Genomic DNA, 53497 nt, shown 5'->3' with positions numbered 1-53497 from the left:
GCCCAGCAGGGCCAGCTGACCCTTGCGGACCGAGTCGGTCGCCGTCTGCATGTAGCGGATGGACTCCTCGGGGGCGTGGAAGCCGGTCGAGTTCTCCGAGATCACGTAGTCGATGTAGAACGACGCCTTGCGGTGCCAGGTCTGCGCGGCCACGATCCGGTCCTCGGGAGCACCGGCCTTCTTGGCGTCCTCGATGTCCTTGATCAGGGCGGTCAGGCCGTCGAAGGCCTGGCTGCGGCTGGTGGCCACGCGGGTCTGGATCGTCTCGACGCGGGACTTCAGCTCGTCCTCGGAGGCGTGGTGGCACACCTGGCAGGACTTGTTGACGTTGAGCATCGGGCTGCGGACCCAGTGGTCGGAGACCTTCTGCGCACCGACCGCGGTGTACGGCATGTGACAGTCAGCGCAGGTCACGCCGGCCTTGGCGTGCACGCCCTGGTTCCACATCTCGAACTCGGGGTGCTGGGCCTTGAGCATCGGGGTGCCCGTCGTCTTGTGCTCCCAGTCGGTGAAGCCCACCTCCTGGTAGTACGCGAACTCGTTGTCCAGGTTGACGCCCTTGGCCCACGGGAAGGTCAGCGTCTTGTCCTTGCCCTTGAAGTAGTACTCCACGTGGCACTGGGCGCAGACGAAGGACCGCATCTCCTGGGTGGTGGCCTGGGTGTTGACGTCGAAGTTCGGGACGCCCTGGCTGGCCTTGAGCGCCTTGATGCCCTCCTGGAAGGCAGGACGCGTGATCCGCAGCTGCATCGTCTTGGGGTCGTGGCAGTCGATGCAGGCCACCGGGTGATCCACCAGCTTGGTGGCCTCCTGGTAGGTCATGTGGTTGATCTTGTCGAAGCCGGCCTTGGCGTCACCGTTGCCGAGGTCCTTGTAGACCTTGGCCATGGAGGCGTGGCAGTTGAGGCAGGTGCCCGGCTGCTTGAACTCGTTGACCCGCTTGGTGTCACGCTGGTCGACGAGCATGTAGGCGTGGCCGCGCTTCTCGCGGTAGTCGGTCGCGAAGGCGTAGCCGGCCCACATCTGCACGAGCCGCGGGTCCTTCTCGAGCTTCTGCCCCGCCACGGTGCTGCGGGCGTCCGCGCCCTCGGGGACGTGGGGCACCGCCTCGGAGCCACCGAACTTCGTGCGCTGCTGGTCGGTGGTCCGCTTGTACATGTCGTACTGCAGCGGGAAGTTCTTGCCCCACACGGCCGGGTCGACGACGGTCTCGTCGAGCTGCACCACTGCGAAGTTGGTGTCCTGGGCCTCCTGCTTGTGCTGGAAGATGTTGACGAGGAGGGCGACGACGCCCACCGTCACCAACGCGGTGGCCAGGACGATCGCGGCCAGGAGTCCCTTGCGGCCTCCGCCACGACGCTTCCTCGCGCCCTTGGGATTGTCAGATGCTGTCGCGTTCATGTCCTCACCTCATGTGCCCGACGTCGGCGTGACACTGCACGCACGAGACCTTCTGGTTGGGGGGCCGGCTGTGCTGGATGCCCTCCACCAGCTGTTGGTGGCAGCGCAAGCAGTTCTCCTCGACGGTCGCCAGGCTCCGCTCCTTGATCTGGATGTTCTGCGGGAAGTTGCCGGTCGTGAAGGCGAGGGAGTGGTTCCACCCGTGCTCGGCCTTCGTCAGGTACTTCCCCACCAGGTCGTGGGGGGTGTGGCAGTCGTTGCAGGTCGCTACCTTGCCGTGGCTGGACTTGACCCAGGCGTTGTACTCCGTGTTCATCACGTGGCAGTTGACGCAGGCCTTCGGGTCGCTCGAGAGGTACGAAGCGCCATTGGCGTAGACCATCGTGAAGAGCACGACGCCGACCAGGGTGCCGATGCCCAGGGACAGGAAGACGGAGAAGAGTCCTCTGGGTGACATGAGCCACCCGAGGCGCGACCCCTGGGGAGCGGCCACCTCGTCACCATCCTTTGCGTGCGCGTGCGGACCTGCCGCTGTCGGCACGTCCATCGCACTCATCCTGCGGCCGGTGGTGGGGCCCGGACCATCCGTCGATGGATAGAAAAGAGGTATATGCAGGATCCCCCAGGCTGTACCCATGGGTCAGGGGCGGCAGGGGATCAGTCGGTGCGCGGCGGCTCGGCATAGCCCGAGCGCACCATGTAGGCCGCGGCCTGGATGCGGGTGTCGAGCCCGAGCTTGTGCAGCGCGTTGTGCACGTGGTTCTTGACGGTGCCCTCGGTGATCGACAGCGCGCGACCGATCTCGCGGTTGGACATGCCCCGCGCGACGAGCTTGAGGGTGTCCATCTCGCGCTGGGACAGCTGAGGCTCCGCGGCCTGCGCCGTGGCAGGAGAGGTATGCCGAGCGCCGCCCCCGCGCAGCTCGGCCAGGAGGCGGCCCACCAGCTGGGGAGACACCGGGGTCTCGTCGCGGGCCGCCGACCGGAGCATGGCGAACAGCTCCTCGGGGTGCAGGTCCTTGAGCAGGTAGCCGTGCACGCCCATGCGGATGGCCCCGAGCAGCCGCTCGTCGTCGTCGCAGACCGTCAGCATGATCACCTTGATGCCGGGGAGCTGCTCGAGGATCACCTTGGCGGCCTCGATGCCCGTCATGACCGGCATCTCCATGTCCATGACCACCAGGTCGGGCTGCAGCCGTCGCGCCTGCTCGACGCCCTCGAGGCCGTTGTCGGCCTGGCCGACGACCTCCAGGTCCGGCTGGGCGTCGACCAGCGTCGCGATCGCGCGGCGGAACAACGCGGTGTCGTCGACGAGCAGCACCCGGGTGGGGCGCGCGGTCGTGGAGTCGGCGGCGTTCGTCATACGGACATCCCGGAGGGGTGACGGGTGCCGCGCTGACCGCGGGGCACCGTGATGGTGATCTTGGTGCCGAGCCCGGGGCCGGACTCGACGAGCAGGCGGCCACCGACGAGCTCGGTGCGCTCCCGCATGGAGTGCAGGCCGAAGCCCTCGCGCTCGCCCGGCGCCACGTCGACCACGAAGCCCTGGCCGTCGTCCTCGACGACGAAGCTCGTCCAGTCCAGTGTCTCGTCGACGGTGATCCGGGCTCGCCGGGCCCCGGAGTGCTTGCGCGCGTTGGTCAGGGCCTCCTGGATGATCCGGATGACCTGGACCTCGCGGTGCGGGGTGAGGGAGGGCTCGCCGGGGATCTCGGCGACGACCGTGGTGTCGATGCCGGACTGCCGCGAGAACTTCTCGGCATAGCTGGCCAGGCCCTCGAGGAAGGTGTGGTCGGTGCGGTTGTGCTCGCGCAGCCCCAGGATCGCCTCCCGCACGTCGCGTTAGGCGTCCTGGCAGTCGTGGGCGACGTCGGCCAGCTCGGTCTTGAGGTCGTCGTGGTCCTGGACCGCCGGGTGGTATGCCGCAGCCTGGAGCCGCAGCTGCGTGGCGCCCAGCACCTGGGCCAGGGAGTCGTGCAGCTCGCGCGCGATCCGGTCGCGCTCGGTGACGGTCGACCGATAGCGGTCGTCCTCCACGAGCTGGTCGATGAGCCGGAACATCATGAGGCCGAACGCGATCGCGGCCAGCGCCGTGAGGACGCTGACGATGGTGTCGCCGTCCCGCGGCCAGTAGCGGTCGAAGAAGATCGGCCGCAGCAGCTGGACGATGACGATGAACAGCGCCGGCAGGCCCACACCCACGAGGCGCAGCTGCCGCAGCCAGAGGTCGTTGTCGCCGTGTCGGCCCAGCTCTGGCACAACACCTCCCTGGGCCGTTCGGTCTAGCCTCCCCGTATCTTCCACGGGAATGACAGGGGAAATCCTAGATCCTGGGTGTATCGGTCGGCATGGTGGGGTCGCTCTCCGGGGTCTCTGGGCCGTCTGGGCCGTCAGGGCCGGCGCTGCCCTCGCGCTCGTCCCGCTCCGCCCACGCCAGCAGCGGTGCGATGTCATGGGCGACGTCGTCGATGTGGGCGTGCAGGTCCCCGAGCCGGGCGAACCGCTCGGGCACGGTGGCGATGGTCAGGTCGGACGGCTCCACGTCCGCGACCTCGTCCCAGGTGATCGGGCACGAGACGGTGGCCGTGGGGGTGCCGCGCACGGAGTAGGCCGCGGCGATCGTGTGGTCCCGGGCGTTCTGGTTGTAGTCCACGAAGACCGCTGCGGGGTCGCGGTCCTTGCGCCACCAGGTGGTGGTGACCAGCTCTGGCGCGCGGCGCTCCACCTCGCGGGCGAAGGCCAGCGCCGCCCTCCGGACGTCGGCGTGCTCGTGGTCCGGGGCGATCCGGACGTAGACGTGCAGACCGTGGCCGCCCGAGGTCTTGGGGTAGCCGACGATGCCCAGCTCGTCGAGCAGCTCGTGCACCACCGCGGCCACCTGACGGACCTGGTCCAGCCCGGCCTCGGGCATCGGGTCGAGGTCGATGCGCCACTCGTCGGGCCGCTCCACGTCGGCGCGGCGGCTGTTCCACGGGTGCAGCTCGACGGTGCTCATCTGGACGGCCCACACGACGTGGGCGAGGTCGGTGACGCACAGCTCGCGCACCGTCCGCTTGAACCGCGGGAAGTAGACCGGGGCCGTCTCCACCCAGTCGGGCGCCCCCTTGGGGAGCTGCTTCTGGTGGACCTTGTCGCCCGCCAGGCCGTCGGGGTAGCGGTGCATCATGCAGGGGCGGTCGCGCAGGGCCCGCACGATCCCCTCGCCCACCGCGAGGTAGTAGTCGACGAGATCCCGCTTGGTCGCGCCGATCTCGGGGAAGTAGACGCGGTCGGGGTTGCTGACGCGGACGACCCGGCCGGCGACCTCGACCTCCTCGGCCGGACCCCGCGAGGGCGTCACGGTCGGTCCTCGCGCGGGGCGTCGCCGACGTGTCGCGAGCCTCGCCGGTCCCGGCGCTCGGGCAGTCCCGCGGCCCAGAGCGCGGCGGCGACCAGGGCGGGCTGCCCGAACAAGCGGGCCAGGCGCTTGCCGTCGGTGTCGAGGCCGAACGCGTCGACGCCCTCGACATACTGGCCGATGTTGCCGGGGAACACGGCGACGTAGAACGCCGCCAGGGCGATGCCCGTGAGCCGGCGCTGCCGCGGGAGGGCGAGCAGGGCTGCCCCGAGCCCGATCTCGACGACCCCCGACGCCAGGACGACCAGGTCCTCGTCCAACGGGAACCACCCCGGGACCTGGGCCTGGAAGTCCTGCCGCGCAAAGGTGAGGTGGGAGACGCCGGCGAACGCCATGAAGGCGCCCAGCGTCAGCCGGGTCACCTCCTGCGAGCGGGTGGGCGGGGTGCTGGTACGAAGGACGGACATGGGTGGCTCCTCGCGGTGGGGATCACGGGCAGGTCGCGCGGTGCGTGGCGCGTCGTGGCTCATGCTGGCACGCCGGCCCCGTCCGCAGCGGTTCGAGGGGTTTCGGGGTGAGGGGCACCCTCAGGTGATGGGTCCTGATGTCGGCGGACCACTCCTGGCCTGGGCCCTGCTGGTGGGCCTGCACCTGGCCTCTGGCTGTCGCCATACCGGCACGATCCTGCCGGTATGGCGACAGGGCCACCGTTACCCGGCCCCACCCACCCGCGACCGGCACGATCGTGCCGACGAGCCCCGACGGGGCGCCTGGCGCGATAACCTGAATCCGGACCGGCGCGATCGTGCCGGTGCGGGGCACAATCGCTGCACGGACGGCAGGAAGAGGCGAGCATGTCCTTGGGTCACGAGATTCGCGAGCGGCGTCGCTCGCTCGGCCTGCTGCAGATCGACGTGGCCGAGATGGCCAGCGTCTCCGAGAGGTTCGTCCGGGAGGCGGAGCACGACAAGCCCACGCTCCGGCTCGACAAGCTGGCCGCGGTTCTCGACGTCCTGGGCCTCGAGCTCCACGCCCGGCCCAGCGGCGACGCTTGAGTCTGCTCAAAGGACGGGCCGACCTGGGGGGCTGAGCACCGTTCAGGATGGGCGCTGGCCGGTCGCACGCAGATCGACCGGCCTTGGTCACATCAGCCTGGGGTGCGAAGGCCGGTCGATGTGACTACCTGGGGTAGGTCGTAGTCGACGACGACCGGGGCGTGGTCGCTGAGGCGCTCGGCCGCCGAGGCCTCGCGGTCCGTCCCGCCCGCGATCGCCGCCTTGGCGAGGCGCGGGGAGGCGAGGTGGTAGTCGATGCGCCAGCCGGTGTCCCGGTCGAAGGCCCCTCCCATCCAGCTCCACCACGAGTAGGGGCCGTCCACGTCCGGGTGCAGCCGGCGCACCACGTCGACCAGCGAGCGCGGCGCCAGGATCGACCCGAACCACTCGCGCTCCTCCGGCAGGAATCCCTCAGAGCGCTGGCTGGTGCGCCAGTTCTTGACGTCCAGCCGGGTGTGGGCGACATTGAAGTCCCCCATCACGAGGAACTCCCGGCCTTGCGCCGCGGCTGCCCGGCGGGTCGCCGTCAGGTGTCGCGCGAAGCCCCGCAGGAAGCGCATCTTGCGCTCGTACTTCGCTCCCCCGTCGGGCTTCTCGCGCATCCGGCCCGGTTGCTGCAGATGCGCGGGCAGCCCGCCCTTGGGGAGGTAGAGGGACGCCACCGTGAGCGGCTGGTCCGCGAGATCGACCTCCACGTAACGCCCCTCGGCGGCGAACGCCTTGAGCTCCCGGGCCAGAGACCCGGTCTCGGCGTGCTCGCGCAGCTCGACGTGGCTGTCGCCGGGTGCGCGGACGAGCACGCCCGCACCCCAGCTCCGCACGGCGGCCGGCGCCTCGCGCGTCAGCACGGCCACGCCGTTGCGCCCGGCCGTCTGGCCGGCGTCATACGTCAGGTGGTAGTCCCGGAAGACGCCGTCCGGCAGGAGCGGGACGGGGCACCGGACCTCCTGCAGCGCCACGACGTCGCAGCCGCGCGCGGCGAGCCAGTCGTCGAAGCCACGACGCTGCGTGGCCCGGATCCCGTTGACGTTGAAGGAGGCGATGCGCAGCACCCGCCGATCCTAGTCAGCCGCCGGCGGTGGGTCCGCCGATGGACGGCACGGGCAGGGGCCGCTTCTTGTCGATCGTGGACCTGGTGTCGAAGAACTGGGTGATCGCGGAGCGCTTGCCGTCGAGGGCACGCTGCATCGACAGCCCGTCGACGTTGATTCGCGCCTGCCGCAGGGTCGTCGGGCCGAGCTGAACCCAGCTCGGCGAGGTCCCGTCGACGCCGAAGAAGTAGTCGAACTTCTCGGTGCCGCGCAGGAAGGCGACCTTGGGGTTGGCGTCGCTGTAGGGCTTGGCGTCGGAGACGTCGGCGCCGAAGGGATAGATCATCAGGTCGGTGTCGCCGAGGATCGGGCGGACCTCACGGTCCCAGCGGCCCGCGTCGTCCTTGATCTGCCCGAGCCCGCTGCGGGTCATGTTGATGTGGCCCCAGGAGTGCGAGGCGAACTTCCAGCCGTTGGCCTTGATGGCGTCGGCGACGACCTTGGCCTTGGCCTGGGCGTCCTTGGTGGTGGGGCTCGCGCCGTACTTGCGCTCGGAGGTGCGGTAGCCGAGGACGCCGTTGTAGCCGGTCATCGCGATGGACCCCTTGTCGCCGTGGTAGGCGAAGTCCGGGTGCTCGCGCACGAAGTCGTCCAGGATCGGCACGCAGTCGTAGCTGCCCTCGACGGTCTTGCCGGACCGGTCGGTGTAGGTGTTGACGACGCGGCCGTCGTCCTTCTTGATCAGGACGTTCGCGAAGCCCTTGCCCATCATGTACTCGTAGTAGCTGAGGTCGTCGAGGGAGAGCACGACGGGCTTCTTGCCGGGCGGCAGCATGATCGGCTGGAAGTGCATGACCCCGTCGGGGCCCTTCTTGGCGATGCGCTGCGGGTGCACCAGCACGAATCCCCGCTCGTGCATCTGCTTGATCTGGGCCTTGAACTCGTCGACCGTCGCCATGTACTGGCTGAACCCGACGCCCTCCGAGCCGCCGGTGAAGGTCTTGGCGGGGTCCACGGACAGCGAGTGGTAGAAGAGGTGCGGGATCTTGGTGTTGTCGGCCCACCTCACGGCCTTGGCCTTGGCGGCCTGCACCTGGGCGACCTGCGCCTTGGCCTCGTGGGACCCGTCGGCGGACAGCGTCTTGAGGGCGCCGTCGTAGTCGTACTGCGCAGCCTGGACCTTGGCCTTGGCGAGCGCGTCCTGGGTGGGGGTCGGCGTCGGGGTCGGCGTCGGGGTCGAGCCCGCGCCCGAGGAACCTGCAGACCCGCCCGACGTCGCGCCGTTCGCCCCGCCGGAGCGCGCGGCCTGGCCGCCGCCGTCGTTGCTCCCGGTCGTGCAGGCCGCGAGCAGGACGGCGCTGGCGCCGAGCACGACGACCCGGAGCACGGATCCCCCGACCTGACGGCCGCGCCCTCGCTGCACCGTCGTTCCCTGGTCCCCCCGAGACATCCACTTCTCCCTTGCGAATCATTGGCAATTGCACTATTCGCGACGGTACCGCTTCGTAGCGTCACCATCACGTATCTAGGACGCCCCTGACCCCTCCAAGGTTGTGAGGGGTCAGGGGCGTTCTCTGGCGGAGGCGATGTCACCCCGCCCGCGGAGCCTCGACCGAGCTCAGTGGGCGGTCCAGCCCCCGTCCATGGCGTATGACGACCCGCTCATCGAGGCAGCGGACGGACCCGTCAAGAAGGTGACGAGGTCCGCGACCTCCGCCGGCTCGACCAGGCGCTTGACGGCGACCGGCGTCAGCATGATCTGCTCGACGACCTGGTCCTCCGGGATGCCGTGGGTGCGGGCCTGGTCGGCGATCTGCTTCTCCACCAACGGGGTCCGCACGTAGGCCGGGTTGACGGTCACGCTCGTCACGCCGTGCGCGGCGCCCTCCAGGGCCACCGTCTTGCTGAGGCCCTCCATGCCGTGCTTGGCCGTGACGTACGCCGACTTGAAGGCGCTCGCCCGCAGCCCGTGGACGCTCGACACGTTGACGACCCGGCCCCAGCCGCGGGAGTACATGTGGGGCAGCGACTGACGGACGAGATAGAACGGCGCGTGCAGCATGAGCCGCATGATCAGCTCGAACCGCTCGAGCGGGAACTCCTCGATCGACGAGACGTGCTGGATGCCGGCGTTGTTGACCAGGATGTCGACGTCGTGGGGCAGGGCGGCGAGGCCGTCGAGGTCGGACAGGTCGCAGGGCACGGCCTCGACCCCCTGGACCCGCGCGGCGAGCGCCGCCAGCCCGTCGGCGTCGCGATCCACGGCGAGGACGTGCGCCCCGCTCGCAGCGAGGCTCTCGCAGCAGGCGGCGCCGATGCCGCTGGCGGCCCCGGTGACGAGGGCGCGGCGGCCGGTGTGGTCGATGGTCGGGCTCATGAGGTTCTCCCTGGGCGGATCGGGCGGTGCGAGGTCAGGTCGGGCGGTGCGAGGTCAGGTCGGGTGGTGGGTGTGAGTCGGGCGGGAGGAGCGGCATACGGCCGGGTGCGGCGCGGTCAGACCAGGCCGGTGGCGTAGAAGACGCCGATGACGACGAAGACGGCGACGGTCTTGATGATGGTCATGACGAAGATGTCCTTGTAGGACTCGCGGTGGGTCAGGCCGGTGACGGCGAGTAGCGTGATGACGGCGCCGTTGTGCGGCAGCGTGTCCATGCCGCCGCTCGCCATCGAGGCCACGCGGTGCAGCACCTCCATGGGGATCCCGGAGGCCTGCGCGTTGGCGATGAACTGGTCGGCCATGGCGCCGAGCGCGATGCTCATGCCGCCCGAGGCGGACCCGGTGATGCCGGCGAGCGCGGTCACCGAGATCGCCTCGTTGACCAGGGGGTTCGGGATCGCCTTCAGGCCCTCGGCCACCGTGAGGAAGCCGGCGAGGGAGGCGATGACGGCACCGAAGCCGTACTCGGAGGCGGTGTTCATCGTCGCGAGCAGGGACCCGCTGATGGCGGGCTTGGCGCTCTCGGCGAAGGACGTGACCACGGGCCGCCACGCGAGGGCGAAGACGCTGAGGATCCCGACGAGCAGGGCCCCCTCGACGGCCCAGATGGCGGTGCTGGCGGCGACGGGGACGCTGACGGGCTTGGCCGCCCCGACCACCGCCGGGTTGAACGAGACGGACTCGCCGTAGAACCCGGGGATGACCGTGGTGAGGACCTTGTTGACGACGCCGACCAGGACCAGCGGGACGATGGCCAGCAGGGCGTGCGGCAGCGTGCCGCCCTCGTATGCCGTGGGCTCGTTGCTGTGCTCCTTGCCGTAGCCCTCGCCGCGTGCTGCGGCGCGCCGGCGCTGCCACTCGAGGTACGCCATGCCGATCGCCAGCACGAACGCGCCCCCGACGAGGCCGAGCACCGGGGCGGCATACGCGTCGGTCTTGAAGAAGGTGGTGGGGATGATGTTCTGGATCTGGGGCGTGCCCGGCAGGGCGTCCATGGTGAAGGTGAACGCGCCGAGCGCGATGGTGGCGGGGATGAGCCGCTTGGGGATGTCGCTCTGGCGGAACATCTCGGCGGCGAAGGGATAGACGGCGAAGACGACGACGAACAGCGAGACGCCGCCATAGGTCAGGATCGCCCCGACCAGGACGATCGAGAGCATGGCCCGCTTGGGCCCGACGATCCGCATGACCGACGTGACGATGGCCTGGGCGAATCCCGAGGTCTCCATGAGCTTGCCGAAAGATCGCTCCGAGCAGGAAGACGGGGAAGTAGTTCTTGATGAAGCCGACCATCTTGTCCATGAACAGCCCGGTGAAGACGGGTGCCACGAGCTGCGGGTCGGTCACCAGGACCGCCGCCATGGCCGCGATGGGGGCGAAGAGGATCACGCTGTGGCCGCGATAGGCCATGTACATGAGGAAGGCCAGGGCGGCCAGGACGATGATGAGGCTCACGCGTGCTCCGTTGCATCGGGGCGGCGTCACTGCCGCCGAAGGGCTTGTGCCGCACCCTAGTTGGTCGACGGTGACACACTGTGACCGGGTCCACGCCCGTAGCGGGAACAACGGGGCGTGACTTTTCGTTGATGCTTCAACGAGTACGGTTCGACCCGTGACCCATCTGACCCCGCAGACACCAGGAGACAACGCATGAGCATCGCCGCAGCCCCCGCCCGCATCGCCACCGGCCTCTTCCTGATCAACTCCGGCCTCGGCAAGCGCAACCTGCCCGAGGAGGCCGCCCAGGGCCTGCGCGACATGGGCGCCGTGGGCGTCCCGCAGCTCAAGGACGTGCCGGCCAAGCAGTTCGGCCAGGCGCTGGCCTACGGTGAGATCGCGCTCGGCGCGGCCCTGCTGCTCCCCGTCGTCCCGGGCTGGCTCGCCGGTGCGGGCCTCGGTGCGTTCAGCGCCGGCCTGCTCAACATGTACCGCCAGACCCCCGGCATGACGATCGACGGCATCCGCCCCACCCAGGAGGGCACCGGCGTGGCCAAGGACGTCTTCATGCTCGGCATCGCCGGCTCCCTGGTCGTCGACTCGATCGCCAACTGACCCGGTCCCTCGCGCCTCGCGCCCGTCGACCTGACGGCCCCCTCCACCCGGTGTGGAGGGGGCCGTCGTTCGTCCGCTGCGACAGAGTGGTCGCAGATCCGACGTCTGGGGCGCCCTGGTGTCGGGTCTGTGACCACTCTGTCGTCCGGCAGCATCGCTCCAGGGCCGTATGACGCCGCCGCCCCGCGTCTGACGGTGGCTAGGCTGGCGCGCGAGGAGGGTCCATGACCGCTGCGAGCACGCCCACCCCGACGACCGCCAAGACACTGCCGGTGCCCCCGCTGCGCCAGACGCTCGACCGCTATCTCGAGACGGTGGCCGTGCTGCTGTCGCCGGAGGAGCTCGAGGTCACGCGGGGTGCGGTCGAGGCCTTCGCGGCCGGTGACGGGCCGGCCTGCCAGTCCGCCCTCGAGGCCTTCGCGGCCGAGGAGGACGCGCTCGGGCGGAGCTGGCTGTGGGAGGCCTGGCTCGAGGCCTACCACGTGACGCGGGTGGCGCTGCCGCTGTCGAGCAACGTGGGCTTCGAGCTGGCCATGCCGACGACCGGGAGCGGCCTGGACCGCGCGGCCGAGCTGATCCACCGGATGGCGGCGGCCTACCTCGCGCACCTGCGCGGTGACGCGGGCGCCGACGTCAGCCCGCGCGGCGAGCCGTTGTGCCAGCAGCAGTGGGACCACGTCGAGGGCGGCCTCCGCGACCCGAGGCAGGGCCTCGACGTCTTCCTGCCCGGCCGCCAGGACGCCGCCGACCGCGAGGTCGTGGCCCTGTGGCGCGGGCGAGCGGTGGCGGTGCGCGTGAGCGACACCTCCGGAGGCCCGTTGTCGGTCACGGCGATCCGCGCCGGGCTCGACGAGGTCGTGGCGCTGCCGGAGGCCGAGGGGCCCGGGTTCACCGCTGCGGGCTACCTCGCGGGTGACGACGCCGCCGCGATGCTCGCCGAGCTGCAGCAGGACGGCGACAACGCCCACACCTACGCGCGGCTGCGGGAGGCGTTGTTCCTCATCGCCCTCACCGACTCCTCCGCCGAGGCCTCCGAGGTCACCGGGTCCACCGAGGTCACCGCGGTCACCGAGGCCTCAAAGGCCTCCAAGGTCACTGAAGCCACCGAAGCCGCAGCGCCGGAGGACGGAGCGGACACGGCGGACCACCTGCGGCAGGTGGCGTTCGCACCCGGTCTGGCCTGGCCGTTCAAGCCGGTCACGCTGCAGGTCGACCTGGCCGACGACTTCACGGGCCTGCACCTCGAGCACAGCACCCTCGACGGGTCCACCCTCGTGGCGATCCTCGGCCGGGCCCAGGACGTGACCCTCGACCAGGGCGGCCCGCACGACGAGCCCGCGTCGACGGAGCCCTTCGCCTGGGCCCTCTCGGCCGACCAGCGCGCGGCCCTGGAGCAGGGCGTCGGCGAGTACGCCCGCGAGGCGGACCGGCAGCGTGTGCGCATCCTGCGCGTGCCGGCCGGCCCGCTGCCCACCCTGCCGGTCAAGGTCTCGATGGACGCCTGCCTGCAGGCCGTCATGCTCTACGCCCAGCTGCGGACCTACGGCCGGGTCCGCTCGACCTACGAGTCCGTGGACATGCGGGAGTACCAGGGCGGCCGCACCGAGTGCCTGCGCCCCAACACCAGGGCGGCCGTCGACCTGGCGAGCGCCCTCGTCGACGGCACCGCCACCCCGGATCTCCTGCTGGCCCACCTGGACTCGCACCGCACGCAGGTCAAGCGGTGCAAGAGCGGCCAGGGGATCGACCGGCACCTCTTCGGCCTGCGGCTGATGGCGGATCGCCACGGGTATGCCGTGCCGCTGCACGACGACCCGGCATACGGCCGGCTCACCACCGACTTCCTGTCGACGACGTCGCTGGGCGACCCCTCGCGCATCGTGCGGGCGGCCTTCGCGGCGACGAGCGAGGGCGGCATCGGCATCTACTACGTCCCGCTGCCCGACCAAGGAGTCGTGGAGTTCACGCTGAGCTGGACCGACGGCGTCGCGGAGCGCGTCGGCGAGCTGGAGCAGGCCCTGGCCGATGGGGTCGCAGCCCTGTGGAGCCTTCTCGAGGACACCGCCGGCTGACGGCCGGGGCGGTCGGCTCAGTCGAAGGCGTTGGCCAGCTGCGGGGTGTGGGCCAGCAGCTCGCGCGTGTAGTCCTCCTGCGGGTGGTCGAGCACCTGCGCCGTGAGGCCCTGCTCGACGACGCGGCCGTCGCTGAGCACGACGATGCGGTCGGCGATCGAGCGCACGAGGGCGAGGTCGTGCGTCACGAACAGCATGGAGATGCCGCGCTCGGCCTTGATCCGGTCGAGCAGCGCCGTGATCGAGCCCTGGATCGACACGTCCAGCGCCGAGGTGATCTCGTCGCACACCAGCACGTCCGGCTCGGCGGCGAGGGCTCGCGCGATCGCCACCCGCTGTCGCTCGCCGCCGGACAGCCGCCCCGCGCGAAGCCGCAGCAGGGAGGGGTCGAGCTGGACCTGGTCGAGCAGCTCCGCCGCGCGCTCGCGGGCCGCCCGGCCACGCGCGATCCCGAAGAGCGCGAGCGGCCGGGTGAGGATCTGCTCGACCGTGCGGCGGGGGTTCAGCGACTGGTAGGGGTTCTGGAAGATGTACTGCACCCGCTTGCGCTGCTCCGGGGAGCGCCGCCGCGCCGACGCCACGAGCTGCTCGCCCTCGAGCTCGATCCGGCCGGTCCAGTCCTGGTGCAGGCCGGCGACGCACCGCGACGTGGTGGTCTTGCCGGAGCCGGACTCCCCGACCAGCGCGACGATCTCGCGGCGGGCCAGGTCGAAGCTGACGTCGTGGACGACCTGGGTGCGGCCATAGCTCACGTCCAGCCCCGCGACCTCGAGCACGATCTCGCGCTCCCGGTCGGGGACGGTGTCGCTGACCGCGCGGTCCTCGGGGTCCCACGGTGGCAGCTCGTCGACGCGGATGCAGCGCGCGACGTGGCTCTCTCCGCCCGTCCGCGAGACCTCGACGAGGGCGGGCTGGGTGGCCCGGCACGCCTCGACCGCGTGCTCGCACCGGTCGTTGAAGCGGCACCCGTCGGGCCGTCGCCCCGGTGCGGGAGCGAGGCCGGGGATGCCGCTGAGGGCATAGGGCTTGTGCAGGTGCGGTATGGCGCGCAGCAACGCCCGCGTGTAGGGGTGGGCCGGCTCGGCGAACACCGCACGCGTGGCGCCGACCTCGACGACCTGTCCGGCATACATCACCGCGACGCGGTCGGCAATGGTGGCGACGACGGACAGGTCGTGGGTGACGTAGAGCGCGGCGACGTCGAAGCGGCGGCACAGCTCCCCGAGGGTGTCGAGGACCTTGCCCTGGGTCGTGACGTCGAGGCCCGTGGTGGGCTCGTCGAGGACCAGCACCGCCGGGCGCGGGAGGAAGACCATGGCCAGGGCCACCCGCTGCACCTGCCCGCCGGACAGCTGGTGGGGATAGCGGCGCAAGAAGGTGTCGTCGGCGGGCAGCCCCACCTCGGGCAGGATCTCGCGGACCCGCTCGTCCCGCTCCTGCGGCGTCCCGATCGAGTGCAGGTCCAGCAGCTCGCGCAGCTGCTGCCCGATCCGGATGGCGGGGTTGAGCGCCGAGCTGGGGTCCTGCGGGACGTAGCCGACGTCGAGCCCGCGCACGGCCCGCACCTGCTGCCAGCTCATCGAGCGCAGGTCGTGCCCGGCGACGTCGATGCGGCCGCCGGTGATCTCGGCGCCGGTGCGGGCATAGCCCAGCAGCGCCGTGCCCGTCGTGGTCTTGCCCGAGCCGGACTCGCCGACCAGGCCGAGCACCTCGCCGGCGGACACGACCAGGTCGACGTCCTCGACCACGTCGAGCCCGCGTCCGGTGAGCCCGACGCGCAGGCCCTCGACCACGCAGACGGGGCCCTCGGGGGTGCCGGGGGTGGTGCTCGCCGCGTCTCTCGCGGGTCCGGTGCTGTCCATCACTCCCCCTTGGCGGCCCGGGCGCCCAGCGCGTCCGCGATGAGGTTGGTGCCGATGGTGAAGACCGCGATGATCAGCACCGGCGCGAGCACGCCCCAGGGCTGCACGAGCAGGCCGAGGCGGTTCTCGTTGGTCATCTGCCCCCAGTCGGCGGCGCCGGGGTCGGAGGCGAACCCGAGGAACCCGATGCCGGCGATGAGGCCGATGGAGTAGGTCAGGCGCAGCCCCGCCTCGGCGAGCAGCGGCACGGTGAGGTTGGGGCCGAGCTCGGTCGCCACGATCCGCCAGCGCTTCTCGCCGATGGCCTCCGCGGCCCCGACGAAGTCCTGGTGGACATAGGTCAGGGCGACGCCGCGGGCCACGCGCGCCACCCGGGGGAAGTGCGCGAGGCCGACGAACAGCACGATCACCCACCAGGCCGGCTGCTTGACGGCGGACAGCACGAGCAGCGCCACGAGGATCTGCGGGAACGCCAGGAGGACGTCGTTGGCCCGCATCAGCAGCTCGTCGGCCCAGCCACCCCCGTAGGCGGCGAGGACGCCATACACGACTCCCACCAGCACGCCGAGGACGGTCGCGAGGACCGAGGTGACCAGGATGGCGCGCCCGCCGTGGAGCACCCGGGACAGGACGTCCTGCCCGAGGTAGTCGGTGCCGAGGAAGGAGCCCTGGCGCGTGAACGGCCGCCCCACGATGTCGAACTCGCCGTGCGGGGCGATCCACGGGCCGCACACGCCGAGCAGCACGACGACCAGGGTCAGGATCGTCCCGATGACGACGCGGGGGTCGCGCGCCAGCCCGGCGAGACGCGACCGGGAGCGCGTGCCGGTGCCGGTCTGGCCGCCGGTGCTGGTGCTGGTGCTGGTGCTGCTGCTGCTGCTGCTCATGCGACCATCCCCGTCCGGGCGCGCGGCGTCAGCAGGATCGACAGGGCGTCCGCCACGAGGTTGAGCAGGACGTAGGCCGCGGCGATGAGCATCGCGAGCGCCTGCACCATCGGGTAGTCGGAGTTGCGGACCGAGTCGACGAGGGTCGCGCCGATGCCGGGGAAGTTGAAGAGGTACTCGACCAGGACGACGCCGCCGACCAGCCAGGCCAGCTGCAGCGCGGTGACCTGGACGGTGGGGACCAGGGTGTTGGGCAGGGCGTGGCGGCGCAGCACGCGGTCCTCGGGGATGCCCTTGAGCCGGGCGAGCTCGACGTAGTCCGAGTCGAGGGTCTCGACGAGGTTGGAGCGCAGGATGCGGATCAGGTAGGGGACGACGGCGACGACGAGGGTGGCCACGGGCAGGACCAGCGACGCGGGCCGCTCCCAGACCATCGCCCCGGCGGGCAGGACCGTGACGGCGGGCAGGACGTGGAAGACGCTGGTGGACAGCAGCGCCACGAGCAGGATGCCCGTCACGAACTCCGGCACGCCCGCGAGCGCGAGGGTGATGACCTGCAGGACGTTGTCGACGGCGCGGCCGCGGTGCCGCGCGGCCAGGACCGCAAGACCGAGCGACAGCGGCACCATCACGAGGGCGACCACGAGGACGAGGAAGGCGCTGTTGGCGACCTTGTCGGCGAGGAGCTGGCCGACCGGTTGCTGGCTGGCGATGCTGGTGCCGAGGTCGCCGCGGAGCAGCCCGCCGAGCCAGGTGAGGTAGCGCTCGGGCAGCGACTGGTCGAGATGCAGCGTCTCGCGGATCTGGGCGACGCGCTCGGGGCTGACGGCATAGTCCTTGCCGAGGATCGCGCGGACCGGGTCGCCGAGGGCGGTGGTCGCGAGGAAGACGATGACCGAGACGACCCAGAGGCTGGCGAGGGCGAGCAGGACCCGGCGGACGAGCCAGCGGGTCCAGGCCCGGACCGGCGAGCGGCGGCTCGAGGCGGCAGCGCTCTCGCTCGACGCGGACGGGGCGGTGTGCGCGGGGCGCGGGGTGTGCGGGGTGTGCGGGGTGGCTCCCATCAGCTCCCCTTCAGCGTGATCGTGTTGAACCGGAATGCCGAGACGGGTTGCTCGCGAGCCGGCTGCAGGCCGGTGACCTGGTGGCTGTAGCCGTCGACCTGGTTGGCGAACGCCCAGATGATCAGGCCGCCCTCCTCGTGCTCGATCCGCTGCGCGTCCTGCACGAGCGTGCGGCGCCGCGCGGGGTCGGTGGTGCGGCGGGCCGAGGTGATCAGCTCGGTGAACTGCGGGTGGTTGAAGTGGGTCTCGTTGTAGGCCGACGTCTTGAGCGCGCACGCGATCGCCTGCGGGAGGTAGAGGCGGGTCGACCAGAAGTCCTGGGCGAACACCCAGGACAGGTAGCGCTCGCCGTAGAACGCGCCGGCGTCGGCCTTGGTGACGCGCACCTGGACGCCCGCCTTGGCGGCCTGCTGGACGAAGAGGTTGGCGGACTCGACGCCGCCGGTGCCGACGGCGGTGGAGGTGACCAGCTCGACCTGCAGGTCCTCCTGGCCGGCGGCCTTGAGCAGGTGCCTGGCCTGGGCGATGTCCTGGTGCCGCTGCGGCAGCGCGCCGCCGAGGTAGTCCGGGTCGAACGGGCCGTAGAGGTCGTTGCCGGGCCGCCCGAAGCCGCTCAGCGCCTGGTCGATCATCTGCTGGCGGTCCACGATGAGGCGCATCGCCTGACGGACCCGGTTGTCGGAGAACGGCTTGGCGTCGACCCGCATCGTGAACGGCACCCAGCCGCCCGTCTCGGAGACGAGGGTGTGGGCGCCCTGCCGCTCGATCGCCCCCGCGAGGTAGGCCGGGAGGTTGTCGATGGTGTGGACCTGGCCGGCGAGCAGCGCCGATACCTTGGCGGCGTCGTCGGTGAAGTCGATGATCACGAGCGAGTCGACGCTGGCCTTGCGGTCCCAGTAGCCATCGTGGCGAAGGAATCTCGAGCGCTGGCCCGGCACGAAGGACTCGTAGCGGAAGGGGCCCGTGCCGATCGGGCGGGCCAGGTCGAAGTCCTGGGGGACGATGCCCATCGTGTAGGCCGCGAGCAGCTGGTCCATGATCCCGTAGGACTGCTTGAGGACGAGCTGGTAGGTGCGCGGGTCGACCGCCCGGCTCGCCGCGAAGTCGATGAGCGGGGCGACGTCGCTGAGCAGGGCGGTGGGGTTCTTGGGGTCGCCCATGCGCTCGAGCGAGGCCTTGACGTCCGTGGCGGTGAGGGGCCGCCCGTCGTGGAAGGTCACCCCCTCGCGCAGGTGGAAGGTCCAGCGCGTGGCGTCGGTGTTGTGCTCCACGCTCTCGGCCAGGCACGGCTCGATGCGGTAGTCCGGCGTGAACCGCAGCAGCGGCTCGAACAGGCTGCGCACCCGCGCGATGTCCGGCATCGTCACCGGGAAGTGCGGGTCGACGGTGTCCTTGAGCCCGCCGCCGGTGGCGCCGTGGATCAGCTCGGAGGTGACCGAGTCGGGGGCGGGCGAGCACGCGGCGAGGGCGGCTCCCGCGGTCAGTCCCGCGCCGAGCCGAAGCACCTCCCTGCGACTGATCGCCTTGCCTGCCATAGCCGTTCCCTCTCCTCTGAGGTCCTGCCACAGTACCGAGGGGGACGCGCGGGCGTTCGGCGGGCGCAACGCTTGGCGGATCGGGCGCGGGGCCGCGGGAGATGCCCGACGTGCTCTCCCTCAGCGGGTGGCGCCGGCCCCGGTTCGCTTCGCGCGCTCGATGCGGGTCTCGAGCACGGGGGCACCGTCCTGGGGCGTGCCCTCGGTGCCGGGGTCGATGCCGCCGGCGGCGATCCGGTCGAGGACCTGCATGCCCTCCTCGGTGACGTGGCCGAAGACGGTGTAGTCCGGTCGCAGCCGCGAGTCCTCGTAGACGAGGAAGAACTGGCTGCCGTTGGTGTCCGGGCCGCCGTTGGCCATGGCGAGGGTGCCGCGCGGATAGAGCTTGCGGCTGCCGTCGGGGAAGCCCGGCCAGTTGGTCAGCGCCTGCGCCGTCGTCAGCTCGTCCTTGAACGAGTAGCCGGGGTCGCCCCAGCCCGTCCCGAGCGGGTCACCGCACTGCAGGACCGACAGCGCCGCCGGGGGCGTGTGGTAGGCCGTGAGCCGGTGGCAGGTCGTGCCGTCGTAGAACTTCTGACGGGTGAGGAACAGGAAGCTCTGCACCGTGCAGGGGGCTCCGGCCTTGTCGAGGACCAGGGGTATGTCGCCCCGGTTGGTCTGCAGGACGACGGCGGCCTTGCCGTGGGTCTGGGCCTTCTTGGGGTCGGGCGGCAGCCCCACCCACGTGGAGTAGGTGCGGTCCTCGAGCGGGGTGAAGCCGCACGCGCCGGTCGTGGGGCCTCCGGGCGGGGCGGGCCTGGCGGCTGCCGAGGCGGTCGCCGACGAGCCGGGGGCCGGCACGGCCGTGGCGCTCGGTGCCGCGGCGAGGGCGGTGGTCGCGGCCAGCGCCACGACGGCCGCTGCGGCACGCGTCGCTCGCGCGGGTCCGGTGGATCGCGTGGACCGGGCAGACCGAGTGGCGCTGTCAGGATGGATGAACCAGGCAGAACGGATGGACGTCATCGTCGGATCCCTTCGGGGGGTGGGGGTCACGGCTGGTCGAGCCGTGGCTCGTCAATCTAGACGCCGACCGCCCGCTCGGCAGGAGATGGGTGGGCCCTGGCAGATCGGTGGGCCCTGGCAGATCGGTGCAGGTCCGGTGTCAGATCTGACGTACGACATGCACCGGTCCTGGCGGGCCCACGCGGGCGCCTCGCGCAGCAGGTCCGCCGTGCTCGGTGGGACATCTGTCCTGCCAGGCGTGCCCCCGCCGTCCCTGCCCCCGACCGGCCACGGCTCCTAGCGTCGATGACATGGCCTCCGACGGCCACCACCCACGACCTCAGGAGCACCCCATGACACGCACCGCTTCGCTCGCCACCCATCCCCTCCCGTCCCGCCGCACGAGCCGCGCGCCGTGGACGGCCGACCTCGCGGGGACGGGGGCCGCGGTCGTCTGCGCGCTCGTGACCTGGGCCTGCGCCGTCCCCCTGGTCGGTGTGGACCTGACCGTCCTGACCGGCGGGTAGACCCGGCAGGTCGGCCCGCTCGACGTCGTGGTGGCCGCCGCCGTCAGCGCGGCTGCCGGGTTCCTCACGCTGCGGCTGCTCGAGCGCCTCACCCGCACCCGCCGGGCCCTGCGGATCTGGCTGGTGACCGCCACCGTCGTGGCGCTGGTCTCGCTGCTGGGGACGACGGCCGGGGTCAGCTGGGGGGCGACCATGACGCTGGTCTCGCTGCACTCGGTGGTGGCGGCGGTCGTCATCGCGGCCGGCTGGCGCTCCCGGACGTGCTGAGCCTCGGCGTACGGTGAGTCTCATGCGGGTGCGCAGCACCGTCACCCAGCGGCACGCCGCCGTCCTGGTGTGGGTCCCCGTGCTCCTGGCGCAGCTCGTCGTGTCGCGACCGGCGGGGTCGGCGGCCTACCTCAGCCTCGCGCTGGGCCTCGTCGCGGCGGTCACCTGCGTCACGGCGGTGCTGCTCAGCTGGCCGACCCCCACGTGGCGCTCGACGCTCGCCCTCCTCACGCTGGCCGTCGTCGTCCTCGCCGCGACCCTGGCCTGGCCGGGGTGGGAGCCCGCGTGGCTGCTGGTGGCCATGACCGCCGGAGTAGCGCTGCGGGGTCGTCACGGGCTTGTCGCCATACCGGCCTGCGCGGTCGCCGCCGGGGTGACCATGTCCGGGGTCTCGGGGGTCGACGACGCGACGGTGCCGCAGGCGTTCGTCGTCGTGCTGGCTGGCACCACCGCCGCCGCGCTGAGCCGGCTCGTGGCCACGACCGAGGCGCTGCGGCGCACGCGTGAGCAGCTGGCCGTCAGCGCGGTCGGCGCCGAGCGGGAGCGCGTCGCGAGACCTGCACGACGTCCTCGGCCACACCCTGTCGCTCATGGTCGTCAAGGCCGCGGCGGTCCGTCGGCTCGTCCCGACCGACCCGGCAGCGGCCGCGAGCCACGCCGAGGACATCGAGCGCATCGGGCGGACGGCGATGAGCCAGGTCCGCGACACCATCCACGACGCCCAGGCGCCCACCCTGGAGGAGCAGCTCGGCGCTGCCCGCGACGCCCTGTCCGCGGCCGACGTGGTGACCAGCATCCGCATCGAGTCCCCACCGGTCGGCGTGGCCGACGAGCTGCTGGCCTGGACGCTGCGCGAGGGGGTCACCAATGTCCTGCGCCACGCCTCGGCCGACCACTGCTGGATCACCCTGGTGCGCGCCGGGGGCGCCCACCGGCTGACCGTCTGCGACGACGGCGTCGGGTCGCGTGGCCGTCCCCATGGGCAGGGCGGCCTGGAGGGCCTGCGCGTGCGCCTGGAGTCCGCCGGCGGAGGTATGACGACCCGCGGCACCCCCGAGGGGTTCACCCTCACCGCCTGGGTCCCCGACGAGCAGGGGGACGCATGATCCGTCTCCTGCTGGCCGAGGACCAGGCGATGATGCGCAGCGCGCTGGCCCTGCTCCTGAACCTCGAGGACGACATGGAGGTGGTCGCCGAGGTGGGTGACGCCGAGTCGCTCCTCGCGGTGGCGTCCCGGTCACGCCCGGACGTCGCGCTGATCGACATCGAGCTCCCCGGGCGCAGCGGGCTCGACGTCGCAGCCGAGCTGGTGACGGTGCTGCCGGGGTGCGCGATCGTGATCGTCACGACCTTCGCCCGCCCCGGCTACGTGCAGCGCGCGATGGCGGTGGGGGCGCGGGGCTTCGTCGCCAAGGACGGGCCGGTCGAGGCGCTGGTCGACGCCATCCGCCAGGTCGTCGCCGGAGCCACGGTCATCGACCCGGAGCTCGCCCGGCACGCGCTGCGCAGCGGCGCCAGCCCCCTCACCGAGCGCGAACGGGCCGTGCTGGTGGAGGCGGAGCACGGTGGCTCGACCTCCGACATCGCCGGCCGGATGCACCTGTCGCGGAGCACGGTGCGCAACTACCTGTCCAGCGCGATCGGCAAGACGGCGACGCGCACCAGGACAGAGGCCGCGCGCGTGGCCCGCCGCAACGGCTGGCTCTGACCGGCTCGCGCGGACACCTGGCAGATGGGTGGGCCCTGGCAGATCGGTGGGCCCTGGCAGATCGGTGCAGGTCCGGTGTCAGATCTGACGTACGACCTGCACCGATCCGCGCGGGCCCACGCGCACCGGCGGTCAGAGGGCGGGCCTCAGAGCGGGCCACGCCCAGTCGCCGGGCGGGTCCTCGCCGACGCGGCCGTCGATCGCCTCGCGCAGCAGGTCGGCGTGGCCGGTGTGGCGGCCGTACTCCTCGACCAGGTCGCACACGAATCGCCGGATGCTGGGCCGCAGCCCGTCGGGCTGCAGGTGCGCGGACTCGTCGAGACGCCCCTGCGCCACGATCTCGGCGAGCCGCGTGCGCGAGCGGGCGACGGCCTCGTCGTACTGTGCGTAGATCTCCTCGGCCGTCTCCCCCTCCCCCACCGTGAACTGCCAGGTGTCGAGGTCCTCGCCCTCGGGCACGCGCATCATCGTGACGGGCTGTTCGCCGGCGATGCGCCAGCACAGGACATCGTCCTCCACGAGGGCGAGGTGCTTGAGCAGCCCGCCCATCGTGAGGGTCGAGGACGGTATGCCGGACCGGAGCTGGGCCAGGTCGACGCCGTCCGCCTTCCAGCGGAACGTCGCGCGCAGGCGGTCCAGCATGCCGACGAGGTGCTCGGCCTCGTCCCCGGCGATCGGGGGCTCCCAGGGCGGGAGGTCGGTGGTGGTCATGGCGTCTCCTTCGGTGGGTGGACTCGCGCGGCCTGCGCGGATGGTGCGGGTATGCCGTGGACGGGGGTGGCAGCGGTCGCGTCGGCAGGGCCGACGGTGCGGCTGAGGATCCAGGCGTGCTTGCCGACCTGGCGCACGCGCTGGAAGTCGTGGTCCTCGTAGAGCTCGGCCGTGGCGCTGAACAGGAACCGTCCCTGGGCCTGCCGCCCCACGGTGGTCTCGCTGATCGCCTCCACGAGGCCACCTCCTGCGGCGGCGATGAGCTCGAGCGCGCCGCTGAGGGCGAGCCGGGCGATCCCCTGCCCGCGGTGGCGGCGGTCGACGTAGATGCAGGTGATGCGCCAGTCCGGCTCGGGCGGCGGGTCCTGGTCGTAGGCCCGCTTGTGCTTGATGCCGGCGAGCTCGTCGGGGTCGCCGTACTGCGCCCAGCCCTGCGCGAGCCCGTCCTCGTCGATCACGAGCGCGGCGTGCGCGCCGTCCGTCATGACGCGCTCGCGCTTGGCGGCGCGGTGGTCGATGCGCTGCCCGCACTCGGGGTGGAAGCCGATGCACCAGCAGCCGCCATACACCCCGTTGTTGCGCTCGACGAGCTCGGCGAACGGCTCCCAGGTGTCCGGTCCGAGAGGGACCACGCGATAGCTCATGGCCCCGACGCTAGGGCCCGTTGCGGACGATCCGCGTCCTGACGCTCATCCTCACGATGATCGGGGCGGGGGGCCGCAAGGGCCGCCAGGCGCGGCCGGCGAACTAGGCTCGAGGAACGTCATTGGGGACGAGCATCCGGCTCGGCGCCCAGTCCACCGGGAGGCCCCCATGTCCGAGAGCTTTCAGCCAGGTCACGAGCACGTCGAGAGCCGCGACGCGATCGTCACGCTCAGCACCCCCATGCTCGAGCAGCTCGACGACCGGCAGCGCCGCATCCTGGTCAACGACCTGGTCGAGCTGTCCCAGTCCGGGCGGGACCACCACGCGGTGTCGGAGATGCTCGGCGAGCGCCTGACCAAGCTCGGCATCGAGCAGCCCAAGCACGTCGTCGACCGCCTCTCGGAGAACATCGCCCAGGCCAGCAACCTCACCATCTCCCTCGACGACGGCACCGTGCTGCACGGCGACCCGAGCTGGACCCCGGCGACGCACGACACCGACGTCCAGGGCACCGAGGACCCGGCGGACGGGGACCGCCCCACCTACAGCTGACGTCAGAGGTCGGGGAGCCGACGACCGACGTCCAGCGCCCCAGAGCCCCAGAGCGCCTGCCCCAGAGCGCCTGCCCCAGAGCACAAAGATCGTGAGGGTTTGGTCCAAGGAAGTTGGACCAAACCCTCACGATCTTGGGTGAACGCAGGGCGCGATCAGGGGGTCGGCATACCGCCGTTGACGTTGAGCGTCTCGCCGATCACGTAGCTCGACTCGGGCGAGGCGAGGAAGACGTAGGCGGGGGCGAGCTCGGTCGGCTGGCCGGCGCGGCCGAGGGCGGTCGACTTGCCGAACTCCGGCAGGTCGTCGGGGAGCTGGCCGCCGGACGGCTGCAGCGGGGTCCAGATCGGGCCCGGGGCCACCGCGTTGACACGAATCCCCTTGGGCGCCAGCTGCTCCGCCAGGCCCTTTGTGAAGTTGTTGATCGCGGCCTTGGTCGACGCGTAGTCGATCAGCGTCGCCGACGGCGAGTAGGCCTGGATCGACGTGGTGTTGATGATCGTCGCGCCCGGCTCGAGGTGCGGCAGGGCGGCGCGCACGAGGCGGAACATCGCGAGGATGTTGATGTCGTAGGTCGCCTCGAGCTGCTCGTCGTCGATGTCGTCGAAGGACTCCGTGGCGACCTGCTTGCCGCCGTTGTTGACCAGGATGTCCAGACCACCCAGGGTCTTGACGGCCTCGTCGACCAGGGTCTTGGCAAAGGCCTTGTCGCGCAGGTCACCCGGGACGGTGCCGACGGTGCGGCCCTCGGCCTCGATGATCTCGGCGACCTTCGAGGCGTCCTGCTCCTCCTCCGGCAGGTAGGTGATGACGACGTCGGCGCCCTCGCGGGCGAAGGCGATCGCAGTCGCCGCGCCGATGCCGGAGTCGCCACCGGTGATGAGCGCCTTGCGTCCCTCGAGGCGTCCGGTGCCGCGGTAGGACTTCTCGCCCAGGTCCGCCTTGGGCGTCATCTCGGCGTCCAGACCGGTGCCGGGCAGCGCCTCGGCGGGCGGCGTGATCGAGGGGTACCGCTTCACGGGGTCCTGCAGCGTCAGCTGGTCCACGGTGGTGGTGTTGGTGTCGTCGGACATGTGACTCTCCTTCGATGGTGGGCTTGTTCGTGCACCTACCCGGCAGGGAGGGGGTCTCACACGAGCGCCTCGCCGTCATTTCCCTCCCCTCAGCTGTCGATCTCGTGGGGGCCCGCGCGTCACAGTGGTGAGGTCGCACCCGCGGCCCGCAACCCGGATGGGAGATGACCATGGCTGACTACACCGTGCTGATCGTGGGAGACGCCGACCGTTGGTGGACCTCGATGAGCCTGGCGGAGCGCAAGGACGGCTACGCGCAGTACGAGAGGTTCGGCGAGGCCCTCGCCGCGGGCGGCCACCGCATCGTGGGCGGTGCGGAGCTGACCCGTTCGTCGCAGTCGAGGTCGATCCCTGCGGGCGGCGGGCCCGTGACCGAGGGGCCCTACGCCGAGACCGCCGAGCAGGTCGGCGGCTACTACCAGATCGAGACGGACGACCTGGACGGCCTGCTCGAGTGCTGCCAGATCATCGCCGAGACGGGCGACGGGGTCGAGGTCCGCCCCAACGTCGATCCCGCGGATCGCCCGTCGTGACGCGCTATCTCGTGCTTCTCGCCTACGACCCGCGCACCTGGGAGTCGGCGACGGCGGAGGAGCAGCAGGAGTATGTCGACGCGCACGCCGCCTTCGAGGCCGCCGTCGACGCGCGCGGCCGCCGCCTCGGCTCGGCGCCCCTCGCGGGGGCCGACACCGCGACGACGGTGCGCCACGAGGGCGGCGAGGTCGTGGTGACGGACGGTCCGTTCGCGGAGACGGCCGAGATGATCGCCGGCTACTACGACGTCGAGCTGCCCGACCTGGACGCGGCCGTGGCGGTGGCGCGGCTGCTGCCGGCGACCTACACCGTCGAGATCCGTCCGACGATCGAGCTCGGCTGAGGCGCCGTGACCGGCGAACCTGACGCGTCGCTCGCGCTGCTCGGGTCCGTCGTGCGCGAGGAGTGGGGACGCCTGACGTCCCTGCTCCTCGCGCGCTTCCGCCGGCTCGACCTGGTCGAGGACGCCCTGGCCGACGCCGTCGAGGTCGCCGCGCGACGGTGGCCCGTGGACGGAGTCCCGGACAGCCCGGCGGCCTGGCTCTACACCGCGGCCGCGCGGAGGGTGCTCGACCGGCTGCGCGCCGAGGCCATGCAGCACCGCCGTATGCCGTTGCTGGTCACCGACATCCAGCGCACCGCAGGGAGCGGAGGCGCCATGGCCGACCCCGGAGGTCTGGTGGAGGACGACCTCCTGAGGCTCGTCCTCATGTGCACCCACCCCGCGCTGGCGCCGGAGGCCGCGAGCGCCCTCGCCCTGCGTCTGGTGGTGGGGGTCAGCACGCCCGACATCGCCCGGCTGTTCCTGGTGCCCGAGGCCACGATGGCGGCCCGGCTGACGCGGGCCAAGAAGAAGGTCGTGGCGGCCGGCATCCCCTTCGCCGTGCCGGGTGCCGCCGAGCTGCCGGGCCGGCTGTCGACGGTCGCGCAGTCGGTCTACCTCGCGTTCACCGCCGGGTATGCCCCGGGCAGCGGGCCTGACCCGGTGCGCGCCGAGCTGGCCGGCGAGGCGGTCCGCCTGGTCCGTGCGGTGCGGGCGCTGACGCCCGGGGACCCCACCCTCACGGCCTTGCTCGCCCTGGTGCTGCTGCAGCACTCGCGCCGGGACGCCCGCACGGACGACGCCGGGCGGCTAGTGCTGCTCGCGGACCAGGACCGGAGCCGCTGGCACCGCGACGAGATCGCCGAGGCGGTGGCCCTGCTCGAGTCCGCACCCCTGCGTGGCGGGCTGCCGGTCCAGGCCGCCGCCTACCTCCTGCAGGCGCGCATCGCGGCGGAGCACGCGCTGGCGCCGCGGCCCGACGACACCCGCTGGGACCGGATCGTCGCGCACTACGACCTGCTCGTGGCGGTGGCGCCCGGCCCGAGCGTCGAGCTCGCCCGCGCCGTGGCGGTGGCGCAGGCCCGCGGGCCAGGGGCCGGCCTGGCCGCTATCGCGGCGATCAGCGGGGTCGGCGGGGTCGGCGCGAGCCACCGGTTCGACGCCGTGCGCGCCGAGCTCCTGACCCGGGCCGGGCGAGTGGCGGCGGCCAGGACGGCATACGACGCAGCGATCTCCTTGTGCCGCAACGAGGCCGAGCTCAGCCACCTGCACGACCGGCGCGCTGCCCTCGACCAGCCCCCGGGCTAACCCCCACCGCGACGACCGCCCCCTCTAGGGTCGACGGACCGCCGGCGCGACACGAGAAGCAGCATGTCCGGGACGATCTCCCCACGACGCGAGTCCGACCGTCTGGCAGACCTGCTCGGGCCGACGCGGCTCACGGAGGTCGTCGACATCGGGGCCAACCCGCTCGAGGACGAGCCGCCCTATCTCGCCATGCTGCGCGAGGGCGCCTGCCGGGTCACGGGATTCGAGCCGCAGCCCGAGGCGATCGAGCGACTGCGGTCGGCCGCAGGCGATCTCGAGCGCTACCTCCCCTATGCCATCGGCGACGGCGCCACCCACACCCTGCACCTGTGCGCCTCGTCCGGGTTCTCCAGCCTCTACGAGCCCGACCCCGCGCAGCTCGAGCTGCTCGTCGACTTCCCCCGGCTGGCAACGGTGGTCGACCGTATGCCGCTCCCCACGACCCGCCTCGACGACGTCCGCGAGATCGAACTGCTCGACCACCTCAAGATCGACGTGCAGGGCGCCGAGCTCATGATCTTTCGCGGCGGCCGCGAGACGCTGGCGCGGGCCACGACCATCCAGGTCGAGGTGGGCTTCCACCGGCTCTACCGGGACCAACCGACCTTCGCCGAGATCGACCTCGAGCTGCGCGAGCAGGGTTTCGTGCCGCAGGGATTCGTCTCGACCAAGACCTGGCCGATCGCACCCGTCCAGTGGGCCGACGCCGACGAGCGCCAGGCTCGGCAGCTCGTCGAGGCCGACGCCCTCTACGTCCGCGACCTCACGCGGCTCGACCTGCTCGACGACGAGCAGCTGCGTCACCTCGCGCTGGTCGCGCACCAGGTCTACGACCAGCGTGGGGTGGCGCTGCGCGGCATCCGAGAGCTGGTGCGCCGAGGCGCGCTCGACCCGTCCGCGGAGGAGCGCTACCGCGCAGCGTGACCAGGGGATGTGCAGCACCTGTTCACCTCCCGTCCAGCGTCCATGGCTAGAGTCACGGCCATGACTACCGCCGACGCAGCCCGCACCTCGCTGGCCGACGCCCAGCGCCTCCTCGAGCAGATCGAGGCCGACCACCAGCGATTCGACGAGTTCCTGACCTTCGTCCGCGACTCCGGCAACCGCGCCGCCGAGCTCGCGGAGTACTACGCGGGCCAGGGCATCCAGGACACCGAGGCCGTCCTGGCCGACGATCCCGAGGCGATGACGCCCGCGGTCGCCAACGAGGACTCGGCCTGGGAGGCGCTCGCCGGCCGCGACGACCGCATGCTCCAGCTGCTGCGCCTCGTGACCGCCGAGCTGACCTCCGGTCTGGACCAGTCCGACTCCGACGATGCCGCCGACGCCGACGCTGACGACTCCGACGCTGACGCCGACGACGAGGGCGACTCCGGTCACGCCTGACCGACCCTGATGACCGAGCCGACGACCGACCGCCTGGTGCGCCCTGCGGCCCCGGCGGACGTCGAGGCTCTCGTGACGCTGCGCGGGATCATGTTCGAGGCCATGGGGGTGGCCGAGGACGACCCGCGGTGGCGGGCGGCCGCGAGACGCTGGTTCGTCGAGCGGCTGGCCGATCCGGCATACCGGATCGTGGTGGTGGAGGTGCGGGGCGGGGTCGTGGCGTGCGCGATGGGGGCGCGACGCGACGCCGCCCCGTCACCGGGGGTCCCCGAGGGCGGCGACGTGCTGGTCAGCAACGTCTGCACGCTCCCGAGCGCCCGCGGTCAGGGGCACGGGAGCGCGGCGTTCGAGGCGGTGCTGACCTGGGCGCGCGAGACCGGGGTGCCCCGCGCCGAGCTGATGGCGACCGCCGAGGGACGCCACCTTTACGAACGAGCAGGCTTTTCCACCACCGCCTTTCCCGCCATGCGGGCCGACCTGCGCGCGATGATGGAGCCATGACCGACACCGACACGGACACGGGCACCACGCGGACCAGGCGACGGATCCTCATCACCGGCGCGACCGGAGGCATCGGGCTGCTGCTGGCCGGCCGCCTGCGCGACGACTACGAGATCGTGCAGCACGGCCGCACCCCCAAGAACGACGAGCAGGAGCGAGTGCTCCAGCGGGCCGATCTCGAGGACTACGCCGAGGTGCTGCCGCTCATGGAGGGCGTCGACACCGTCCTGCATCTCGCGAGCTCCGCCTCCCCCGAGTCCGACTGGGACGACGTGCTCGCCGCCAACATCGTGGGCTACCGCAACGTGCTCGAGGCGGCTCGCGAGGCCGGGGTGCGCCGCGTGGTCTACGCGTCGTCCAACCACGCGATGGGGATGTACGACCGGCTCGAGCAGTGGCCCGTCAATCCCCACCAGCTGCCGCGCCCCGACTCGCTGTACGGCGTGTCCAAGGTGTTCGGCGAGACGCTGGGCCGCTATTACCACGACGAGCACGGACTGGACGTCATCGCGCTGCGGATCGGCTGGATGTCCGACGACCCGTTCGACGCCGACGAGGACCTGCTGCACGCCATGTGGCTCAGCGAGGACGACACCGAGCGGGTCTTTCGCTGCGCGATCGAGGCCGAGGTGACCTTCGGGCTCTACTACGCGATCTCCGACAACCCCAACCGCCGCTGGGACCTCACCAACACGATGCTCGAGCTCGGCTATCGGCCGCAGGACTCGTGGACCGAGCGCACCGACGAGCCGGAGGACGTGGTCGAGGGCGGCGCCCCGGTGCGCGACGACTGGCCGCGCAACTCCTGACGCGCCCCGCCGTGCCCCCGGGGCGCGCCATACCTCCCGGGCACCCCCGAAGATCGTGAGAGTTTGGTCCAAGGATGGTGGATGTTGGGTCTGGGGACCTTCGAGACTGGCATGTCCCGATCATGTGAAACACGTGATCCGGGGCGTGCGGGGCGCTGAGTGCGCTATCCCTTGCGGAGGTGCAGGAAGCGGGCGGCGGTCATGCTGAGGTTGGCCACGCATCGCCTGATCGCGGTCGCCGTCACCGAGCTCTTCGATGTCCTTGGCGCGCAACCGGTGCGACAGGCACCAGCAGTGCGTGGCGCGGCGGTCGGGGTTGGTGACGTCGGCGAAGTCCTCGAAGCGCTCCGGCGTCAACGGGTGTGTCGACCAGGTCGGGTCGTCCTCCGTGATGCCCTCGCCTCCCGTGACCAGGGTGGCAGAGGACCCCGCGCCCGGGAACCCCTCCTGGCGGCGGCCTGGCGGCGATCTCGGACCCCGCGGCGGGCCGGCGCCCCGGCATACTGGCTCCATGACCCAGCTCAACGTCCTCGGTGGTCCGCTCGACGAGTGCGGGCAGGACCCCGTGACCGGGTTCTATCGGGACGCGACCTGCACGATCGGTCCGGAGGACCTGGGGCACCACTCGATCTGCGCGGTCGTCACGGTGGAGTTCCTGGCGCACCAGCGGTCGATCGGCAACGACCTGTCGACGCCACGCCCGCAGTACGGCTTCTCGGGGCTGCAGCCCGGTGACACCTGGTGCGTGACGGCGCGCAACTGGCTGATGGCGCACGAGGCGGGGGCCGCCGCGCCGGTGCGGCTGGCCGCGACCAACCAGGCCGTGCTGGGGATCGTGCCGCTGGAGGTGCTGCGGGCGTATGCCGTCGACGTGCCCGACGACACCAGCTCCCTCGATGGGTGACGGGGGCGCGCGGGCGACCGCCACGCTCGTCGGGTGCGGCGACCTCGGGTCCCGGATCGGGCTGCGCCTCGCGTCGGCCGGCGTCGACGTGCGCGCGGTGCGTCGCCACGCCGACCTGGTGCCGCCTCCGTTGACCGGCCTCTCCGCCGACATCACCGACCCCCGGGCTCCCCTGCCGGACCTGTCCGCCGACCTGCTCGTCGTCTGCCTGACCGCGGACGAGCGCGACGAGGCCGGCTACCGGCGCACCTACGTCGAGGGGATGTCACGTGCCCTCGAGGCAGCCTGCCGGGCGGGCCGGTCACCTCGCCGGGCCGTGCTCGTGTCCTCGACCGGGGTGTATGGCGACGCCACCGGTCTCGTGGACGAGGCCACCACGCCGGAGCCGTCACGCGCGACCTCGCGGGTGCTGCTCGAGGCCGAGTCGGCGTTCCGGGAGGCGGTGCCGCACGGCACGGTGGCCCGGCTCAGCGGCCTGTATGGCGACCGCGAGCCCCGCATCGTCGCGCAGGTGCGCCGCGGCGAGGACCCGCACCCGCACCGGTGGACCAATCGGCTGCACCGGCACGACGCGGCGGCCGCCGTCGTCCATCTCCTGACCCGCCCCGAGGCGCCGGACCCGCTCTACGTCGTCACCGACGACGAGCCCTGCACCAGCGGCGAGCTGAGCGCGTATGTCGCTGCGCTGCTGGGGATCTCGTGGTCGGTCAGCACCCCTGGTCGATCCGTGGCCGAGGGTCGCTGCCTGTCCAACGCGCGCCTGCGGGCGACCGGCTTCACGCTGCAGCACCCGACCTATCGCGAGGGCTACCGCGCCCTGCTGACCGGGCTCGGCCTCACCGTCTGACGCGGATCGGGTGAGTCTGCTGCTCGTCGACGAGCAGCGGACTCACCCGATGACGCGCGCCAGGCGCAAGGACGCCTCAGCCTCAGAGGGCCACGATCTCGTGGCGGACGAGCTCGCCTGCGGCGATCTCGAGGATCCCGGCCGTGTGCCGCGGCTGCCGCCTCTTGTCGGTCGGCGACCCGGGGTTGAACAGATGCGTCCCGTCCTCCACGAGGTCCATGGGGATGTGGGAGTGGCCGTAGACGACCACGTCGGCCTCCGGGAACCGCCGCCGCATCCGCCGCCCTCGCCCCTGCCGGGGACCGGCGTCGTGGATCATCGCGAGGCGGACGCCGTCGACCTCGAGCGACATCGTCTCCGGGACGCCGCCTCCCCACGCGGCGACCTCCGGGCCGTCGTTGTTGCCGAGGACGACCCGGACGGGCGCGAAGGCCGACAGCTCGTCGAGCACCGCCGGCACGCACACGTCACCCGCGTGCAGCACGAGGTCCGCCCCCTCCAGCAGGGGAACGAGCCTGGGCGGCACGGACTTCCAGCGCCGGGGAGCGTGCGTGTCCGCGACCACCAGCAGCCGCGTCATACGGCTGACCACGGCGAGGGCGACGGCACGGGAGACTCAGCCGAGCCGCGAACGGACCTCGGCCAGCGAGGGATTGGTGGCCGAGCTGCCGTCCGGAAAGACCACGGTCGGCACCGTCTGGTTGCCGTGGTTGATGGTCTCGACCAGCTCGGCGCTGGCGGACGAGTCCTCGATGTTGACCTCGGTGTAGCCGATACCGGCGCGGTCGAGGTCGCCCTTGAGGCGGCGGCAGTAGCCGCACCAGGTGGTGGAGAACATCGTGATGGTGCCGGCCTGCGGCAGGGCGACGCCGGGGGGGAGGATCTCGCTCACGTTCATGCCCTCCCCAACACCGGGGCGAGCCGCGCGATTCCGCAGCCCCGCCCCGGCTCGAGCCGATCAGCGCGCCGGACGCCAAGGCTCTGCCTTGCCTGCGTCACCCACGCACGTGTCGACGATCGAGGTGGGCATGCCCGGCGCCCTGGACCGCAGGGTCGCGCAGGTCGGCGTGTCCTGGCCGCTCCACACCTCGGACCAGCCGTTGGCGCCCTGGGCACCCAGGGCGGCCGCGCCCTCGCACTCCGGCGCGCCGTAGCTGCCCCATCCGGGCGACCCGTCTCAGCACCACTTGGTCGCGATCGCCTCGACCACGGTGCGGTTGCGGTTGGTGGCCATCCCTGCGACGCGCTCGACGGCCGTGTTGGTGAGTCGCGACCGGTGGTAGTCGGGGCCGAGCAGCAGGTGCACGGCCCGCCCACGGGACACGACCCGCTCGCCGGGAGCCTCGAGGGTGTGCAGCGCAGTGACCACCTCCGCGGACGGCTCCTGCGGCAGGAAGGACACGTAGTGCCTGCCCTCGTGCCCCTCGCCGACCTCGTCCAACTCGTCGGCCACCGCGCGGACCTCCGCCGGCGTCAGCAGCGCCACCGGCACCTCGAATCCCCTGTCGTCCAGGAATGCCCGCTCCATCGCGGCGACGACCTTGTCGCGCGAGCGCATCGTCGTGGTGAGGCGCACGTTGCCGGTGTTGATGTGGGTGGCGACGTCGGTGAACCCCGCCGCCTCCAGGCACGCGACGATCTGCTGGGGCGAGAACGTCCGCTTGCCGGCGAGGTTGATCGCCCGCAGGAAGCCGATCCAGGTGCTCATGACGCCATCCTCCCCGACCACCCCGCCGAGACGCCCCCGCCCACCCCGTCGAGAGGCGCCCACCCACCCGTTGAGAGGCGACAAATGGGGGTTGTGGCCGGCTCATCACCCCCATTTGTCGCCTCTCGACGAAGGAGGGCGGGAGGGAGGCGGGAGGGCGGGCTCGACGGGCGGGCACCTAGACTCGCGGGCAGTCGAGAGGAGCGAGCGTGCGTGCTGTCGTGATGGACGAGCTGGCCGGGCCGCTGCAGGTGCGGGAGGTGGCCGACCCCGCGCCGCCCGCGGGCGGGGTGGTCGTCGACGTGCACGCCACGGGACTGTGCCGCAGCGACTGGCACGCCTGGGCCGGGCACGACGACGTCGCGCTGCCCCACGTGCCAGGGCACGAGCTGGCCGGCGTGGTCAGCGTCGTCGGCACGGGCGTCTCGCGCTGGCGGGTCGGCGATCGCGTGACGGTGCCCTTCGTGTGCGGGTGCGGACGCTGCGACTGGTGCCTCACCGGTCAGGCGCAGGTGTGCCCCGCGCAGGAGCAGCCCGGTTTCACGCACTGGGGATCCTTTGCCGAGCGGGTGGTGCTGCACGCCGCCGACACCAATCTCGTCGCCATCCCCGACGGCGTCACGACCGAGGCGGCGGCCAGCCTGGGCTGCCGGTTCGCGACGGCCTACCGCGCCCTCACCGCTCGTGCCGACGTGCAGCCCGGCGAGTGGGTGTGCGTCGTGGGGGCCGGGGGCGTCGGGCTCAGCGCGGTCATGGTCGCGAGCGCGCTCGGGGCGCGGGTCGTCGCGGTGGACCGGTCGGTCGGGGCGCTCGAGCGCGCCGCCGCGATGGGCGCGACCAGCACGGTCCTCAGCGAGACCGGGGTGGACGTCCCCGCCGAGGTGCAGGCCCTGACCGGCGGGGTGCACGTCAGCGTCGACGCGGTGGGCAGCGAGCAGACCGCCGCGAGCGCCGTGCTCAGCCTGCGCCGACGCGGGCGACACGTGCAGGTCGGTCTGCTGCCGCCCGTGGACGGCCATCCGCGCCTCCCCATGGACCGCGTGATCGCCTGGGAGCTCGACCTGCTCGGCAGCCACGGCATGGCGGCCGCGGACTACCCCGGGATGCTGGCGCTGATCGAGGGCGGTGCGCTGCGACCGCAGGGCCTGGTCGAGCGGGTCGTCGGCCTGGCGGACGCGGTGCGGCTGCTGCCCGCGATGGACACGGCCGCGCCCGCCGGCATCACGATCATCGATCCCCGCCGCTGACGCGCCCGGGCCTGGCACGGCTGCACGGCCCCGGCCCGCCCTCACGCCCCCGCGTAGGACCCGATGGAGTACTGATTGCCCTCGGGGTCGGCGACCGAGGCCGACCGGCCGCCGTAGTCCTGGTCCGACGGCGCCATGAGCGAGGTGCCGCCCGCCGCGAGGGCGCGCTCGTGGACCTCGTCGACCTGCTCGTCGGTGGGGACGACGAGATAGCAGGTGGCGACGCCGACGCGCCGCTGGTAGTCGCTGCCGGACGGGACGGCCCGCCCCGCGGAGCCGCACATGACGCCACCGGCGGCGCCCCAGGCGAGCTCGGCGTGCACGACCGTGCTCGGGTCGTCGGGGTCGCGGTGGACCGCGCGCTCGTCGAAGCCCAGCGCCCGCAGGAAGGTCAGGCCCGCGTCGGCGTCGTCGAAGTGGACGCTGTGGAACAGGGTTGGTGTGGTCATGGCTCCAGCCTCCTGCGGCTCACGCCGGATCGTCTTGAACGATGGGGAACACCTCGGACCGCCACTGCGTGGGCGTCTGCCCGGCGAGTGCACGGAACTCGCGGCTGAGGTGGGCCTGGTCGGCATACCCCGCGCGGGCGGCGACCTCGACCCACGGCTGCCCGGCGCGCGCGAGGCGCATCGCCGCACCGAACCTGTGGAGCTGCCGGACCTCCTGCGGCGGCAGCCCGAACTCGCCGGTGAAGCGGGTGACCAGGTGGCGCCGCGACCAGCCCACCTCGGACGCGAGGCCGGACACCGTCACCCGCCCGCCCCGGCGGTCGAGCAGCCGCCACGCGTGCGCGAGATCGTCTGGCACGACGGACCGTTCGCGGGAGGCAACCTGCAGCAGATGCTCCTCGAGCAGGGCGAACCGCGCGTCCCAGCCCCACCGATTCAGCCCCGCCAGCCGCTCGTGCAGGTCGTGGGGGATGCCCGTGGGCAGGTCGGCGTGGGCGACGAGACCGCGGGCGATCGCGGCGGCTGGCACCCCCAGCAGCGCACGGCAGCCGGCCGGCGTGAGGTCCAGCTGGATGCCGTGCTGCACGCCGTGGGTGCGGATCAGCGCCGGGCGGGTGTGGAGCCCGGAGGCGAGCAGCCACTGCCGCGAACGCGCGTCGGGCTGGTCGCACCAGGTCACGTCGAGCGGCTCGTCGAAGCTGATGATGACGGTCGCGCTCGGGCCGGGCACGCCGTGGTGCACCGCGCGCGGGTCGAGGCGCAGGTCATAGCCCGACATCCGGTGGACCAGGCCCGCCAGAGCGGGGTGCACCCGCCGGTCGTGCTGCATGGCGTCCAGGCTGGCACGTGCAGGACGGCCCGTCGAGGGTGGCTGCGGCATGCGGGTGCGAGGGCGGACCCGGTATGACGAACCGCCCGCACGACGCGGCCGCGGGCGAAGGCCATGTTGGCGAGGGTCCAGGCGGCCGGTCTCTCCATGGCGGGGTCGTGGAGCCGGGCGAGGCCAGCCTCCAGGTCCGCGGTCAGCTGCTCGACGGCCGGGTGGCGGGCCGCGAGGGCGGCGATGAGGGCCGACCGGAGTCGAGGTGGGAGATCTCGCTCACGGAGAAGCGCGCGTCGGCGAGCGTGATCAGCGAGTCCCGCGGAGGGGCCGCTCACCCCCCGGTCATCGGGCGGATCGCGGGTGATGTCCCGCGCGACGGCGCCTGCCGCCCCGAGTCTCAGTAGCTGAAGGTCGTGGCCCCCTCGTCGCCGATCCACTCCCACAGCTGGACGGACCCACCCTGGCGGGCGTTGTCGAGGAAGGTCGACGGGTCGAGCCCCTTGGCGTCCACGCAGATCCCGCAGACGATCATGGTGCCGCCCGCGGCGGCATACCGCGAGAGCAGGGTCGGCAGGGGCGGGCACCCGTCGCAGGCGACCCCCCGGGCGACCCCGTCGACGGCGAGGCGCACGGCCTCCTTGGTGAGGAACATCGTGGTCTCTCGGCCCGACTCCGCGGCGCCGACGGCGACGAGGAACGCGACGGTGACGCGCTCCGGGTCCTCCAGGCCGGTGGTCAGGCTGATGGCTGCCTTGCTCATGGTGCGCTCCTCGTGCTGGGGGCCGCTGCTCGGCCCGACAAGCCGACGCTAGGCCGGCACGCCACGGGATCGCATCGGTGCCGCCACCCAACGCGAGGCCGCGCGCCCAGCCCGCGCGTAGTCGCCCCCGCCCGCCCCCGCCCGCTCGTGCTCGCTCAGCCCTCGCGGACCCATTGCGCCACGGCGGCCGCGCGTGCCGTGGGGCCGCCGACGCCGAGGCGGGCATAGGCGTTCTGGAGGTGCCGCTCGACGGTGCGGACGCTGAGCGACAGGATGGCGCCGATGCCGGCGTTGTCGAGCCCCTGCGCCGCGAGCGCCAGCACCTCGCCCTCGCGCGGGGTGAGCAGCTCGCGCGCCGAGACCGCCGGCGCGACACCACCGTCCGCGCCCTCCGCGAGAAAGGCCGACACCTCGCGGAGGAACACCGGCCAGGCCGGCTCGTCCTCGAGCAGGATGTGGTTGCGGCTGTCGAGCAGCACCAGTCGGGCGCCCGGGATCCCGCGGGCGAGGATCCGCGAGTGCTCGACGTCGTTCATCCGCTCGTGCCGCGAGTGCACCACCAGGGTCGGGACGTCGAGGGTCGCCAGCAGGTCGGTCGCATCGGCCTGACCCCGCTGCCGGCGGGACTCGTAGGCCGTGCGCGCGCTCACCGCGCGGCGGTACAGGTCGTCGAGCCAGCGCATCTGCTCCTCGGTCGCGTCCGGGATCATCATCGACGTGAAGACCCGGCGAAAGACGGGGTCCCGGCGGTCCCAGCCCGCGCGGATCATCGCCTCGAAGGCCGCCTCCAGCTCGCGGTCGTCGTCGGTGACGTGGCGCAGGGCGCCGGCGTAGGTGCTGGCGCACACCAGGTGCGTCACTCGCTCGGGATGCCGCGCCGCGTAGTGCAGCGCCACCGGGCCGCCCTGCGCCATCGCCATCAGCGCGAACCGCTCCAGCCCCCCGTCCTCCACCACCGCGACGAGGTCCTCGATGCGCCGCTCGAGCCCGAAGTCGGTGACCTCGCGGTCGGACAACCCGTGCCCGCGCTCGTCGAACCGCACCACCGTGCGCGTGCGCCCCAGCTCGACGAGGTAGTGACGCCATACCGGCGACTGCCAGTCGAACTCGAGGTGGCTCAGCCAGCAGCTGTCGAGAACCAGCGGGGGCCCGGCCCCGTGGACGGCGTAGGCGATCGTCGTCCCGTCGGACGATCGGCAGAACCGCACTCGCTGAGGGCTGTCGCGAGGAACGCCGCTCCTCATGGACCAAGGCTAGCCCCCGCCTCGCGCGGCGCCCAGGCTCGTCGCAGGCGCAGGACCACACCTCCCAGGGTCCAGGCATAGCGTCAGTGGCGTGAACCTCGACGGCGGCGCGACATCGGACAGGCCAGGCGACCGGGTCTCCCCGGCCGCTCGGGGAGCGATCGTCGGCCTGGCAGCGGGAGCGGTGACCGTCGGCGTCGCCGAGCTGCTGGCCGGCTTCGCGCAGCGGGCCACCTGGTCCAGCGGCACGCCCTCCCCGATCGACGCGGTCGGGGGTGCCTTCGTCGACCGGACTCCCCCGTGGCTCAAGGACTTTGCCGTCGCGACCTTCGGCACCCACGACAAGGCCGTGCTGTATGCCGGGATCGCCGTCACCCTCGTGGTGCTCGCCTGCGGCATCGGGCTCCTGGCGCTCCGCACGGCGCGGGGCGCCCTGGTCGCCCTCGCTCTGCTGGTCGGCGTCGCCATGGCCGCGGTGCTGTCCCGCCCCCAGGCCGCCGTCACCGACCTGGTCCCGTTGCTGCTCGGTGGCCTGGCGGGGATGTGGGCGCTCTCGCGCTGGGCGGCTCCTGCCTCGGCAACCGTGGCGGCCGTCTCCATGACCGAGCCGCGGCCGGTGTCGCGGCGGGTCCTGCTGGGGTCGGGCGTCGCCGCCGTCGTGGCGGGGGCTGCAGCCGTGGCGGTGGGACGCGTCGTGGCGGGTGGCGCGCGAGCCGGGGCGATGGCGCGGGCGGCGTTCGTGGTGCCCAAGGTGGCCAAGCCCGTCGTCGTGCCCGCGGGCGCCTCCCTGGGCATCGCCGGCGTGACGCCGTTCATCGTGCCCAACGCCGACTTCTACCGCATCGACACGGCGCTCGTCGTGCCGCAGGTCGACCCCGCCGGCTGGTCCCTGCGGGTGACCGGCCTGGTCGACCGCGAGGTCACCCTCGACTGGGCGACCCTGCTCGCCAAGCCCATGCAGGAGTCGATGGTGACGCTGATGTGCGTCTCCAACGAGGTGGGCGGCACCCTCAACGGCAACGCCGTCTGGACCGGGTGGCCCGTGCGAGAGCTGTTGCGCGAGGCCGGGGTTCGCCCGGGCGCCGACATGGTGCTGTCCACGAGCGTCGACGGCTTCACGGCCGGCACGCCGCTCGAGGCGATGACGGACGACCGGGACTCGCTGCTCGTCGTCGCGCAGAACGGCCAACCCCTGCTGCCCGAGCACGGCTTCCCGGTGCGCCTGGTCGTGCCCGGGCTCTACGGCTACGTCAGCGCCACGAAGTGGGTGACCGAGCTCAAGGTGACGACCTTCGCGGCGGACCAGGGCTACTGGACGCCGCGCGGCTGGTCGGCGCTCGGTCCGGTCAAGACCCAGTCCCGCATCGACGTCCCCCGCGACGGGGCGACCGTGGCCGCCGGCACCGTCGCCGTGGCGGGCGTCGCGTGGGCGCAGCACCGCGGGATCACGGGCGTGCAGGTGCAGGTCGACGGCGGCCCCTGGGTCGACGCCCGGCTCGGCGCGGACGCCACGTCCGACGCCTGGCGCCAGTGGGTCTACGAGTGGCCGGCCACGTCGGGGCGGCACACGATCGCCATCCGAGCCGTCGACGCGACCGGGCAGCCCGAGACCGCCGAGCCGGCCCCACCCGCGCCGAACGGCGCGAGCGGCCACCACACGATCTCGGTCACCGTCTCCTGACCTGCCGGTCGGTCAGCCTCGGCGGGCCCGTCCAAGCTCAGCCGGCAGCGGCGGGTCGGGGCTCCTGAGCTCGACGAACATCGAGTGCGTCGGGGTCGTGCTGCAGGTCGGCTCAGGTCTGGCCATTCGGGAGTCGGACACGATCCGGTCTCGCGTCGCCTGGGCCGGCTCGGCCCGGCTCCTCCTCGGCCCCGAGGTCGGCGAGCTGTCCCGGGCGGACCTCGTCGACGCCGACTCCGACGCCGACGTGCGCGTCATCGATCCGATGGAGTACGGCCGCGACACCGACGACCTCGACCACGGTGACGACCTGCGAGGCGACGAGCGCAACCGGGACGAGTTCCGGGACGGCGACGCTGACCGGCTGAGCGACAGCGACGCCGGGCCCCGCGGGGACCGTGACACCGGTGTCCTGGACGACGGCGACGCCACTCGCCGCTGACACTTCGCCTGACAGAGCGGGACGGTGCCCTCGGCGCCGTCCCGCTCTGTCGTGCCCCTCCGTCGCCCCGCTCTGTCGTCCCCCTCCGTCGTCCCGGGGCGGGCGACCGCGGCGGGCACGGATCCGCAGAGCGGTGGCAGGTCAGGCGTGGCGGCGGCCGATGTCGAAGCAGTTGCCCTCGGGGTCGAGCAGCGTCGTCCACCGGACGCCGTACTCGTCGAAGTCGGCGACGCGCTCGGCGCCCAGCGCGACGACGCGCTCCACCTCGGCCGGGTAGTCCGGGTCCACCAGGTCGACGTGCACGGGGGCCTTGCCCGCAGCCCGGGGCTCTGCCCGCAGGAACAACCAGCCCGGCCCGTCGCCATACATCCCGATCGCGGCGAAGAACTCGCTGGCGCCCGCGTCGACGGGTCGCTCGAGGACCTGGGACCAGAAGGTGGCGGTGCGGGTGACGTCGAGGCAGTCGAACGTGACGGCGCCGAGGGTGAGGGACATGAGTTCTCCTGGGTGAGTGGCGGATCGACGGTCAGGATGCGGGTGGGTGAGAGATCGGCCAGGCGATCTCGGTGCGATAGCGGCTGGGGTCGCGAACGGTCGGCGGGCCGACCAGGTAGGTCTCGCGGATGGGGCCGGCCAGCCCGATGCCGGCGGCGGAGACGTGGCGGCCCAGGGCGGCATAGGTCCGGCTCACCTGGGTGAACGGCCCCTCATGTATGGCGACCGCGTAGGCGCCTCCCGCGATGGTGACGGCATCGTCGCCCTCGCTCACGGGCACGAACGCCACGACCTCGCCCACGTCGTCGGCGAAGAACGCGTCGGCGTAGGTCGCGGCGCCGGGTCCGGCGGGCAGGCGCGCGCCGAGCTGGGCATAGAGCGCGCCGAAGGCGTCCGCGCACCAGGCGTTGATGTCGTTGCGCTCCACGCGGGCGCGCTGGGTGAGCGCCAGGAGCGGCGGGAGGTGGCGGAGCTCGACGTCGATCTCGACGCCCGGCTCGAGCATCGCGCGCACCTGGGCGACCGCCTCGCCGGTGGCGGCGAGCGTCGTCTGCAGGTCGTCGAGGTGGCCGGCCAGCAGCGCCGTGCGGTCGGCCTCGTCGGCGCGGACGAGCTGGGCGATGCGCGGCAGGGGCATGTCCAGGCTGCGGAGGGTGGCGACGAGCCGCGCGTCCTCGGCCTGGCGGACGTCGTAGTAGCGGTAGCCCGTGCGCGGGTCGACGCGGGCCGCGACCAGCACGTCGCTGTCGTGGTAGTGCCGCAGCCGCTTGATGCTCAGGTGGGTCATCCGCGCGAAGGTGCCGATGGGGACGAGGGTCATGGCCACATCGTGACGTCTCCCGTCGTGGGAGGGTCAACCCCCTCCGCTCGCGTCGGTTCGACGTGATCTGCGGCACCTGCCCCATGGGTGAGCGCATCATGAATCACCTGGCGCACGCCTGCTCCACCCCCAGCCTCATCACGAAGGAGTCATGATGCGAAACCCCCTCGCCACCACCGGCGCACGACGAGTCATCGGCACGGCCGCCCTGGTCCTCACGCTCTCGGCCGGGGCCTTGACTCCGGCCGGTGCGTCGACCGGCGCCTCGATCCTGCCGGCCCATCTGCCTGCTGCGTCGGTGGCTGGGTCCCTGGCTGCGGCCGTCGACCTCGCCCCCTATGCCGACCCCCAGCTGGGTCCGAACGTGCTCGTGATGAAGCCGACGATGCGCGTCGAGCAGATCCGGAGCGTGTTCGACACGGTGGCGCAGCGACAGGTCCCCAACCACTTCGGGCCCGAGCGGTACGCCATCGTCTTCGAGCCCGGCACCTACGGCACCGCCGCGAACCCGCTCGTCGTCCAGGTCGGCTACGGGACGCAGGTCGCCGGGCTGGGGCGGACGCCGGCGGACGTCGTCGTCCACGGCTCGATCAACGTCTACAACCAGTGCGACGCCAACGGCTGCATCGCGCTCAACAACTTCTGGCGCTCGCTGTCGAACCTCACGATCAACGTCGCCGGCGGCGAGGGCTGCCGCAAGGACACCCAGTTCTGGGCGGTCTCGCAGGCCGCGCCGATGCGCGACGTCGTCATCAACGGCCGCACCACGCTCATGGACTACTGCACCGCCGGGCCGCAGTACGCGAGCGGCGGCTTCATCGCGAACTCGACCCTCACGGGGCCGCCGGTCGTCAACGGCTCGCAGCAGCAGTTCCTCGTCCGCAACACGACCCTGCCCGGGTGGAGCAACGGCGTGTGGAACCAGATGTTCGTCGGCTCACCCGCGGCGCCCGCGACGACCTTCCCGGGCACCGACCCCGGCCCCTACACGACGATCGACCGCACCCCCGTCGTCCGGGAGACGCCGCGGCTCGTGACGCAGCCGGACGGCACCCGCGGCGTCCTCGTGCCGGGCGTCCGCACGGACAGCGCCGGCCCGTCCACGACCTCGGGCCGCGTGATCCCGCTGGACCAGTTCGTCATCGCCTCGCCGTCGTCCCGCGTGCCCGCCATCAACAAGGCACTGCGCGAGGGGAAGCACCTGCTCCTCACCCCGGGCACCTACTCGCTGCAGCAGACGATCAGGGTCACGCAGCCCGAGACGGTCGTGGTCGGCCTGGGGCTGCCCGCCCTCTCGCAGCGGACGGGGCAGCCCGTGATCGCGACGTCGTCCGTGCCTGGGGTGACGATCAGCGGGGTCATGCTCGACGCCGGGCCGAAGCGCTCCAAGACGATCCTCCAGGTCGGCGACGCGCACGGCAACGCGGGCTCCAAGCGTCGGTCGGCCGGCGCGGGGAGCACCCCCACCCTGGTGTCTGACGTCTTCCTGCGCGTCGGTGGCGCGGCGGCCGGGTCGACGACGACGGCGGTGACGGTCGACGCCTCCGATGTCATCCTCGACAACATCTGGGCATGGCGCGCCGACCACGGCGAGGGCGTCGGCTGGACCACCAACCCGGCTGATCACGGCGTCATCGTCAACGGGGACGACGTCACGGCATACGGCCTGTTCGTCGAGCACTTCCTGCGCACGGAGGTGGTCTGGAACGGCGAGCGCGGTCGCGTCTACTTCTTCCAGAACGAGAAGCCGTACGACGTGCCCTCCCAGTCCGCGTGGATGATGACCCCCACCTTCAAGGGCTACCCCGCGTTCCAGGTCACGTCTGGAGTGCGGTCCTTCGAGGGCTGGGGCATGGGCAGCTACAGCTTCTTCAACCAGCGTCAGGGCATCCACCTGACGACGGCGTTCGTCGCCCCGACCAAGCCCGGCGTGCGGCTCAACCACCTGCTGACCCGGTGGCTCGACGGCGACGGCGGCATCGACTCCGTGGTCAACGGCGTCGGCGCTCCGGTGGACGCCACGAACCCGGGGCCGTCGACGGTCGTCAGCTATCCCGTCGCGACGCGCTGACCGCTCCGTGCGGCGCCCCGACCCTCATCTCTCGGGGGTCGGGGTGCCGTCGTGCTGGCGCACGGCGTCCGTGGTCGCGGGGCGTGAGGGGTGGGAGCGGTGCGTGAGCGTGGCGTCGGGCCACCGATTTTCGTAGCGTCAGGAGCGTTGACGGGATCGGTCCAGGCTCCTGACGATCGGTCAATAGACTGTGTCCGGCGGGGATCGGGGTTGCGGACCTCGTGGGGTGCCGATCAACTGGCCGTATGACGCCCGCCCTGTCCCTGCGGCCGCTGCGCGTCGCGGACGCCGACGCCATGGTCGAGGTCCTCGCCGACCCGTCGCTCCATCTGTTCACGGGCGGCGAGCCGCCCACCCGCGAGGAGCTGGCCGCCCGCTATGCCCGGCAGGTCGTCGGACGCTCGGCGGACGGCTCCGAGCAGTGGCTCAACTGGATCGTCCTGGCAGGCCCCGACCAACGGCCGGTGGGCTACGTGCAGGCGACCGTGCCGGTCGACGGCGACACCGCCGAGATCTCCTGGGTGATCGGGAGGCCCTGGCAGGGCCGCGGCCACGCCACCGGCGCCGCCCGCCTCATGGTCAAGGAGCTGGCACGGCGCGGCGTGCACCACCTCGTCGCCCACATCCACCCCGACCACGAGGTGTCCGCCCGCGTCGCCACACACCTGGGTCTCACCCCCACCGACGTGATGGTCGACGGCGAGATCCGGTGGACGGGTTCAGCCGGCCCGGCCTGACAACGTGGGTCGCGTCAATCATCGGGCGCGCAAGACCCAGGCCACCTGTGGCCAGTGCTATCCCACGTCGTCGTCAGGCTGGGTCGCGACGGCGACGATCTCTCTGACCTGCGCTGTCACTGACTCGATCAGCTCGACCCCAGCCAGACCTTCATGCACGGTCAGAGGGAGCCACAGAGATCCGTCATCTTGCCGAGCATTACGCCCAGCGACGCTGCTCAGGATCCGAGCGCGGATGAGGTGGAACAGATCCGTTTGTTGGTGGAACAAGACCCAGAGGGGTGTACCACCCACGGCGGCAAGCCTCGGAACGACGGCCACAGCGTAGTAACTATCGCGGCCCGGCCAGACATAGACATATCTCCCCCAGAATGCGCCCATGTCCCGCGCGGGCAAGAGACGCGAGCTGGGATCCGTCAAGCCCCTGGTGACCTCCCTCACCAACTGTTGCAGGTCGCCCTCGCGCTCGCGCCAACCCACGAGATCGGGACCAGAGAAAGGGGCGATGAAATTTCCGGACAGGGTGGCGCACATGGCACGTAGCTGGGCCACGTCAGCGGCTATCGACTGCGGTCCCCAGGGCACAGTCGCAGCAGCGTCGTCCCAGACATCCAGCCACTCGTCCCAGGTCACCACCGCATGGCCCACGTCCCTGTCTACGAGACCGCCCTTCCACAGGTCGAGGCTGGCGGCGAGCACGCGCTCCGCCTCGGCGCGTCTCTGTCGCGGAACCAGAAGGACGATGGCGCCAGGGGAGCTCCCAAGCCGGGCGTCTTGGTTGCGCAGATAGGCCACGATCTGCTCGGTGCCGAGACCGGCTCCGAACTTCATCTCGACGACCACCCGGGGAACGGCTTCGCCCTCGACCACCTGCATCCCCTCGAGATCCGGGCGAGCACGATCCAGATGCACAACCTCCGGCACGAACCACTCGACGCCAGTGAGATCGACCTGGGTTCGTCGCCCCAGGTACTCGACCATCGCCTGTCGCAGGAGGGGATCATCGAGCAGCATCCACACGGCCTGGGTCGCTGCCGGTTCTCCCATCTGGGTGAACCAACCCAGCCCGGCGAGGCGGCCGAGCAGGGGCCGATGGGCCCCACCGTCTGGCGGTTTGGGCGCCGCCACTGCGGGTGCACGCTGTTCAGGACTTGTCATCGGGATCCTTGTCGATGTCGCGCCGGCGGGGTGCGCGCTCGACAACCGCGCGCGAGACCCGGCCGCCGATCAGCCGCGCTCGAGTGAACGCCTCGTCACCGCGGCGCCAGGCGGCATCGACGCCTTCCGCACCTGACTCGAGTGCCCGGTCACGTACCTGCGATGCAGCGTCGCTCCATCGCCTGGCCTCAAGGGATTGCCTGTCCCCCTGGACGCCGAGCAGCTCGTGAAAGTCGTTGACCGTGGCGGCGACCGCATTCCTCGACCGAACCACGGCACCTGAGGCCGCCGGGTGCAGGAGGACCTTGCTGTTGGCCAGGTCTGCGGCCATGTCCATGCGTGCGATCAGTCGCTCGGTGCTCTGGGCGATGAGCGTGCGCCGGTCCCCACGTGCTGCGTGAATGCCGAGTCGGTGTGCCTCCAGGTCGTCCGGGGCTGCTGCGAGCACTCGATCCAGCTCGAGGACGGAGATCGCGTCATGCAGCTGGAAGCACCGGGCCAGCACGGCGAGCCACTCGCGCACGGCCGACTCGGCGTCGCGCGCCGTCTTGGCCAGGTCGCCAACGGCCTTCTTGCGCTCCAGCCTTTCAGCGATCCCATCCAGCTGGCGCAAGGCGTAAGCCTGGGTCTCGGCGATCGTGCCCGGCACGGCCTGCACCTTGGACCACGTGACCTCGTTGACGCGACCACCGTGCTCGCGGATCGTCATGGCTTCCTGGATCACGAGGCCGGCGCCGATCGTGCGCGCCACAACCGCGTCCGTTTGCCCGCGCAGGATGTCATCGACCTTTTCGTCGATCGTCGCGAGGTAGTCAGTGATCTCGTCCATGGTCTGCTGCATCGCCAGCTGGGCCATGATGCCGGCGGCACCCGCCAGCACAGCCGGGTTGGCCAGCAGTGCTCCGGGGCCCGTCGTGAACTCCAAGATCTGCTTGATCTTGCCCTCTTGTGTGAGAACGGCTCGACTCACGCCAGCGCTAGAGCCCTGCATGGCCTCGAAGGTGGGCAGCGCCTTGGCGGAGTCTGGCGTCAGCTTCACCCAACGCCCGGAATTGGCGGCGATGACGGAGGTCATCTGACTGGTAGCTCCCCCGGTTGCAAGGGCGCTCGTGAGCCGCGGCAGCCCGAGGTCCCTGGACTCCAGACCTTCCGCGGCCAAGAAGCGCTCGACGGCAGCCTCATCTCCGATGACTGCCACGCCATCGCCGTCGCTCACCAGGTCGATCTCGTGATCCATGTGCTCCCCCGTCCGCTGCAAGCGTGTCCCACCCTCGCTGACCGTAGTCGCGATGGCCAGGGAGAGGACGGTCTTTGGGCGCATCCAACCCTGACACTCGTCAGGAATCCCGGAGCCGCGTACCCACGACCCTAGGGAGGAGGTCAGTACTCACCCTTGATCACGAAGTAGGACCCGCGGATGACGCCGGCGAGCTTCGACTTCTGCCGAGCGAACTTGAAGGACGACAGCTCCTCCGGGACGTCCATCCCCTCCGACAGCTTGAAGCCCACCGCGCGCTTCCCGCCCGGCTCGACGGTCCAGAGCACGTTGACCCCGAGCCCGGACTCGTGAAGACATGCACCCAGTGGATCCCGTCGACGTCGCAGACGGCCACCTGCAGCGGGCGCGAGGCGATGACGGTGCCGCGCTCATCCTCGAGGATGCCGGCTACCCACGCGACGGTGTCGGGGGCGTCGGCGGCCTCGCTGACCGTGAACTCGTGCCCGTACTTCGTGTGGAAGTAGCGCGCCTCGTTCGCCCTCAGCCCGGCGAGCGCATCGCTGACCGCGGAGGACTCCAGGCCCTGGGCGGACACGTTCGTGAAATCGACGCGTTGACTCACGCAGGCTCCTCGAGTCAGGGTGGATGCTTCCAGTGTGCCGGTGGAAGTCCCGACGGGGCCCTGAACGCATCACCGCGCGACCGCGGTCAGGCGTTGCCGATCAGGTTGTCCGTGACGGACTTCAGGTGAGCGCGCATCGCGCGCTCGGCCCCAGCAGGGTCACGGTCGTTGAGGGCCTCGAGGATGCTGACGTGCTGCTGGTGATAGCAGCGTCGTCGCTCCGGTGTGGAGGTGCGCCGTTTGAGGCTTCCCCACACGGGGAGCGCGCGACCAGCGTTGATGACGTCGAACATGGCCAGGACCAGATCGTTGTGCGTCGCCTCGCCGATCGCCCGATGAAACTTGCTGTCCCACGTCTCGAAGCTGTCGAAGTCCTCCGACCTGCCTCCCTGATCGGCGAAGCTGGCGATGCGGGACAGATCCGCCTGGGTCGCCGCATGCGCCGCAAGGACGGCGACGGAGGGCTCGAGGACCATGCGCGCCTGCATGATGTCCGCCGGACTGGCGTCCCTGGCCACCCCCTCCGCCACGTAGCTCTCCCGCAAGAAGGTCCCCCGGCCCACCTCGCGCACCACCATCCCCTCCTGCTCGAGGCGGGACAGCGCACGGCGGACAGCACTTCGCGGCAGCTGCAGCGTCGCAACGAGCTCACGCTCCGTCGGCAGCTTGGAACCAGGCGCCAGCTCACCACGGGAGATCCCGTCCTCGACGAGGGCACGCAACGCGCGATCCGGGCTGAGCATGCCCAAGTCTAACCCGATGAACCAATTCAGACCAATAGGCCAGCACGGTCGCGACGCTGCCCGCAGGAATCTAGGGGTAGACGGCAGGGGACGAGCCGCTCTACTCTGGAGATGGTCTATATTGGTCGTAATGGTCTCGATTGGAGCAGCATGAAGTTCATGACCTTCACCCACGGGGACTCGGTCCGTCGAGTCGGTCTGGTCACGGGGGAGGGCGACACCGCCGTCGTCCATGACCTCACCGGCACACTGCCGGGGGGAGCCGATCTCGTCAACCTCATCGAGCGCTGGTCGACGCTGGCCCCGCAGCTCGCCCAGCCGGCAGACCTGCCCTCGACAGCCGTCTCGTCGGTCCGGGTGCTCGCACCCATCCCGGTGCCCCGGCGAAACATCTTCTGCGTCGGCAAGAACTACCGGGAGCACGTGGTCGAGTTCGGACGATCTGGCTACGACTCCCCCGACCGTTCCGAGGCCATCCCCGAATTTCCGGTGGTGTTCTCCAAGGCTCCCAGCTCGGTCACCGGACCCTACGACGACATCGACCCCCACCCCGGGGTCACCTCAGAGCTGGACTACGAGGCCGAGCTGGGCGTCATCATCGGCGTGGGCGGACGCGGCATCTCGCGGGAGCAAGCAGCGGAGCACGTGTGGGGTTACACGATCATCGACGACTTCACCGCCCGCGACCTGCAGCGCAAGCACAAGCAGTGGTTGATCGGGAAGTCCCTTGACACCCACTGCCCCATGGGCCCACTGGCGGTGACCGCAGACGAGATCCCGGACCCGACCACCCTCCGCGTGGAGAGCTTCGTCAATGGTGAGATGCGGCAGTCCGCCACCGTGGCTGACCTCATCTTCGACATCCCCACCCTCATCGAGACGATCTCGGCCGGCATCACCCTCCAACCGGGAGACATCATCGCGACCGGCACGCCGGCCGGGGTCGGGATCGGTTTCGAGCCACCAAAGTTCATGACCAGCGGCGACGTCGTCGAGGTCTCCATCACCGGGCTTGGCTCCCAGCGCAACAGCGTGGCCTGAGCCCTCAGACATGCCCCAACCCGAAGGAGCTGGAACACAATGAACATCAACGGACACGAACTGGCTGTCGAGATCAGCGGCAGCGGACCGGCCGTTCTCATGGTCCATGGTCTGGGTGGCACCTCGAACTTCTACCAGGTGCAGGCCGACGCGCTGCAGGACAACCACACGGTCATCCGTGTCGACAGCGCCGGCGCCGGTCGGTCAGAGCTCGCCGCCGACATCAGCATCGAATCCCACGCCGACGACCTTGCAGCCGTGCTCGGGGAGCTCGCCTGCGGGCCGGCTGACGTGGTCGGCCACTCCATGGGCACCCTGGTCGTGCGATCCTTCGCGTCCCGTCACCCAGACCTCGTCCGCAGCGTGGTCCTCCTCGGCGCCGTCGACGTGCCTGCCGAGGCCGCTCGACAGGCACAGCGGGATCGCGCAGCCTTGCTGCGCGACCAGGGCACGGCGGCCGTCGCGCCGGGCGTCGTGGCCAACGCCCTGTCCGCGCAGACGCGCGAGTCAAAGCCCGAGGTGGCCGCCTTCGTACGCGAGCTGATCATGCGCCAAGACCCTGAGGGCTATGCCCGCAACTGTGAGGCGCTCGCCAATGCGACCGAGCCTGGCGCCCTGCCTGCTGACCTCCCCCTGCTCCTCATCACCGGTGACGAGGACAAGGTGGGACCGCCGGCGGCCAGCCAGCGCCTCGCCGAGGCTCGCGACAACGCCTCGGTGGTCATCCTCCCGGGCGTGGGTCACTGGACGGCCCTGGAGGCAGCTACCGAGGTCACCGAGCAGCTCGTCGCTCATCTCTGAATCAAGTGGAGAGATCTCCCCACACGTCTTGCCCTACCACCATCCCGACCTGCACGCTCAACGAGGAGCAGTCATGAGTACGACCAGCAACGCCGTCCACTTCCGGGACGTCAACATCATCGATTCCACTGGTGCACAGCCATACCGGGGCGACGTCCTGGTGACGGACGGACGGATCCGTCAGGTCGGGCACGTCGACGCGACCCCTGAGGGCGCGCGCACCATCAACGGACGCGGCCGAACGCTGATGTCCGGGCTGTGCGACGCCCACACGCACTTCACGTGGAACAACAGTGCAGACCTGGACGGTCTCGGAACGCTCCCGGTGGAGGAGCACCTCCTGTTCGCCCTCGAGTCTGCGCGGACCTATCTCGACTCGGGCTACACCATGTGCTTGGGCGCCGCGTCCGCCAAGGACCGTCTGGACGTCGTCTGCCGCGACGCCATCGCTGCCGGTCGATTCCCCGGCCCGAGATATCTCGCCAACGGACCTGAGATCGCCGTCACCGGAGGTGCTCTGGTCAAGGGCATCACCAAGTTCGCCGATGGCCCCGAAGGCATGCGCCGAGTTGTGCGCGAGCTGGTCGACATCGGCGTGGACCAGATCAAGCTCTCGATGACCGGGGAGGAGATCACGGGGTCCAAGCACGCCGAGGACACCTACTTCTCCGACGAGGAGGTCGCCGCGGCCGTCACCGAGGCGCACCGTCGAGGGCGCCGGGTATGCGCCCACGCACGTTCCGCAGAGAGCGTCAAGATGTGCCTGCGGCACAAGGTCGACATCATCTATCACGCCAGTTACACGGACGCCGAGGGCCTCGACCTGCTCGAGGCCAACCGCGACTGGGTGTTCGTGGCGCCGGGACTGAACTGGCTCGTTGCGACCCTGTACGAGGCGGAGGCCTTCGGCTTCCCCCAGGAGGCAGCCGAGGCGGTTGGTTACAGGCGTGAGCTGGATGCGGCCATCTCGGGACTGAAGGAGATGCACCGCCGGGGCGTCAAAATCCTGCCTGGTGGAGACTACGGGTTCGCCTGGACCCCGCACGGCACCTATGCCAGGGACCTGCAGCACTTCGTCGAGCTCCTCGACTTCACGCCGATGGAGGCGATCATCGCGGCGACGGCGTGGGGCGGCGAGATCATGCTGCAGCCCGATGAGCTGGGCAAGGTGCAACCGGGCTACCTCGCCGACCTGATCGTCGTGGATGGTGACCCCCTCGAGGACATCACCATTCTCCAGGACCCCTCCAAGATGGACTTCGTCATGAAGGACGGCCGCTTCCACAAGGAACCTGAGGACGAAGCATTCCGTCCACCCGCACCAAGCGACGCCGCCGACATCATTCACGACGCCGCGGCCGAGACGGTCCTGCAGCGACCGTGACGGGTGGGGCGGGCGGCCGCGACGTACGGCTGGCCCGCCCCACCTTCGCACCCACCATCATGACGATTCTTATCTGCGGGACCTGTCCCCGCTATGACCGGCCCAACCGAGGCTCCTTCGGCCCCCGCATGCAGGCCGCCCTGATGGCCCAGAACGGGCCCGAGCAGGTGGACGGAAGGCCGCTCCGCGCCCGGTTCGTCCAGTGCCTCGGTGGTTGCCCCAACCACGGGGTCGTGGCCATCGATGCCCCGTTCAAGACGCGAATCCGCCTCAGCGGGCTCGACCCGGGTGATGCCCTGCTGACCGGGGCGATCCTTCGGGCGGCACTGGCTCACGAGCAGAGCCACGACGGGGATCCTGACGAGCTGGCGATCGCGCAGGCCCTGCGTCCTCACATCAGTGCGGTCACGACGAAGCGGCCCGCGTCACCCATGCCCACGACCACTGCAGCACCGCAGTGCACGGAGTGAGCGACGCCTGAGCGCGGGCTCCGACACCACGTCCCGCGAGGCGCCCGCGCGTCACGGCCCCATGCCATAGACGCGGTCCACCACGATGCGCAGCACGAGGCGTCGCTGCTCGATCATCGCCGCGCGGTACTCCTCCCAGTCCGGGTGCTCGCCGCTCAGCTGGCGGTAGAGCTCGACCAGCTCGTCCGCCGCCGCATCGTGCGGATCGCTCGCCACCTCGCCCACCCGGGCGGTGCCCTCGGCGACGACATACTCCCACTGGCTGTCGCCGGCCACGAGGAAGCTGGCTCGCGGGTCCCGCCGCAGGTTGCGGGTCTTGGCGCGGTCGTCGGTGACCGAGACGGACAGCGTGCGTGTGGCCGGGTCGTAGTGATGCCTCACGACCGACATCTGCGGTCGGCCGTCGCGCTTGATCGTGGTCAGGACCCCGGTGCGGTCCGGGAGCTCCAGGATACGGTGGAGGAATTCCTCGCTCATGCCTGCAGCGTATGGCGGTCTGCCGCCTCCCGCCCCCGGTCCCGATCCTGTCAGCGGCGGTATGGCGCCGCAGCCGCGACCTGGCCGCGCTGGGGCTCGGCTCCGTGCTGGTCTTCGCCGTCCCTCACGCCGCCTACCACCTCGTGCATGGCTCGGGGGACTGGCTCGACGCCGGGCTGGGTCCGAGCGTCGGCGCCTACGGGCGCAAGCAGGGTTCGACGGTCCCGCGCCTGGCCTACAACCGGTTCCAGTGCGCCCCCGGGCTGCTCTGGCTCGCCGAGGCCCTCGGTGAGGACCCCGACACGGTGCGACGGGCGATCGCCGCAGTCGAGGCAGGTCCTGCCCGGGGGGCCAGCCAGTGTCGCGCCGTCCGCGAAGTCATCCCGTGGGAACGCATCGAGGCGCTCGCGGCTCCCCACCTCACGGCGGCCCGCCGCGCCGATGCTCGCGCCACCCTGCGTCGCGGGACTCCTCAAGGTCGGCGGGTGCGCACACCCCGGGTTGCCGGCCGGTCGGCTCCGCCTGGACGGCGAGGTCGAGACTAGGCCGCGGGGTCGGTCATCTGCTGGGGCAGCGGCGGCGGCCAACGGGTCGGGTCTCATCCCCCACACGCCCACCCCCCGGGTCCTCGGCGGGAGGGCCGACGACCCCTGCCCCTCCCTCGACCGTGGGTGAAATCGCCGGTGGTCTTCGGCGATCTCACCCACAGTCGCGATGAGGCGGGGTCAGACGGGGGTGTCGAGGAGCTCGCGCAGGTGCGCGTCCAGCCCGTCGAGGTAGGACTGCTCGAAGCCGAAGAGCCCGTAGTGGCCGGCGATGCTGTGCAGCATCCGCACCTCGGCGCCCGGCGTCATCGCGGCCTCGGGCTCGCAGTCGCGCGGCGGGAAGAACATGTCCTGCTCGATCGGCATGACGAAGACCTTGGCAGTGACGCGCGCGAGGGCGGCCGCGAGGTCGCCGCCGGCGTTGCGGGCGACGTCGCCGCGCTGCGAGCAATGATCAGAACCTGTGGATGGTCCTCGGCGGGGTGAACGCGATGGAGCGCACCTTCCCGAGGAAGATCTCGTAGTCACAGAACTCTGATCTGGACCGGCGTTGGCGCGCTGGTTCGGGAAGGTGCGCTCATGCTCAAGGTAGTCCACGACGTCGAGGTGTCCAACGAGTCGGCCGGTGGGTCGCTGCTTGATGAGATCGTCCGGGACGGCGCTCGGCAGATGCTTGCCGTCGCGTTGCAGGCCGAGGTCGCCGCCTACATCGACGCGTTCGTCGACGAGCTCGACGAGGCGGGTCGGCGGCTG

The 53497-nt window shown here is 71.5% G+C and carries 61 protein-coding genes and 3 pseudogenes (1 of these 64 cut by a window edge); 29 read left to right on the top strand and 35 right to left on the bottom strand.

Annotation, left to right across the window (positions count from 1 at the left end):
- From K313_RS0107665 to K313_RS0107635, 7 genes are all read right to left on the bottom strand, one after another.
- On the bottom strand, window positions 1-1401 hold the 5' portion of the coding sequence (locus tag K313_RS0107665) for an ammonia-forming cytochrome c nitrite reductase subunit c552 (RefSeq protein ID WP_029211122.1). It extends 147 nt beyond the left edge of the window; the window shows 1401 of its 1548 coding nt (coding positions 1-1401); its start codon is at window positions 1399-1401; its stop codon lies off the left edge, out of view.
- A gap of 4 nt (window positions 1402-1405) precedes the next feature.
- Window positions 1406-1894, bottom strand: coding sequence for a cytochrome c nitrite reductase small subunit (gene nrfH / locus K313_RS0107660; protein WP_029211121.1), 489 nt, complete (start codon window positions 1892-1894; stop codon window positions 1406-1408).
- A gap of 164 nt (window positions 1895-2058) precedes the next feature.
- Window positions 2059-2763 carry a response regulator gene (locus K313_RS0107655; RefSeq protein WP_029211120.1) on the bottom strand — a complete coding sequence of 235 codons (705 nt, stop codon included), beginning with the start codon at window positions 2761-2763 and terminating at the stop codon, window positions 2059-2061.
- Window positions 2760-3236, bottom strand: a complete 477-nt coding sequence (locus tag K313_RS0107650) for a sensor histidine kinase (RefSeq protein WP_029211119.1) — start codon at window positions 3234-3236, stop codon at window positions 2760-2762. Before K313_RS0107650 ends, K313_RS0107655 begins: the two co-directional genes overlap by 4 nt.
- 6 nt (window positions 3237-3242) lie before the next feature.
- Window positions 3243-3659, bottom strand: coding sequence for a histidine kinase (locus K313_RS0107645; RefSeq protein ID WP_029211118.1), 417 nt, complete (start codon window positions 3657-3659; stop codon window positions 3243-3245).
- A gap of 64 nt (window positions 3660-3723) precedes the next feature.
- Complete coding sequence (gene ligD, locus K313_RS0107640) at window positions 3724-4740, bottom strand: non-homologous end-joining DNA ligase (protein WP_029211117.1); 1017 nt, start codon at window positions 4738-4740, stop codon at window positions 3724-3726.
- Entirely contained in the window at window positions 4737-5204 is a 468-nt protein-coding gene (locus K313_RS0107635; protein ID WP_029211116.1) for a DoxX family protein, read from the bottom strand. The genes ligD and K313_RS0107635 overlap by 4 nt, the downstream gene beginning before the upstream one ends.
- Before the next feature lie 387 nt (window positions 5205-5591).
- Between K313_RS0107635 and K313_RS0107625 the strand changes: the two genes are divergently transcribed.
- Window positions 5592-5792, top strand: coding sequence for a helix-turn-helix domain-containing protein (locus K313_RS0107625; protein ID WP_019286771.1), 201 nt, complete (start codon window positions 5592-5594; stop codon window positions 5790-5792).
- Window positions 5793-5884: 92 nt separating this feature from the next.
- On the opposite strand, the gene K313_RS0107620 is transcribed toward K313_RS0107625, so the two are convergent.
- From K313_RS0107620 to K313_RS20445, 4 genes are all read right to left on the bottom strand, one after another.
- Window positions 5885-6844 (bottom strand): exodeoxyribonuclease III, encoded by a 960-nt coding sequence (locus K313_RS0107620; RefSeq protein WP_205621837.1) that lies wholly within the window; start codon window positions 6842-6844, stop codon window positions 5885-5887.
- 13 nt (window positions 6845-6857) lie between these two features.
- Window positions 6858-8273: a polysaccharide deacetylase family protein gene (locus K313_RS20450; RefSeq protein ID WP_156911229.1), complete on the bottom strand. Its 1416-nt coding sequence runs from the start codon at window positions 8271-8273 to the stop codon at window positions 6858-6860.
- A 168-nt stretch (window positions 8274-8441) separates the two neighbouring features.
- Window positions 8442-9200, bottom strand: a complete 759-nt coding sequence (locus K313_RS0107610; RefSeq protein WP_029211112.1) for a 3-hydroxybutyrate dehydrogenase — start codon at window positions 9198-9200, stop codon at window positions 8442-8444.
- Window positions 9201-9316: 116 nt separating this feature from the next.
- On the bottom strand, window positions 9317-10489 hold the full coding sequence (locus K313_RS20445; protein WP_205621836.1) for a GntP family permease: 1173 nt from the start codon (window positions 10487-10489) through the stop codon (window positions 9317-9319).
- Window positions 10490-10910: 421 nt separating this feature from the next.
- Between K313_RS20445 and K313_RS0107600 the strand changes: the two genes are divergently transcribed.
- Both K313_RS0107600 and K313_RS0107595 read left to right on the top strand, forming a co-directional pair.
- Entirely contained in the window at window positions 10911-11312 is a 402-nt protein-coding gene (locus K313_RS0107600; RefSeq protein ID WP_029211111.1) for a membrane protein, read from the top strand.
- A 224-nt stretch (window positions 11313-11536) separates the two neighbouring features.
- Window positions 11537-13384 (top strand): choline/carnitine O-acyltransferase, encoded by a 1848-nt coding sequence (locus K313_RS0107595; protein WP_029211110.1) that lies wholly within the window; start codon window positions 11537-11539, stop codon window positions 13382-13384.
- 17 nt (window positions 13385-13401) lie between these two features.
- On the opposite strand, the gene K313_RS0107590 is transcribed toward K313_RS0107595, so the two are convergent.
- From K313_RS0107590 to K313_RS0107570, 5 genes are all read right to left on the bottom strand, one after another.
- Complete coding sequence (locus tag K313_RS0107590; RefSeq protein WP_029211109.1) at window positions 13402-15246, bottom strand: ABC transporter ATP-binding protein; 1845 nt, start codon at window positions 15244-15246, stop codon at window positions 13402-13404.
- Window positions 15246-16133 (bottom strand): ABC transporter permease, encoded by an 888-nt coding sequence (locus tag K313_RS0107585; RefSeq protein WP_029211108.1) that lies wholly within the window; start codon window positions 16131-16133, stop codon window positions 15246-15248. Before K313_RS0107585 ends, K313_RS0107590 begins: the two co-directional genes overlap by 1 nt.
- Entirely contained in the window at window positions 16130-17197 is a 1068-nt protein-coding gene (locus K313_RS0107580; protein WP_029211107.1) for an ABC transporter permease, read from the bottom strand. Before K313_RS0107580 ends, K313_RS0107585 begins: the two co-directional genes overlap by 4 nt.
- Window positions 17197-18732: an ABC transporter substrate-binding protein gene (locus K313_RS0107575; RefSeq protein WP_029211106.1), complete on the bottom strand. Its 1536-nt coding sequence runs from the start codon at window positions 18730-18732 to the stop codon at window positions 17197-17199. Before K313_RS0107575 ends, K313_RS0107580 begins: the two co-directional genes overlap by 1 nt.
- Before the next feature lie 120 nt (window positions 18733-18852).
- Entirely contained in the window at window positions 18853-19734 is an 882-nt protein-coding gene (locus K313_RS0107570) for a peptidylprolyl isomerase (protein ID WP_084412581.1), read from the bottom strand.
- Between the two features lie 332 nt (window positions 19735-20066).
- On the opposite strand from K313_RS0107570, the gene K313_RS23440 reads away from it, so the two are divergent.
- Both K313_RS23440 and K313_RS0107560 read left to right on the top strand, forming a co-directional pair.
- On the top strand, window positions 20067-20240 hold the full coding sequence (locus tag K313_RS23440) for a hypothetical protein (RefSeq protein WP_156911228.1): 174 nt from the start codon (window positions 20067-20069) through the stop codon (window positions 20238-20240).
- Window positions 20241-20255: 15 nt separating this feature from the next.
- Window positions 20256-20507 (top strand): annotated as a pseudogene (locus K313_RS0107560) (DUF6069 family protein); the annotation flags it as partial.
- Window positions 20508-20837: 330 nt separating this feature from the next.
- Here K313_RS0107560 and K313_RS23435 read toward each other — a convergent pair.
- A complete protein-coding gene (locus tag K313_RS23435; protein ID WP_156911226.1) occupies window positions 20838-21008 on the bottom strand; it encodes a hypothetical protein in 171 nt (56 codons plus the stop codon).
- 2 nt (window positions 21009-21010) lie between these two features.
- Between K313_RS23435 and K313_RS20440 the strand changes: the two genes are divergently transcribed.
- Both K313_RS20440 and K313_RS0107550 read left to right on the top strand, forming a co-directional pair.
- The gene (locus K313_RS20440; RefSeq protein ID WP_051274047.1) at window positions 21011-21613 is read left to right on the top strand and encodes a sensor histidine kinase; all 603 of its coding nucleotides are present in this window, start codon (window positions 21011-21013) and stop codon (window positions 21611-21613) included.
- On the top strand, window positions 21610-22215 hold the full coding sequence (locus tag K313_RS0107550; RefSeq protein WP_029211103.1) for a response regulator transcription factor: 606 nt from the start codon (window positions 21610-21612) through the stop codon (window positions 22213-22215). Before K313_RS20440 ends, K313_RS0107550 begins: the two co-directional genes overlap by 4 nt.
- Before the next feature lie 132 nt (window positions 22216-22347).
- Here the strand turns inward: K313_RS0107550 and K313_RS0107545 are convergent, their stop codons facing one another.
- Together K313_RS0107545 and K313_RS0107540 are read right to left on the bottom strand one after the other, a co-directional pair.
- Window positions 22348-22926 (bottom strand): mycothiol transferase, encoded by a 579-nt coding sequence (locus K313_RS0107545; protein ID WP_029211102.1) that lies wholly within the window; start codon window positions 22924-22926, stop codon window positions 22348-22350.
- A complete protein-coding gene (locus K313_RS0107540; protein ID WP_029211101.1) occupies window positions 22923-23570 on the bottom strand; it encodes a GNAT family N-acetyltransferase in 648 nt (215 codons plus the stop codon). Before K313_RS0107540 ends, K313_RS0107545 begins: the two co-directional genes overlap by 4 nt.
- Before the next feature lie 169 nt (window positions 23571-23739).
- Between K313_RS0107540 and K313_RS0107535 the strand changes: the two genes are divergently transcribed.
- Window positions 23740-24123, top strand: coding sequence for a hypothetical protein (locus K313_RS0107535; RefSeq protein WP_029211100.1), 384 nt, complete (start codon window positions 23740-23742; stop codon window positions 24121-24123).
- A gap of 155 nt (window positions 24124-24278) precedes the next feature.
- Here K313_RS0107535 and K313_RS0107530 read toward each other — a convergent pair whose 3' ends face one another.
- The gene (locus K313_RS0107530; RefSeq protein ID WP_029211099.1) at window positions 24279-25196 is read right to left on the bottom strand and encodes an SDR family oxidoreductase; all 918 of its coding nucleotides are present in this window, start codon (window positions 25194-25196) and stop codon (window positions 24279-24281) included.
- Window positions 25197-25366: 170 nt separating this feature from the next.
- On the opposite strand from K313_RS0107530, the gene K313_RS0107525 reads away from it, so the two are divergent.
- The 9 genes from K313_RS0107525 (at window position 25367) to K313_RS0107480 (ending at window position 31807) form a co-directional block, all read left to right on the top strand.
- Entirely contained in the window at window positions 25367-25729 is a 363-nt protein-coding gene (locus tag K313_RS0107525) for a YciI family protein (RefSeq protein WP_029211098.1), read from the top strand.
- On the top strand, window positions 25726-26073 hold the full coding sequence (locus K313_RS20435) for a YciI family protein (protein WP_019286792.1): 348 nt from the start codon (window positions 25726-25728) through the stop codon (window positions 26071-26073). The genes K313_RS0107525 and K313_RS20435 overlap by 4 nt, the downstream gene beginning before the upstream one ends.
- A 6-nt stretch (window positions 26074-26079) precedes the next feature.
- Window positions 26080-27360, top strand: coding sequence for an RNA polymerase sigma factor (locus K313_RS20430; RefSeq protein WP_240483955.1), 1281 nt, complete (start codon window positions 26080-26082; stop codon window positions 27358-27360).
- 63 nt (window positions 27361-27423) lie between these two features.
- A complete protein-coding gene (locus tag K313_RS0107510) occupies window positions 27424-28284 on the top strand; it encodes an FkbM family methyltransferase (protein ID WP_029211097.1) in 861 nt (286 codons plus the stop codon).
- 60 nt (window positions 28285-28344) lie between these two features.
- Window positions 28345-28746, top strand: coding sequence for a hypothetical protein (locus K313_RS0107505; protein WP_029211096.1), 402 nt, complete (start codon window positions 28345-28347; stop codon window positions 28744-28746).
- A 9-nt stretch (window positions 28747-28755) separates the two neighbouring features.
- Window positions 28756-29247, top strand: a complete 492-nt coding sequence (locus K313_RS0107500) for a GNAT family N-acetyltransferase (protein WP_029211095.1) — start codon at window positions 28756-28758, stop codon at window positions 29245-29247.
- Window positions 29244-30056: an NAD-dependent epimerase/dehydratase family protein gene (locus tag K313_RS0107495; RefSeq protein ID WP_029211094.1), complete on the top strand. Its 813-nt coding sequence runs from the start codon at window positions 29244-29246 to the stop codon at window positions 30054-30056. The genes K313_RS0107500 and K313_RS0107495 overlap by 4 nt, the downstream gene beginning before the upstream one ends.
- A 511-nt stretch (window positions 30057-30567) precedes the next feature.
- Window positions 30568-30960: a DUF2237 family protein gene (locus K313_RS0107485; RefSeq protein WP_019286798.1), complete on the top strand. Its 393-nt coding sequence runs from the start codon at window positions 30568-30570 to the stop codon at window positions 30958-30960.
- The gene (locus tag K313_RS0107480; RefSeq protein ID WP_029211093.1) at window positions 30953-31807 is read left to right on the top strand and encodes an NAD(P)H-binding protein; all 855 of its coding nucleotides are present in this window, start codon (window positions 30953-30955) and stop codon (window positions 31805-31807) included. Before K313_RS0107485 ends, K313_RS0107480 begins: the two co-directional genes overlap by 8 nt.
- Window positions 31808-31889: 82 nt before the next feature.
- Here the strand turns inward: K313_RS0107480 and K313_RS0107475 are convergent, their stop codons facing one another.
- Complete coding sequence (locus K313_RS0107475) at window positions 31890-32387, bottom strand: metallophosphoesterase family protein (protein WP_029211092.1); 498 nt, start codon at window positions 32385-32387, stop codon at window positions 31890-31892.
- A 36-nt stretch (window positions 32388-32423) separates the two neighbouring features.
- Window positions 32424-32705 (bottom strand): mycoredoxin, encoded by a 282-nt coding sequence (locus K313_RS20425; protein WP_019286801.1) that lies wholly within the window; start codon window positions 32703-32705, stop codon window positions 32424-32426.
- An 88-nt stretch (window positions 32706-32793) separates the two neighbouring features.
- On the opposite strand from K313_RS20425, the gene K313_RS23430 reads away from it, so the two are divergent.
- Entirely contained in the window at window positions 32794-32961 is a 168-nt protein-coding gene (locus tag K313_RS23430; protein ID WP_156911224.1) for a hypothetical protein, read from the top strand.
- A 23-nt stretch (window positions 32962-32984) separates the two neighbouring features.
- Here K313_RS23430 and K313_RS0107460 read toward each other — a convergent pair whose 3' ends face one another.
- Complete coding sequence (locus K313_RS0107460) at window positions 32985-33515, bottom strand: DUF1697 domain-containing protein (protein WP_029211091.1); 531 nt, start codon at window positions 33513-33515, stop codon at window positions 32985-32987.
- Between the two features lie 209 nt (window positions 33516-33724).
- Here K313_RS0107460 and K313_RS0107455 point away from each other — a divergent pair, with 209 nt between their 5' ends.
- Entirely contained in the window at window positions 33725-34762 is a 1038-nt protein-coding gene (locus K313_RS0107455; protein ID WP_029211090.1) for an alcohol dehydrogenase catalytic domain-containing protein, read from the top strand.
- Window positions 34763-34803: 41 nt separating this feature from the next.
- On the opposite strand, the gene K313_RS0107450 is transcribed toward K313_RS0107455, so the two are convergent.
- From K313_RS0107450 to K313_RS0107430, 4 genes are all read right to left on the bottom strand, one after another.
- Window positions 34804-35211 (bottom strand): VOC family protein, encoded by a 408-nt coding sequence (locus K313_RS0107450; RefSeq protein WP_029211089.1) that lies wholly within the window; start codon window positions 35209-35211, stop codon window positions 34804-34806.
- 19 nt (window positions 35212-35230) lie between these two features.
- Window positions 35231-36040 carry a helix-turn-helix domain-containing protein gene (locus K313_RS0107445; RefSeq protein WP_029211088.1) on the bottom strand — a complete coding sequence of 270 codons (810 nt, stop codon included), beginning with the start codon at window positions 36038-36040 and terminating at the stop codon, window positions 35231-35233.
- 391 nt (window positions 36041-36431) lie between these two features.
- Complete coding sequence (locus K313_RS0107435; RefSeq protein ID WP_029211086.1) at window positions 36432-36794, bottom strand: DsrE family protein; 363 nt, start codon at window positions 36792-36794, stop codon at window positions 36432-36434.
- A gap of 155 nt (window positions 36795-36949) precedes the next feature.
- Window positions 36950-38038: an alpha/beta fold hydrolase gene (locus tag K313_RS0107430; RefSeq protein ID WP_029211085.1), complete on the bottom strand. Its 1089-nt coding sequence runs from the start codon at window positions 38036-38038 to the stop codon at window positions 36950-36952.
- Window positions 38039-38129: 91 nt separating this feature from the next.
- Here K313_RS0107430 and K313_RS0107425 point away from each other — a divergent pair, with 91 nt between their 5' ends.
- Together K313_RS0107425 and K313_RS0107420 are read left to right on the top strand one after the other, a co-directional pair.
- Window positions 38130-39719 carry a molybdopterin-dependent oxidoreductase gene (locus K313_RS0107425; RefSeq protein ID WP_029211084.1) on the top strand — a complete coding sequence of 530 codons (1590 nt, stop codon included), beginning with the start codon at window positions 38130-38132 and terminating at the stop codon, window positions 39717-39719.
- A gap of 97 nt (window positions 39720-39816) precedes the next feature.
- Window positions 39817-40161, top strand: a complete 345-nt coding sequence (locus tag K313_RS0107420; RefSeq protein ID WP_029211083.1) for a hypothetical protein — start codon at window positions 39817-39819, stop codon at window positions 40159-40161.
- A gap of 141 nt (window positions 40162-40302) precedes the next feature.
- On the opposite strand, the gene K313_RS0107415 is transcribed toward K313_RS0107420, so the two are convergent.
- Together K313_RS0107415 and K313_RS0107410 are read right to left on the bottom strand one after the other, a co-directional pair.
- A complete protein-coding gene (locus tag K313_RS0107415) occupies window positions 40303-40656 on the bottom strand; it encodes a VOC family protein (protein WP_029211082.1) in 354 nt (117 codons plus the stop codon).
- 31 nt (window positions 40657-40687) lie between these two features.
- A complete protein-coding gene (locus tag K313_RS0107410) occupies window positions 40688-41476 on the bottom strand; it encodes a MerR family transcriptional regulator (protein WP_029211081.1) in 789 nt (262 codons plus the stop codon).
- Window positions 41477-41627: 151 nt separating this feature from the next.
- Here K313_RS0107410 and K313_RS0107405 point away from each other — a divergent pair, with 151 nt between their 5' ends.
- Together K313_RS0107405 and K313_RS0107400 are read left to right on the top strand one after the other, a co-directional pair.
- Window positions 41628-43547, top strand: coding sequence for a glycosyl hydrolase family 28-related protein (locus K313_RS0107405; RefSeq protein ID WP_029211080.1), 1920 nt, complete (start codon window positions 41628-41630; stop codon window positions 43545-43547).
- A 245-nt stretch (window positions 43548-43792) separates the two neighbouring features.
- Window positions 43793-44284 carry a GNAT family N-acetyltransferase gene (locus K313_RS0107400; RefSeq protein WP_029211079.1) on the top strand — a complete coding sequence of 164 codons (492 nt, stop codon included), beginning with the start codon at window positions 43793-43795 and terminating at the stop codon, window positions 44282-44284.
- Between the two features lie 57 nt (window positions 44285-44341).
- On the opposite strand, the gene K313_RS0107395 is transcribed toward K313_RS0107400, so the two are convergent.
- The 4 genes and pseudogenes from K313_RS0107395 to K313_RS0107380 form a co-directional block, all read right to left on the bottom strand.
- Window positions 44342-45442, bottom strand: coding sequence for a hypothetical protein (locus K313_RS0107395; protein WP_156911222.1), 1101 nt, complete (start codon window positions 45440-45442; stop codon window positions 44342-44344).
- A complete protein-coding gene (locus K313_RS0107390) occupies window positions 45429-46679 on the bottom strand; it encodes a hypothetical protein (protein ID WP_029211077.1) in 1251 nt (416 codons plus the stop codon). The genes K313_RS0107395 and K313_RS0107390 overlap by 14 nt, the downstream gene beginning before the upstream one ends.
- A 143-nt stretch (window positions 46680-46822) precedes the next feature.
- Window positions 46823-47283: pseudogene (locus K313_RS20420) on the bottom strand (phage tail protein).
- Window positions 47284-47369: 86 nt separating this feature from the next.
- Window positions 47370-48026, bottom strand: a complete 657-nt coding sequence (locus K313_RS0107380) for a FadR/GntR family transcriptional regulator (protein WP_029211076.1) — start codon at window positions 48024-48026, stop codon at window positions 47370-47372.
- A 159-nt stretch (window positions 48027-48185) separates the two neighbouring features.
- On the opposite strand from K313_RS0107380, the gene K313_RS0107375 reads away from it, so the two are divergent.
- The 4 genes from K313_RS0107375 to K313_RS0107360 all read left to right on the top strand — a co-directional run bounded on the left by K313_RS0107375 (window position 48186) and on the right by K313_RS0107360 (window position 51722).
- Window positions 48186-49067, top strand: coding sequence for a fumarylacetoacetate hydrolase family protein (locus K313_RS0107375; protein ID WP_240483953.1), 882 nt, complete (start codon window positions 48186-48188; stop codon window positions 49065-49067).
- A gap of 39 nt (window positions 49068-49106) precedes the next feature.
- Window positions 49107-49868 carry an alpha/beta fold hydrolase gene (locus K313_RS0107370; RefSeq protein ID WP_029211074.1) on the top strand — a complete coding sequence of 254 codons (762 nt, stop codon included), beginning with the start codon at window positions 49107-49109 and terminating at the stop codon, window positions 49866-49868.
- A gap of 73 nt (window positions 49869-49941) precedes the next feature.
- Entirely contained in the window at window positions 49942-51252 is a 1311-nt protein-coding gene (locus K313_RS0107365; protein ID WP_029211073.1) for a metal-dependent hydrolase family protein, read from the top strand.
- A 59-nt stretch (window positions 51253-51311) separates the two neighbouring features.
- The gene (locus K313_RS0107360; protein WP_169516828.1) at window positions 51312-51722 is read left to right on the top strand and encodes a thioredoxin domain-containing protein; all 411 of its coding nucleotides are present in this window, start codon (window positions 51312-51314) and stop codon (window positions 51720-51722) included.
- Window positions 51723-51773: 51 nt separating this feature from the next.
- On the opposite strand, the gene K313_RS0107355 is transcribed toward K313_RS0107360, so the two are convergent.
- On the bottom strand, window positions 51774-52199 hold the full coding sequence (locus K313_RS0107355; protein ID WP_029211071.1) for a PPOX class F420-dependent oxidoreductase: 426 nt from the start codon (window positions 52197-52199) through the stop codon (window positions 51774-51776).
- Window positions 52200-52210: 11 nt separating this feature from the next.
- Here K313_RS0107355 and K313_RS22240 point away from each other — a divergent pair, with 11 nt between their 5' ends.
- Window positions 52211-52744: a hypothetical protein gene (locus K313_RS22240; RefSeq protein ID WP_029211070.1), complete on the top strand. Its 534-nt coding sequence runs from the start codon at window positions 52211-52213 to the stop codon at window positions 52742-52744.
- 180 nt (window positions 52745-52924) lie between these two features.
- Here the strand turns inward: K313_RS22240 and K313_RS0107345 are convergent, their stop codons facing one another.
- Window positions 52925-53110, bottom strand: coding sequence for a hypothetical protein (locus tag K313_RS0107345; RefSeq protein ID WP_029211069.1), 186 nt, complete (start codon window positions 53108-53110; stop codon window positions 52925-52927).
- Between the two features lie 213 nt (window positions 53111-53323).
- On the opposite strand from K313_RS0107345, the pseudogene K313_RS23425 reads away from it, so the two are divergent.
- Window positions 53324-53497 (top strand): annotated as a pseudogene (locus K313_RS23425) (IS256 family transposase); the annotation flags it as partial.

The organism is Arsenicicoccus bolidensis DSM 15745 (assembly GCF_000426385.1).
GTDB classification, from domain to species: Bacteria; Actinomycetota; Actinomycetes; order Actinomycetales; family Dermatophilaceae; genus Arsenicicoccus; species Arsenicicoccus bolidensis.
This window is presented reverse-complemented; position numbering and strand designations above follow the sequence as displayed.

What these genes read in the sequence shown, in the direction of transcription:
- K313_RS0107585 (WP_029211108.1), bottom strand. Translation starts at nt 16,133, where the DNA reads ATGAGCAGCAGCAGCAGCAGCACCAGCACCAGCACCAGCACCGGCGGC.
- K313_RS0107415 (WP_029211082.1), bottom strand. Translation starts at nt 40,656, where the DNA reads ATGTCCCTCACCCTCGGCGCCGTCACGTTCGACTGCCTCGACGTCACC.
- K313_RS0107430 (WP_029211085.1), bottom strand. Translation starts at nt 38,038, where the DNA reads ATGAGGAGCGGCGTTCCTCGCGACAGCCCTCAGCGAGTGCGGTTCTGC.
- K313_RS0107435 (WP_029211086.1), bottom strand. Translation starts at nt 36,794, where the DNA reads ATGAGCAAGGCAGCCATCAGCCTGACCACCGGCCTGGAGGACCCGGAG.
- K313_RS0107580 (WP_029211107.1), bottom strand. Translation starts at nt 17,197, where the DNA reads ATGGGAGCCACCCCGCACACCCCGCACACCCCGCGCCCCGCGCACACC.
- K313_RS0107485 (WP_019286798.1), top strand. Translation starts at nt 30,568, where the DNA reads ATGACCCAGCTCAACGTCCTCGGTGGTCCGCTCGACGAGTGCGGGCAG.
- K313_RS0107550 (WP_029211103.1), top strand. Translation starts at nt 21,610, where the DNA reads ATGATCCGTCTCCTGCTGGCCGAGGACCAGGCGATGATGCGCAGCGCG.
- K313_RS0107395 (WP_156911222.1), bottom strand. Translation starts at nt 45,442, where the DNA reads ATGACAAGTCCTGAACAGCGTGCACCCGCAGTGGCGGCGCCCAAACCG.
- K313_RS0107535 (WP_029211100.1), top strand. Translation starts at nt 23,740, where the DNA reads ATGTCCGAGAGCTTTCAGCCAGGTCACGAGCACGTCGAGAGCCGCGAC.
- K313_RS0107525 (WP_029211098.1), top strand. Translation starts at nt 25,367, where the DNA reads ATGGCTGACTACACCGTGCTGATCGTGGGAGACGCCGACCGTTGGTGG.
- K313_RS0107635 (WP_029211116.1), bottom strand. Translation starts at nt 5,204, where the DNA reads ATGTCCGTCCTTCGTACCAGCACCCCGCCCACCCGCTCGCAGGAGGTG.
- K313_RS0107390 (WP_029211077.1), bottom strand. Translation starts at nt 46,679, where the DNA reads ATGGATCACGAGATCGACCTGGTGAGCGACGGCGATGGCGTGGCAGTC.
- K313_RS0107475 (WP_029211092.1), bottom strand. Translation starts at nt 32,387, where the DNA reads ATGACGCGGCTGCTGGTGGTCGCGGACACGCACGCTCCCCGGCGCTGG.
- K313_RS0107355 (WP_029211071.1), bottom strand. Translation starts at nt 52,199, where the DNA reads ATGAGCGAGGAATTCCTCCACCGTATCCTGGAGCTCCCGGACCGCACC.
- K313_RS0107625 (WP_019286771.1), top strand. Translation starts at nt 5,592, where the DNA reads ATGTCCTTGGGTCACGAGATTCGCGAGCGGCGTCGCTCGCTCGGCCTG.
- K313_RS0107400 (WP_029211079.1), top strand. Translation starts at nt 43,793, where the DNA reads ATGACGCCCGCCCTGTCCCTGCGGCCGCTGCGCGTCGCGGACGCCGAC.
- K313_RS0107380 (WP_029211076.1), bottom strand. Translation starts at nt 48,026, where the DNA reads ATGCTCAGCCCGGATCGCGCGTTGCGTGCCCTCGTCGAGGACGGGATC.
- K313_RS0107510 (WP_029211097.1), top strand. Translation starts at nt 27,424, where the DNA reads ATGTCCGGGACGATCTCCCCACGACGCGAGTCCGACCGTCTGGCAGAC.
- K313_RS0107545 (WP_029211102.1), bottom strand. Translation starts at nt 22,926, where the DNA reads ATGACCACCACCGACCTCCCGCCCTGGGAGCCCCCGATCGCCGGGGAC.
- K313_RS0107375 (WP_240483953.1), top strand. Translation starts at nt 48,186, where the DNA reads ATGACCTTCACCCACGGGGACTCGGTCCGTCGAGTCGGTCTGGTCACG.
- K313_RS0107365 (WP_029211073.1), top strand. Translation starts at nt 49,942, where the DNA reads ATGAGTACGACCAGCAACGCCGTCCACTTCCGGGACGTCAACATCATC.
- K313_RS22240 (WP_029211070.1), top strand. Translation starts at nt 52,211, where the DNA reads ATGGCGGTCTGCCGCCTCCCGCCCCCGGTCCCGATCCTGTCAGCGGCG.
- K313_RS20450 (WP_156911229.1), bottom strand. Translation starts at nt 8,273, where the DNA reads ATGTCTCGGGGGGACCAGGGAACGACGGTGCAGCGAGGGCGCGGCCGT.
- K313_RS0107600 (WP_029211111.1), top strand. Translation starts at nt 10,911, where the DNA reads ATGAGCATCGCCGCAGCCCCCGCCCGCATCGCCACCGGCCTCTTCCTG.
- K313_RS0107530 (WP_029211099.1), bottom strand. Translation starts at nt 25,196, where the DNA reads ATGTCCGACGACACCAACACCACCACCGTGGACCAGCTGACGCTGCAG.
- K313_RS0107480 (WP_029211093.1), top strand. Translation starts at nt 30,953, where the DNA reads ATGGGTGACGGGGGCGCGCGGGCGACCGCCACGCTCGTCGGGTGCGGC.
- K313_RS0107595 (WP_029211110.1), top strand. Translation starts at nt 11,537, where the DNA reads ATGACCGCTGCGAGCACGCCCACCCCGACGACCGCCAAGACACTGCCG.
- K313_RS0107360 (WP_169516828.1), top strand. Translation starts at nt 51,312, where the DNA reads ATGACGATTCTTATCTGCGGGACCTGTCCCCGCTATGACCGGCCCAAC.
- K313_RS0107495 (WP_029211094.1), top strand. Translation starts at nt 29,244, where the DNA reads ATGACCGACACCGACACGGACACGGGCACCACGCGGACCAGGCGACGG.
- K313_RS0107500 (WP_029211095.1), top strand. Translation starts at nt 28,756, where the DNA reads ATGACCGAGCCGACGACCGACCGCCTGGTGCGCCCTGCGGCCCCGGCG.
- K313_RS0107345 (WP_029211069.1), bottom strand. Translation starts at nt 53,110, where the DNA reads ATGCCGATCGAGCAGGACATGTTCTTCCCGCCGCGCGACTGCGAGCCC.
- K313_RS23440 (WP_156911228.1), top strand. Translation starts at nt 20,067, where the DNA reads ATGACACGCACCGCTTCGCTCGCCACCCATCCCCTCCCGTCCCGCCGC.
- K313_RS0107575 (WP_029211106.1), bottom strand. Translation starts at nt 18,732, where the DNA reads ATGGCAGGCAAGGCGATCAGTCGCAGGGAGGTGCTTCGGCTCGGCGCG.
- K313_RS20445 (WP_205621836.1), bottom strand. Translation starts at nt 10,489, where the DNA reads ATGGAGACCTCGGGATTCGCCCAGGCCATCGTCACGTCGGTCATGCGG.
- K313_RS0107460 (WP_029211091.1), bottom strand. Translation starts at nt 33,515, where the DNA reads ATGAGCACCTGGATCGGCTTCCTGCGGGCGATCAACCTCGCCGGCAAG.
- K313_RS0107505 (WP_029211096.1), top strand. Translation starts at nt 28,345, where the DNA reads ATGACTACCGCCGACGCAGCCCGCACCTCGCTGGCCGACGCCCAGCGC.
- K313_RS0107590 (WP_029211109.1), bottom strand. Translation starts at nt 15,246, where the DNA reads ATGGACAGCACCGGACCCGCGAGAGACGCGGCGAGCACCACCCCCGGC.
- K313_RS0107610 (WP_029211112.1), bottom strand. Translation starts at nt 9,200, where the DNA reads ATGAGCCCGACCATCGACCACACCGGCCGCCGCGCCCTCGTCACCGGG.
- K313_RS0107450 (WP_029211089.1), bottom strand. Translation starts at nt 35,211, where the DNA reads ATGACCACACCAACCCTGTTCCACAGCGTCCACTTCGACGACGCCGAC.
- K313_RS0107410 (WP_029211081.1), bottom strand. Translation starts at nt 41,476, where the DNA reads ATGACCCTCGTCCCCATCGGCACCTTCGCGCGGATGACCCACCTGAGC.
- K313_RS0107655 (WP_029211120.1), bottom strand. Translation starts at nt 2,763, where the DNA reads ATGACGAACGCCGCCGACTCCACGACCGCGCGCCCCACCCGGGTGCTG.
- K313_RS0107570 (WP_084412581.1), bottom strand. Translation starts at nt 19,734, where the DNA reads ATGACGTCCATCCGTTCTGCCTGGTTCATCCATCCTGACAGCGCCACT.
- K313_RS0107370 (WP_029211074.1), top strand. Translation starts at nt 49,107, where the DNA reads ATGAACATCAACGGACACGAACTGGCTGTCGAGATCAGCGGCAGCGGA.
- K313_RS0107540 (WP_029211101.1), bottom strand. Translation starts at nt 23,570, where the DNA reads ATGAGCTATCGCGTGGTCCCTCTCGGACCGGACACCTGGGAGCCGTTC.
- K313_RS20425 (WP_019286801.1), bottom strand. Translation starts at nt 32,705, where the DNA reads ATGAACGTGAGCGAGATCCTCCCCCCCGGCGTCGCCCTGCCGCAGGCC.
- K313_RS0107405 (WP_029211080.1), top strand. Translation starts at nt 41,628, where the DNA reads ATGATGCGAAACCCCCTCGCCACCACCGGCGCACGACGAGTCATCGGC.
- K313_RS0107445 (WP_029211088.1), bottom strand. Translation starts at nt 36,040, where the DNA reads ATGCAGCACGACCGGCGGGTGCACCCCGCTCTGGCGGGCCTGGTCCAC.